General features: G+C 44.4%; 47 protein-coding genes and 1 riboswitch. Of the genes, 10 read left to right on the forward strand and 37 right to left on the reverse strand.

The genetic code is table 11. From position 1 onward, the window contains the following. Positions 1 to 8 precede the first annotated feature (8 nt). Positions 9 to 128, forward strand: coding sequence for a cortex morphogenetic protein CmpA (gene cmpA / locus ACH0QE_RS04065; RefSeq protein WP_192472919.1), 120 nt, complete (start codon positions 9 to 11; stop codon positions 126 to 128). Positions 129 to 159: 31 nt separating this feature from the next. On the opposite strand, the gene ACH0QE_RS04070 is transcribed toward cmpA, so the two are convergent. From ACH0QE_RS04070 to acpS, 14 genes are all read right to left on the reverse strand, one after another. After that, the gene (locus ACH0QE_RS04070; protein ID WP_415799459.1) at positions 160 to 2328 is read right to left on the reverse strand and encodes a Tex family protein; all 2169 of its coding nucleotides are present in this window, start codon (positions 2326 to 2328) and stop codon (positions 160 to 162) included. 206 nt (positions 2329 to 2534) lie between these two features. Next, on the reverse strand, positions 2535 to 3134 hold the full coding sequence (locus ACH0QE_RS04075; protein WP_311073412.1) for a PP2C family serine/threonine-protein phosphatase: 600 nt from the start codon (positions 3132 to 3134) through the stop codon (positions 2535 to 2537). Beyond that, positions 3131 to 3925 carry an RNA polymerase sigma factor SigB gene (sigB, locus tag ACH0QE_RS04080; RefSeq protein ID WP_415799420.1) on the reverse strand — a complete coding sequence of 265 codons (795 nt, stop codon included), beginning with the start codon at positions 3923 to 3925 and terminating at the stop codon, positions 3131 to 3133. The genes ACH0QE_RS04075 and sigB overlap by 4 nt, the downstream gene beginning before the upstream one ends. Beyond that, entirely contained in the window at positions 3903 to 4376 is a 474-nt protein-coding gene (gene rsbW, locus ACH0QE_RS04085; RefSeq protein ID WP_167834254.1) for an anti-sigma B factor RsbW, read from the reverse strand. The genes sigB and rsbW overlap by 23 nt, the downstream gene beginning before the upstream one ends. Next, positions 4373 to 4705: an anti-sigma factor antagonist gene (locus ACH0QE_RS04090; RefSeq protein ID WP_167834255.1), complete on the reverse strand. Its 333-nt coding sequence runs from the start codon at positions 4703 to 4705 to the stop codon at positions 4373 to 4375. The genes rsbW and ACH0QE_RS04090 overlap by 4 nt, the downstream gene beginning before the upstream one ends. A 57-nt stretch (positions 4706 to 4762) precedes the next feature. Continuing rightward, positions 4763 to 5773: a PP2C family protein-serine/threonine phosphatase gene (locus tag ACH0QE_RS04095; protein ID WP_415799421.1), complete on the reverse strand. Its 1011-nt coding sequence runs from the start codon at positions 5771 to 5773 to the stop codon at positions 4763 to 4765. Positions 5774 to 5784: 11 nt separating this feature from the next. Continuing rightward, complete coding sequence (locus ACH0QE_RS04100) at positions 5785 to 6186, reverse strand: anti-sigma regulatory factor (protein WP_415799423.1); 402 nt, start codon at positions 6184 to 6186, stop codon at positions 5785 to 5787. A gap of 4 nt (positions 6187 to 6190) precedes the next feature. Then, the gene (locus ACH0QE_RS04105) at positions 6191 to 6547 is read right to left on the reverse strand and encodes an STAS domain-containing protein (protein WP_041967776.1); all 357 of its coding nucleotides are present in this window, start codon (positions 6545 to 6547) and stop codon (positions 6191 to 6193) included. Continuing rightward, positions 6544 to 7377: an RsbT co-antagonist protein RsbRA gene (locus ACH0QE_RS04110; RefSeq protein WP_415799424.1), complete on the reverse strand. Its 834-nt coding sequence runs from the start codon at positions 7375 to 7377 to the stop codon at positions 6544 to 6546. Before ACH0QE_RS04110 ends, ACH0QE_RS04105 begins: the two co-directional genes overlap by 4 nt. 980 nt (positions 7378 to 8357) lie before the next feature. Further along, entirely contained in the window at positions 8358 to 8708 is a 351-nt protein-coding gene (gene ndoA, locus ACH0QE_RS04115; protein WP_041967053.1) for a type II toxin-antitoxin system endoribonuclease NdoA, read from the reverse strand. A 4-nt stretch (positions 8709 to 8712) separates the two neighbouring features. Next, complete coding sequence (locus tag ACH0QE_RS04120) at positions 8713 to 8994, reverse strand: CopG family ribbon-helix-helix protein (protein WP_031308192.1); 282 nt, start codon at positions 8992 to 8994, stop codon at positions 8713 to 8715. Between the two features lie 193 nt (positions 8995 to 9187). Next, positions 9188 to 10345, reverse strand: coding sequence for an alanine racemase (gene alr / locus ACH0QE_RS04125; protein WP_415799425.1), 1158 nt, complete (start codon positions 10343 to 10345; stop codon positions 9188 to 9190). A 266-nt stretch (positions 10346 to 10611) separates the two neighbouring features. Then, complete coding sequence (locus tag ACH0QE_RS04130; RefSeq protein ID WP_415799426.1) at positions 10612 to 11625, reverse strand: LolA family protein; 1014 nt, start codon at positions 11623 to 11625, stop codon at positions 10612 to 10614. Between the two features lie 191 nt (positions 11626 to 11816). After that, entirely contained in the window at positions 11817 to 12170 is a 354-nt protein-coding gene (gene acpS / locus ACH0QE_RS04135) for a holo-ACP synthase (protein ID WP_415799427.1), read from the reverse strand. A gap of 169 nt (positions 12171 to 12339) precedes the next feature. Between acpS and ACH0QE_RS04140 the strand changes: the two genes are divergently transcribed. Next, entirely contained in the window at positions 12340 to 12924 is a 585-nt protein-coding gene (locus ACH0QE_RS04140; RefSeq protein ID WP_415799428.1) for a rhomboid family intramembrane serine protease, read from the forward strand. A 78-nt stretch (positions 12925 to 13002) separates the two neighbouring features. On the opposite strand, the gene ACH0QE_RS04145 is transcribed toward ACH0QE_RS04140, so the two are convergent. The 14 genes from ACH0QE_RS04145 to ACH0QE_RS04210 all read right to left on the reverse strand — a co-directional run bounded on the left by ACH0QE_RS04145 (position 13003) and on the right by ACH0QE_RS04210 (position 30082). Continuing rightward, the gene (locus tag ACH0QE_RS04145; protein ID WP_415799429.1) at positions 13003 to 14451 is read right to left on the reverse strand and encodes a PH domain-containing protein; all 1449 of its coding nucleotides are present in this window, start codon (positions 14449 to 14451) and stop codon (positions 13003 to 13005) included. Then, positions 14444 to 14926: a PH domain-containing protein gene (locus tag ACH0QE_RS04150; RefSeq protein WP_415799430.1), complete on the reverse strand. Its 483-nt coding sequence runs from the start codon at positions 14924 to 14926 to the stop codon at positions 14444 to 14446. Before ACH0QE_RS04150 ends, ACH0QE_RS04145 begins: the two co-directional genes overlap by 8 nt. Positions 14927 to 15027: 101 nt before the next feature. After that, positions 15028 to 15993: a UV DNA damage repair endonuclease UvsE gene (gene uvsE / locus ACH0QE_RS04155; protein ID WP_415799431.1), complete on the reverse strand. Its 966-nt coding sequence runs from the start codon at positions 15991 to 15993 to the stop codon at positions 15028 to 15030. Between the two features lie 384 nt (positions 15994 to 16377). Beyond that, positions 16378 to 17856, reverse strand: coding sequence for a DEAD/DEAH box helicase (locus tag ACH0QE_RS04160; protein ID WP_415799432.1), 1479 nt, complete (start codon positions 17854 to 17856; stop codon positions 16378 to 16380). A 325-nt stretch (positions 17857 to 18181) separates the two neighbouring features. Beyond that, a complete protein-coding gene (locus ACH0QE_RS04165; RefSeq protein ID WP_415799433.1) occupies positions 18182 to 18892 on the reverse strand; it encodes an alpha/beta hydrolase in 711 nt (236 codons plus the stop codon). A gap of 146 nt (positions 18893 to 19038) precedes the next feature. Beyond that, positions 19039 to 20418: a UDP-N-acetylmuramoyl-tripeptide--D-alanyl-D-alanine ligase gene (locus tag ACH0QE_RS04170; RefSeq protein ID WP_415799434.1), complete on the reverse strand. Its 1380-nt coding sequence runs from the start codon at positions 20416 to 20418 to the stop codon at positions 19039 to 19041. A gap of 64 nt (positions 20419 to 20482) precedes the next feature. Then, positions 20483 to 21565 (reverse strand): D-alanine--D-alanine ligase, encoded by a 1083-nt coding sequence (locus tag ACH0QE_RS04175; RefSeq protein WP_415799436.1) that lies wholly within the window; start codon positions 21563 to 21565, stop codon positions 20483 to 20485. A gap of 617 nt (positions 21566 to 22182) precedes the next feature. Then, positions 22183 to 22602 (reverse strand): universal stress protein, encoded by a 420-nt coding sequence (locus tag ACH0QE_RS04180; RefSeq protein WP_415799437.1) that lies wholly within the window; start codon positions 22600 to 22602, stop codon positions 22183 to 22185. Between the two features lie 90 nt (positions 22603 to 22692). Beyond that, entirely contained in the window at positions 22693 to 24165 is a 1473-nt protein-coding gene (locus ACH0QE_RS04185; RefSeq protein ID WP_415799438.1) for a SulP family inorganic anion transporter, read from the reverse strand. Positions 24166 to 24684: 519 nt separating this feature from the next. Continuing rightward, on the reverse strand, positions 24685 to 25068 hold the full coding sequence (locus tag ACH0QE_RS04190) for a VOC family protein (RefSeq protein ID WP_415799439.1): 384 nt from the start codon (positions 25066 to 25068) through the stop codon (positions 24685 to 24687). A gap of 52 nt (positions 25069 to 25120) precedes the next feature. Beyond that, positions 25121 to 26563, reverse strand: a complete 1443-nt coding sequence (locus ACH0QE_RS04195) for a heme ABC transporter ATP-binding protein (protein WP_415799440.1) — start codon at positions 26561 to 26563, stop codon at positions 25121 to 25123. Continuing rightward, complete coding sequence (locus ACH0QE_RS04200; RefSeq protein WP_415799441.1) at positions 26560 to 27621, reverse strand: FecCD family ABC transporter permease; 1062 nt, start codon at positions 27619 to 27621, stop codon at positions 26560 to 26562. Before ACH0QE_RS04200 ends, ACH0QE_RS04195 begins: the two co-directional genes overlap by 4 nt. Continuing rightward, a complete protein-coding gene (locus ACH0QE_RS04205; RefSeq protein WP_415799442.1) occupies positions 27587 to 28543 on the reverse strand; it encodes an ABC transporter substrate-binding protein in 957 nt (318 codons plus the stop codon). The genes ACH0QE_RS04200 and ACH0QE_RS04205 overlap by 35 nt, the downstream gene beginning before the upstream one ends. A 323-nt stretch (positions 28544 to 28866) precedes the next feature. Then, a riboswitch (cobalamin riboswitch) is annotated at positions 28867 to 29047 on the reverse strand. A 258-nt stretch (positions 29048 to 29305) separates the two neighbouring features. Then, positions 29306 to 30082 (reverse strand): hypothetical protein, encoded by a 777-nt coding sequence (locus tag ACH0QE_RS04210; RefSeq protein ID WP_415799443.1) that lies wholly within the window; start codon positions 30080 to 30082, stop codon positions 29306 to 29308. A gap of 297 nt (positions 30083 to 30379) precedes the next feature. Between ACH0QE_RS04210 and ACH0QE_RS04215 the strand changes: the two genes are divergently transcribed. Further along, entirely contained in the window at positions 30380 to 31567 is a 1188-nt protein-coding gene (locus tag ACH0QE_RS04215; RefSeq protein WP_415799444.1) for an FtsW/RodA/SpoVE family cell cycle protein, read from the forward strand. Further along, positions 31564 to 32415 (forward strand): GNAT family N-acetyltransferase, encoded by an 852-nt coding sequence (locus ACH0QE_RS04220; RefSeq protein ID WP_415799445.1) that lies wholly within the window; start codon positions 31564 to 31566, stop codon positions 32413 to 32415. The genes ACH0QE_RS04215 and ACH0QE_RS04220 overlap by 4 nt, the downstream gene beginning before the upstream one ends. A 21-nt stretch (positions 32416 to 32436) precedes the next feature. On the opposite strand, the gene ACH0QE_RS04225 is transcribed toward ACH0QE_RS04220, so the two are convergent. Further along, positions 32437 to 33291, reverse strand: coding sequence for a sulfite exporter TauE/SafE family protein (locus ACH0QE_RS04225; RefSeq protein WP_415799446.1), 855 nt, complete (start codon positions 33289 to 33291; stop codon positions 32437 to 32439). A 217-nt stretch (positions 33292 to 33508) separates the two neighbouring features. On the opposite strand from ACH0QE_RS04225, the gene ACH0QE_RS04230 reads away from it, so the two are divergent. Beyond that, complete coding sequence (locus ACH0QE_RS04230) at positions 33509 to 34087, forward strand: YqaA family protein (protein WP_415799447.1); 579 nt, start codon at positions 33509 to 33511, stop codon at positions 34085 to 34087. A 296-nt stretch (positions 34088 to 34383) separates the two neighbouring features. Continuing rightward, positions 34384 to 36114, forward strand: a complete 1731-nt coding sequence (locus tag ACH0QE_RS04235; protein WP_415799448.1) for a mechanosensitive ion channel — start codon at positions 34384 to 34386, stop codon at positions 36112 to 36114. Positions 36115 to 36517: 403 nt separating this feature from the next. Here the strand turns inward: ACH0QE_RS04235 and ACH0QE_RS04240 are convergent, their stop codons facing one another. From ACH0QE_RS04240 to ACH0QE_RS04255, 4 genes are all read right to left on the reverse strand, one after another. Next, entirely contained in the window at positions 36518 to 37159 is a 642-nt protein-coding gene (locus ACH0QE_RS04240; RefSeq protein WP_415799449.1) for an L-fuculose-phosphate aldolase, read from the reverse strand. Positions 37160 to 37205: 46 nt separating this feature from the next. Next, positions 37206 to 38426, reverse strand: a complete 1221-nt coding sequence (gene mtnK / locus ACH0QE_RS04245) for an S-methyl-5-thioribose kinase (RefSeq protein WP_415799450.1) — start codon at positions 38424 to 38426, stop codon at positions 37206 to 37208. A 260-nt stretch (positions 38427 to 38686) separates the two neighbouring features. Then, positions 38687 to 39922: an ATP-binding protein gene (locus ACH0QE_RS04250; RefSeq protein WP_415799451.1), complete on the reverse strand. Its 1236-nt coding sequence runs from the start codon at positions 39920 to 39922 to the stop codon at positions 38687 to 38689. 405 nt (positions 39923 to 40327) lie between these two features. Then, positions 40328 to 40528 (reverse strand): cold-shock protein, encoded by a 201-nt coding sequence (locus ACH0QE_RS04255; protein WP_023626356.1) that lies wholly within the window; start codon positions 40526 to 40528, stop codon positions 40328 to 40330. Between the two features lie 271 nt (positions 40529 to 40799). On the opposite strand from ACH0QE_RS04255, the gene ACH0QE_RS04260 reads away from it, so the two are divergent. Next, entirely contained in the window at positions 40800 to 40973 is a 174-nt protein-coding gene (locus ACH0QE_RS04260) for a hypothetical protein (protein WP_226607175.1), read from the forward strand. A 46-nt stretch (positions 40974 to 41019) separates the two neighbouring features. Here the strand turns inward: ACH0QE_RS04260 and ACH0QE_RS04265 are convergent, their stop codons facing one another. The 4 genes from ACH0QE_RS04265 to ACH0QE_RS04280 form a co-directional block, all read right to left on the reverse strand. Further along, entirely contained in the window at positions 41020 to 43173 is a 2154-nt protein-coding gene (locus ACH0QE_RS04265; RefSeq protein ID WP_415799452.1) for an MMPL family transporter, read from the reverse strand. Between the two features lie 18 nt (positions 43174 to 43191). After that, positions 43192 to 43578, reverse strand: a complete 387-nt coding sequence (locus ACH0QE_RS04270) for a hypothetical protein (protein ID WP_415799453.1) — start codon at positions 43576 to 43578, stop codon at positions 43192 to 43194. Between the two features lie 88 nt (positions 43579 to 43666). Further along, positions 43667 to 45064 (reverse strand): sensor histidine kinase, encoded by a 1398-nt coding sequence (locus tag ACH0QE_RS04275; protein ID WP_415799454.1) that lies wholly within the window; start codon positions 45062 to 45064, stop codon positions 43667 to 43669. Beyond that, the gene (locus tag ACH0QE_RS04280) at positions 45061 to 45738 is read right to left on the reverse strand and encodes a response regulator transcription factor (protein WP_415799455.1); all 678 of its coding nucleotides are present in this window, start codon (positions 45736 to 45738) and stop codon (positions 45061 to 45063) included. Before ACH0QE_RS04280 ends, ACH0QE_RS04275 begins: the two co-directional genes overlap by 4 nt. A gap of 232 nt (positions 45739 to 45970) precedes the next feature. Between ACH0QE_RS04280 and ACH0QE_RS04285 the strand changes: the two genes are divergently transcribed. The 3 genes from ACH0QE_RS04285 (at position 45971) to ACH0QE_RS04295 (ending at position 49832) form a co-directional block, all read left to right on the forward strand. Continuing rightward, complete coding sequence (locus ACH0QE_RS04285) at positions 45971 to 47035, forward strand: M14 family zinc carboxypeptidase (protein ID WP_415799456.1); 1065 nt, start codon at positions 45971 to 45973, stop codon at positions 47033 to 47035. Positions 47036 to 47170: 135 nt separating this feature from the next. Further along, entirely contained in the window at positions 47171 to 48961 is a 1791-nt protein-coding gene (locus ACH0QE_RS04290) for a CocE/NonD family hydrolase (protein WP_415799457.1), read from the forward strand. Between the two features lie 94 nt (positions 48962 to 49055). Then, entirely contained in the window at positions 49056 to 49832 is a 777-nt protein-coding gene (locus ACH0QE_RS04295; RefSeq protein ID WP_415799458.1) for a nuclease-related domain-containing protein, read from the forward strand. The last annotated feature ends 137 nt before the right edge of the window (positions 49833 to 49969 follow it).

Here is a 49969-nt window from a genome sequence, read left to right on the forward strand (position 1 = left end):
ATTGCTCTATGCCTGTCTGGTTTCAAAATCAAATGAAACGAGCCTTCTATGAGAAAAACAGATATCAAATCAAACTTCTAAACCAGTGTTGGTACTTTTATAGAAATAAACAGGGGTTAAATGATTAAAAGACTGCAGGCATCCCTGCAGTCTTTTGTATTATGCCTGGTCAGGATTAAGCATCGTCAAAGCGACTCGACCTTTCTTCTGGTCGACACTATCCACCCATACAGTAACGACGTCCCCGACGGATACAATATCAAGCGGATGTTTCACGAATCGGTTGCTTAGCTTTGAGATATGGACAAGCCCATCTTGCTTTACCCCAATATCTACGAAAGCACCAAAGTCCACCACGTTTCGCACAGTCCCTTGAAGCTCCATCCCTGTTTTCAGATCCTCAAGCTTCAAAACATCCTTTTTCAAAAGCGGTGCTGGAAGCTCATCGCGCGGGTCCCGTTCAGGCCTTACAAGCGCATCGATAATATCTTTGAGTGTAAGTTTGCCAATTCCTAATTCATCTGCGGTTTGTTCGATGTTGATCTTCGCCAGCTCGTCCTTTAATGCAGGGGTTCCTAAATCCTTAGATTTAAAACCGAGACGATCAAGCAATTGTTTTACCTCACCGTAACTTTCCGGGTGGATACCAGTACGGTCTAGAGGTTCCTTCCCGTCAATCACACGCAGGAATCCAATTGCCTGTTCATAGGTTTTGGCTCCAAGGCGCGGAATTTTTTTCAGCTGCGTCCTGCTGGTGAACTTCCCTTCCTCTTCACGTTTCTTCACGATGTTATTGGCGACTGTTTTGGAAAGACCGGATACATATTGCAATAAAGAAGATGACGCTGTATTTACATTGACTCCTACTTGGTTAACTGCAGTCTCAACAACGAATGTCAATGATTCGGAAAGCTTCTTCTGGCTGACATCATGCTGATACTGGCCAACACCGACCGATTTCGGATCGATTTTAACAAGTTCAGCCAGCGGGTCCTGTAATCTGCGGGCAATTGAAACCGCACTACGCTCTTCTACCTGGTAATTAGGGAATTCTTCACGAGCAAGGTCTGATGCTGAATAGACACTCGCACCTGCTTCATTCACTATAAGATAATATATCTCCTTATCCATTTCTTTCAGGATGTCCGACACGAATTGTTCTGTTTCCCTGGATGCAGTGCCATTCCCGATTGCAACCATTTCTACGTCATACTCTTTCAGGACTTTAATGAATTTATCCTTTGCCTCTGTATTTTTCGAGCCAGAGGTGTGAGGATAAATCACGCCGATTGAAAGAACTTTCCCCGTTTCATCTACAGCTGCCAGTTTGCAGCCTGTTCGGAAGGCAGGATCAACTCCCAGGACAACCTTTCCTTTTAACGGTGGCTGCAAAAGCAGCTTCCGGAGGTTTTCCGAGAAAATGTGAATCGCTTGCTCTTCGGCTTTTTCTGTTAGTTCGTTCCTGATCTCACGTTCGATTGATGGCTGAATCAGTCGCTTATAAGCATCCTCGATTGCTTCTGATACTTCAGCAGCTGTGACCGAATGATTTTTAGCAACCCACTTGCGCTGCAAATAGCTCATGATGACATCTGTTTTTGGTTTTATTGAAACCCTTAACAGATCTTCTTTTTCACCACGGTTTAGCGCGAGGATTCGGTGCGGCACCACTTTATTGACTGGCTCGGAATACTCATAATACATCTCGTACACATTTTTCTCATCCTGCTCTTCGTTTTTCACTGAAGATTCGATGGATCCGGACTTGAAGGTTTCATTCCGTATCCACTTGCGGCTGTCTGCGTCATCGGAAACAATTTCGGCAATGATGTCCTTTGCACCCGCAATCGCATCTTCGATAGATTCAACACCTTTTTCCTCCGATAAAAATTCACGGGCTTTTTCATCAAGACTCTCGTTAACAGGGAACTCCAGCATCCACTGCGCAAGCGGTTCAAGGCCCTTTTCTTTTGCGACAGTCGCTTTCGTTCTTCTTTTTTGCTTGTAGGGACGATACAGGTCTTCTACTTCCTGCAGCTTGATTGCTTTTTCGATGCTCGCCTTCAACTCGTCCGTCAGTTTCCCTTGTTCTTCAATAAGCCTGATGACTTCCTCTTTGCGCTGTTCTAAGTTCTGTATGTATTGCCATCGGTCAACGATGTCGCGGATTTGGACTTCATCAAGCGCCCCAGTCATTTCCTTTCGGTAACGGGCTATGAACGGTACCGTGTTCCCTTCATCAATTAATGAAATAACACTTTGCACTTGTTTAGCTGTTAACGATTGCTCTTTGGCAATGATTCTTACATATTGATCTTGCTTATCCATTGTTTGAGTCAAGAGACAATCCTCCATAATCTATATTGTTATTTCTTGTCACTTTAATAGTGTACCAAAACAGAAGGGAGGTTTACAGTTCCGGTTAAGTTGTAATAAGGATGTAATCTTCCCCTTCGCCTTTCTTTGTAGCATTATTATAGCCTAAGTTCTAGCGGCTTTTCCCAGCTTTTAAAAAACAAAAAGAAGCCCACCGGCTAAAGTAGACTTCCTACAATAAAAGTTGCATCATCCATTGAATTTGCATATTCACTCTTGATTTGTTCTGCGATCGCACCAACCGAGCGGTACCCTTTCAAGATCGTTTTAGCACCGTGGATATTATCAAAACCGTCTGAGTAAATCAGGAATTTCGATTCTGGCTCATAAACGAATCTCTGGGTATGGAAGACCTGAGGCTTCCCTGATAAATAACCTGTTACTGGCAATGGATATGTCAGCTTGCCATTCGAGGTATAAAGGAAGAAGCGAATGTTTCCGACGCAGCTGTATACAAACTCGCGGGTTTCGAAGTAAACCTTGAAGATAGAGACTGCGGCTCCTCGTTTTTGCACCAAGACATTGTTACAGTATTTCATGAGTGTATCTACATCTTCATGATGGTGTTGCTCTACTACTGAAACAACGGCCGCAGAGGCTTCATGGGCATATTGCCCAGAACCTAATCCATCAGCAAGTACACAGACAAAATAATCATCAGTAGCTGTATAATAATAGCTGTCACCGCACTCTATTTTACCTTCTTTGATGGTCTGGTAAGCATAAAGTTCTATTTTGTCTTTGAACTGTTGGATCATGTAATGTACTCCGAGTTGTTGTTTTCCGCATGAATTGCTTCTTGAAGTTTTTTGATCGCTCTTCTTTGAAGTCTTGATACATGCATCTGTGAAATACCAAGCTTGTCGCCTGCCTCTTTCTGGCTCAGGTTGTCAAGATAGGTATATTGGATAATTAACTTTTCGCGTTCGCTCAGTACATGAAGCACTTTTTCGAGTACCATTCTTTGATTGATTTTTTCATAGCCTTCATCAATGTTTCCAACGATATCCAACAATGTGACTGTTCCACCGTCAGAATCGGCTTCAATAGAATGGTCAACAGATAATGCCTGGTAGCTTTTACCCATCTCCATGGCTTCCAATACCTCTTCTTCGGAAACCTGAAGTGCCTCCGCAATTTCATCCACACGTGGTGAGCGGTGCAGGTGGGTGGTCAAATCTTCGACTGTCGTCTTGATTTTCGGACCAAGCTCCTTAATCCTTCGCGGTACATGGACGCTCCATGTTTTATCTCTTAAAAATCTTTTGATTTCACCAATAATAGTTGGTACGGCAAATGCTTCAAAGCTTTTACCGAAGGTTTCATCGTAACGGCGGATTGCGCCAAGAAGGCCAATCATCCCAACCTGGAAAATATCCTCATGGAACGACCTTCCTTTTGAGTACTTTCTCGCGATTGTTTCGACAAGGTTTTGATAGTGAAGAACCAGCTCATTCTGGGCGTCTGCATCCTCATGCAGCTGGTAGGCTTTGATTAACTCATTAATCTCTTCTTTTGGCCTCTGCTTAGGTTGAGATTGTCTCTGCATCTCTCTCCACCTGCTCTCCTTCTCGGTACTTGGTCATAAAGACCGTGACGCCCTCTTTGTGATGGATTCGAACCTCGTCCATCAAGGTTTCGATCAGATACAGTCCCAAGCCTCCTTCGCGAAGGAATTCCACAGAACTATTCTGGTCATAAGGACCAAGCCCTTGGCGCGCTGAGTGGAAATCAAAGCTCTGGCCGTTATCTGCAACCATCACTTCAAGCTTGTCCTCATACAATCCGAAACCGATGATGACTTCGCCGTTCTCGTTGTTTTTATATGCATGCTGAACAGCGTTCGTACAAGCTTCGCTGGTAGCAATTTTTAAATCTTCAATTTCGTCATAGGTAAAACCCATGCGGCTTGCAATACCAGACAGGGTCAAACGAATGACTCCCACGAATTCCGGTTTAGCCGGGATTTTCATTTCAATATAGTCAAATGACTGGTTCATTGCACTCCACCCTCAATCTGGCTGTTTATATCAATAATATCGGCCAAGCCAGTAATTTCGAAAAGTCTTTGCAAACGCTCGGACAATCCGACGATCTTGAACTCGCCGTCATGTGCGCGCACGTTTTTAAATACTCCTACAAATACTCCAAGCCCGGTACTATCCATATAATTGACCTCCGAAAGGTCAACAACCATCTTTACGCCCTCTTTTTCGGACAAAGGGAAAAGCTTTTCACGAAGCTGTGGAGCTGTATATGCATCTATTTCGCCACTTACTTTGACTGCTAGCGTTGATTCTTTTTCTTTTACATCTATCGAAATATTCATAAATGACCCACCCTTTACAATTCAATTGCTCTTATGATTTACCCGTTTGAAATCTAATTAAACATCTCTTTTCAAAATGATTAATGTAAAATCATCACGCAATTGGAAATGCTGAAGTTTTTCAAGTTCCCTAAAGATATTATTGACAATTTCCTGAGCATTTAAGTGAATATATTTATTTATATATCCGATTAATGTTTCCTTTTCGATGAAGCCTTCTTCCGTCCTGCACTCGGTCACTCCGTCAGACATCAAGATCACCATATCCCCAGGAAGTATTTCTTTTTCATATTGGGTATACTTCGTCCTCTTGTCCACTCCTAACAGTAAGCCCCTTGCGACCAGCTCTGTGAATTCCTTCTTTTTGGAATCATAGTAGAAGCCAGGCTCATGCCCTGCAGAAGCATAATAGAAGGTGTTGTTAGAAGGATTAAACATTCCGTAAAACATCGTGATGAACATACTTGGGTCAACGTTCTGTTCAACGACTCTGTTCAGATTTTCCAGGATGCTGCTCGGATCAAGCCGGTTTTCTGGCAGGCTGTCCATCGCATACTTAATCATGGACATACAGAGAGCTGCCGGAATTCCTTTCCCGATGACATCAGCGATCGCAACACTGATGTTGTTGTTCTCATCCTGTACAAAATGAAAGTAGTCGCCATTCATATGCTTTGCCGGAACACTGATTGCTCCTATATCAATACCAGGAACAATCGGGATTTTCGTCCCGAGCAAGGTTTGCTGAACATTGGCGGCGATCTCCATTTCGGATCTTAATTCCTCCTGCTGGTGTCTCAGGCTTTGGTGCTCTCGGTATGCGATACCGTAGGCAATCATCACCTCAAGGAGGATATCAAAGGAATGCATGATATCTTCTGGAAGTTCAGGATACATCTCAAGCAGGATACTTTTATGGAGGCTGACGATTTCTTCCGGTGCGATTTTATGCTCAATCGACTTTCGGCTGAACTTCTGACCTGCATATAAAGCTTGCTCAGATTGCTCTTTTATATAATTGTCAAGAATATCCCGATACTTTGATTCGATCATTTCTCGGAAATCCATACTTTCTCCCCCTAACGGAGCCATTTAGTTGCTTTGATCTGTGTTCCTTGTCCGGGAACAGAGTCTATGTCGAATTCATCCATTAGACGTTTTACCCCGGGAAGGCCGGCTCCAAGTCCTCCTGATGTTGAAAAGCCATCTTCCATGACCTGGCGTATTTCTTTTATACCCGGGCCGCTATCTACTGCATTGATTCGCAATCCCGCTTTTCCGCCGTCATACAGCTTGTCTATGCAAATCTGTCCTTTTCCGGCGTACAAGTAAATATTCCTGGCCAATTCACTGATGGCAGTGGTGATTCTTGCTTGGTCAACAGTGCCGAATCCAAGTTCTTTCGCAACATTTCGGCCAAGCTGGCGCGCTGCCACGATGTCCCATTCATTTATTATCGTAACGCAGGATTGGATGTCCATTCACCTATTCCCCCAATTCCTGTTGTAATTTCTCCAAACCTTTTTCTAAATCTAATGCAGTTAGGACATCATCAAGGCCGATCCCTAATTCAATTAGCGTTATGGCAACAGCAGGCTGGATTCCGGTAATGACTACAATCGCACCCATGAGCTTGGACATATTGATTACATCCCCAAGAACCTTGGCGATAAAAGAGTCGATGAAGTCGATTGAGGTTAGATCGATGACGACTCCATTGGCACTGGTCTCATGTATCTTGTGGAGCAAATCCTCTTGAAATTGAAGAGCCGTCTGGTCATCAAGCTCCCATTGAATGGAGACCAACAGACAATCATCCAGTTTTAGGATAGGTATTCTCACTTTGCTCCCTCCAATGAAACGATTTTTTTATTTGTCAGCTCAAGAGCTGCTTCGATTCCTTTTTTCAAGTTATTCTTTGTTGTAAACTGGTTCAGGTCAATGCCGAGGTTAACGATGGTCTGTGCAATCTCAGGACGGATCCCAACAAGCATGCACTTGGCACCAATGAGCCTAACAGCATCCGCCGCCTGGATAATATGATGGGCGACCATTGTATCCACAACAGGTACACCTGTAATATCTATTAACACTACTTCGGAACGGTGTTTTACCGCACCCTTTAGCAGGTTTTCCATGATTTGCTTCGCCCGCTCCGTATCGATTGTACCGACCAGCGGCATTACTGTAATTCCTTCAAATACAGGAATGAGCGGTGCCGAAAGCTCTTGCAAAGCAATTTTTTGGAGAGAAACCGTTCTTTCCCAGGTGGATGAATAGACGCTGACGATTTCATTGTTCATCGGCGTTGCCCAGCGATCGAACTCATAAACAATTTCCATCTGGTTCTCCGGCGTCACAATTCCTTCCTTTTGCATACCTTCAAAAACGATCAAATTAAAGGTGTGAAGACCTTTTGTGACAAACGTCAACGGCCAGCCAAGCCTGACAACCTTTTCGGCAAAATCCGTCAGCCTTTCTTTATACTCTTCATTCGTCCCTTTAAAATTAGAGATGATCAGATCGATGAATTCCTTGCTCGCAGACTGAAAAACCCGATCCGAAACAAGGCGGACTACCCGGTCATCCGCTTCTTCTTTTGTCCTATCTATCCATTGATCCAGGATGTCCTGCTTATGTGCCTGGATATAGTTCGAAATAGTTTTATTCATTCCATCCTCCCCATTCTATCACAACAAAATTTTACATTACCCTCTTCCGAACAAATGTAAACCAATTTTAAAACTGTAATTAAATATTCACATATTTTCTGATTATATATCTCCATTTAATGATAACAGTTTTCTTTCGTCAAATAAAATCAACTTATCGACAGGATTCTGCGATTATCGCCTCACAGATAATGTTATTATTCCTATTTAACTGGATTCAATTTTTATCTCGGATAAATTCTTGTGAAGAGTAGCAGGATCTCTTTGATACCAGGCTGATTGAGGTTTGGGGTTGAGAGGAATTTTTGTTTTCCTTTGAAAAACCGTCCAAACCTGGATCTGCTTCTGACAGCTTTTCTGGGTTTCTCTCTAAACCTGTCTGAAGTTGGAGCTTCTTTTGACAGCTTTTCCTGTTTTTCACTCAAACCTGTCTGAAGTTGGGGTTTCTATTGACAGCTTTTCTTGTTTTTCACCCAAACCTGTCTGAAGTTGGGGCTTCTTTTGACAGCTTTTCCTGTTTTTCACTCAAACCTGTCTGAAGTTGAAGCTTCTTATGACAACTTTTCCTGTTTTTCACCCAAACTTGTCTGAAGTTGGGGCTTCTTTTGACAGCTTTTCTTGTTTTTCACCCAAACCTGTCTGAAGTTGGAGCTTCTTTTGACAGCTTTTCCTGTTTTTCACCCAAACCTGTCTGAAGTTGAAGCTTCTTATGACAGCTTTAACTGTTTTTCACCCAAACCTGTCTGAACTCAGGCTAACTCCTATCAGCTTTTCTGCTCTTCCACCCAAACCCGTCATAACTCCAGCCTATTTCTAGACAGCTTTTTCCTTCAATTAACCAATAAAAAAGAGACAAGCTGCTAAGCTTGCCTCTCACACAGGAAAACATCCGATTTTATTTTTGGGTTATGTATAAGGCCTGCTGGCAGGCCAGGTGTTCGGTTACAAAAAAACGCTCTATTTTAAGAGCGTGCTTTAAATCAAAATTCGATAAGACCTAAACTTACCTGAAGGGCTTCATCCACTTTTTCCATCATTTCGTCATCGAGATGGGTAATTTTATCGGTTAGGCGTTGTTTGTCGATTGTACGTATCTGCTCCAATAAGATGACCGAGTCTCGTTCAAAACCGTATCGCTTCGCATCAATTTCTACATGAGTGGGAAGCTTGGCTTTTTGGATCTGTGCTGTGATCGCTGCGATAATGACTGTGGGACTAAACCGATTCCCGATGTCGTTTTGGATGACCAGGACAGGACGAACTCCGCCTTGCTCTGAACCAACAACTGGGGATAGGTCCGCAAAATAGACGTCACCACGTTTGACAATCAAAGGATTATCCTCCGCTGACTAGACGTTCAACTGTGTGTTCTGCCTCGTATTCTGCTTGAAATGCTTCAGATGCAATGGTCAGATTAATTTTGGCCATTTCCATATAGCCACGTCTCATGGATTCACGAATTTGTCTCTTTTTCTTCTCACGCAAAAACATTTTTGTTGCCTGATAAATAAATTCGCTGCGGTTTACGTTCTCTTGCTTAACAAATCCATCTAGTTCGCTTAAAAGATGCTGCGGTAACTTTACCAAAATCTCAGTTGTTGCGCTGGATTCAGACACAAACATACACCTCCACCATCATCACTACATACCATTATTAAGTTCGTTATCTCTCTACCATTACTAATATTATCACTATTTATGCCAGATGCAAAGGTAAATCAGCAATTCTTCTGTATTATCCGCCAAAAAATTAGTATTTTATGCATGGTATTAGCGGTATTGCACAGGTTTGTTAATTATTGGATGTGTTTTATAACAGAGAATTATTCAAATCCACTACTTTTCCATTTTGCCTGTACATTCTTGGCACCCTTGAAGAAATGATGCAAGGGACTTCATAATTAATGGTTTCTAGCTTGCTGGCAATCTCATTGATGGAGATTGACTGTTGTCCCTGGCTGCCGATCAAGGTAGCGATCGTTCCGACCGGGACCTCGTACGGAAGCTTTACCATGCATTGATCCATGCAGATCCGACCGATGATGGGAGACCTTTTGCCATCGACCAGTACTTCCTGGCCTTGCAGTCGTCTTATCCATCCATCAGCATACCCAATTGGGAGCGTCCCTACCCAAATTTCTTCAGGCGCTTCATAGGTCGCTCCGTAGCTGACCTTTTCACCTTTTTCAAGCTTCTTTACATGAACGAGCCTGGAATGCAGCGTGAATGCCTCATTCAGCTCGACCGGCAATTCTGGTGCGATCTCCATTGACGGAGCTAGCCCATACATCGCAATTCCGACCCTTACTGCGTTGAAACGGGCATCCGCGTGCATCAGGGCAGCGGCACTATTGCTGCTGTGAACGACCGGCGGCTGCGTTTCCATTGCGCCAAGCATTTCCCGGAATAAAGCAAGCTGCTTATTAAAATATGAGTCATCCAATTCATCTGCCGTTGCAAAATGCGTATAAATGCCATGCAGCTGGAGTCTTTCATCCTGATCGATCAATTTTTCGGCAGACTTCAATTCTTCTACGGAACGAATGCCGATCCGCCCCATTCCAGTATCGATTTTTATATGAAGAGACAAGCTGGCATCTGATTTAAGTACTTCACGTGCTCTTCCCAGCCACTCCTCCTGGAAAACTGTAAGGATAATGCCTTCTTCGGCCGCAATATTTACATCCTCCGGCCGGCTCGCGCCCAGTACGAGGATCGGTGCGGCGATCCCCTTCTTCCTGAGTGCGAGCGCCTCATCCATAAACGCGACAGCAAGCATCGATGCTCCTGCCTCCATTGCCGCCTCTGCCACCTGTGAATCTCCGTGGCCGTAAGCATTGGCCTTAACGACGGCAATAAATTCAACGTCTGCCGGCAAATGTTCCTTGATTCCCTCCACATTTGCCCTGATGTGATCCAGGTCCACTTCTGCCCATGTATCACGGTAAAAAAATCCTTGCTCCTCCACCGAAACTCCACTTCCTTCAACCCGAACATTATTTTTTATTGTTTTATTATCAAACCGAAAGAACTCAATGTCAAATGGATAATATATACGGGCGCTTTTAGCAGAAAGATCGTGGCAGAGAACGCGGATTAAGCTGTACCGGTATTTATTCCGAAAAAATAATTTAAACCTTAAAGGATTCCTTAAGAATCACACTTTTTTCTTAAAATTCAATCCTACCCCATAAAAAAACAGGCCCAGGTTACACTGAGCCTGCCTTTGAGGTATTATTTTTCCATATCAGCCAAAACTGATTTTGCGACCATTTCCAATTCTTCTGGTGATAGGTCTGTTGAAGCCAGCATATAATCGACTCCGAGGTGTGTCCACGAAACGGAGGTTTCGTTCATCGCTCCAATTGTGAATCCGAGGTCGACAGGTTTTCCAGTCATGTTGATTGCAGAAGACATTGCAGGCATCGCATCTGCTTTTTCCTGGATCAGCGTGAATGATTTTTCGCCGTCATATGTGAGCACCACGCGCTTACCATTCTCGGTCGTGATTTCCTTTTCATCAATCAAAGTCACGCCTGGAATTTCAGCAACTGGATATTTCACGGTGAATTCGTTGTCTTCCGCATTTGCCATTACAGGCACCTCAAGCTGTGCACCTGTCATGTTTTTCTTCATATCAAACGCATCCTTGTCAAAGCTTGCGTCGAATTTTACGTCTGAGAACTCAACCGTAACCAATGAGTTCCGGTCAGGGTCCATCACCTTGACGCTGACTGGCGCCAGGTTCTTTTTGTTCAGCTTGATTTCCTGGATCGGAAGCATCTTGTTGTTCTGATATCTTGTTTTCGTTTCGAACACATAATGTTCCTTCGTTGTCGAGAATTTCGCTTGCTTATCCTCGAGGATATCCATGATTAAAGATTCGTAAAGGTACGCCTGGCTGCTGTTTTTCGGCCAGTCGCTCTGGAATTTGAAGCTTTTGTTAAGGGCAGGCGTCAAAACAAATACTCCTTCTTCATTCCTGAGGATCATCTGGCTCTGGTCCTTCTGGGCATTCTTTAGGTTCACACGGTAAAATGACGGATCTTTATGCCAAATCTCCACATCGTACACTTGCGGCTCGGTACCCATTTGCAATGTCATCTTTGCCTTAGCCTTGTAGCTCTTCAAATCTTCAAGCGTTCCATCCAACTCCTTAACCACAGATTCCTGTGATTTTGTACCGCAGGCAGCCAGAGCAAAAATAACCATGAGCCCGGCGAGAAGCAGCAATAACCTTTTCTTCATTCTTCCAACCCCTTTTAGTCTCATTTAAACGTGTAAAGGGAAAGAAAGGACAGGAATAAGACACTGGCTGCAAAATTGCTTGAGTAGTCTTCGTGCAGCCTTGTTCTCGCCGCCCTAGCCTTGTCTCCCTTACTGCATTATGAATATATGAGACAACCTGGGCGAATATGCCCCCGGGATTGACAAGCATTTTAAATTTTTTCGATTACCACCTGCGCAATAGCGTATTGTTCACTGTGTGAAATGGAGAGGTGGACTCCCTCCATATAAGGCTTTGTGACAATAGGACGGCCGTTTAGGTCGGATTCTATTTCGATATCCATGAAGGACAATTCCTTGCCGATGCCAGTCCCTTTCGCTTTTGAAAAAGCCTCCTTTGCCGCCCAGCGACCGGCGAGAAACTCAATTCCTCTCCGTTCATTATATTGTCTGTAAACTTCCCTTTCTTTTTCCGTTAAAACTCGCTCTGGAAAACGCGGCTGCGATTCCACCAGCTTGCGGATCCGGCCAATTTCTACGATATCGATTCCCGTTCCGATAATCATTTTTCCAGCTCCCTTCTAAAAAAGATGAATGCCGCATAGAAAATAGTGTACAACTTTCGCCGATTAGGGCTATCCTTAAAATTAGGACTTTTATTCATTATGAACTCTTTATTTCCACCTTATTTACCTATATCCGAACCTCACGATAATGAGGACAGAGGAGGTTTCCATGTTTACAAGAACTGAAAGCTTGCGTGATTTCATTAGGCTTTACCCGGTTATTTCAATCATCATTACCATCCATATCTTATTATACTTGCTGACGGCATTGCCAATTTTGCCAAGCAGATTCATTTTCGAACTTTTGTCAGGAGTGAATTTGTACATCGTCAATGGTGATTACTGGCGGCTGGTCACTCCCATTTTCATGCATGCGGGGTTTGCGCATATGCTGTTCAACAGCTTTTCGCTCGTCTTGTTCGCCCCGGCACTCGAGCAGCTGCTTGGCAAAACTAAATTCATCCTGCTTTACCTCTTTACAGGCATCGCCGCGAATATCGCAACGCTGATCCTCGAGCCGCTGACCTACACACATGTCGGCTCAAGCGGGGCAATCTTTGGCCTGTTCGGTTTCTATATTTCTATCATTATGTTCCGAAAAGCCATGATGTCGCGTGAAAACTCCCAGACGATCATGACCATCGCCATCATTGCCGTAATCATGACATTCGTCCAGTCGAACATCAATATTACCGCCCATATTTTTGGCATGCTCGCAGGCTTCCTGACCGGTGCTGCTACTTTTAGAAGATAATAGAGTTTTAAAAAAGCGCCTCAGGGGCGCTTTTTTACGTTATGGATAATGTTTTTTCAGCACCAAAGCTTTTTCTCATTACTCAACTGTTTCATGTGAGTACCAACGATACATCATGTCAACATGCTTTTTCTCAAGGTCAATGACTTTGCCGCCAGCACCGCCATGACCAGACTTGACAATTGCCTCGACGGTTGCCAGTTTCTTTTTCCGCTGAAAAAAGCTTTCTTTAACGCTGAAGGATTGGACTTTATTTTTCCTCATATACACAGTGTTCTTGACAATATTGCGGTATCGAAAAGTCAGCATCCCATTGTCAAGGCTCCAGCCTGCATCTTTATAATTAAGGTAGGACCACACCGCCGAAACAGCCAGCAGGATCAGTGCTCCATATCCCCACGGTCTTAAAAACCAGATAGCCACTATGATGATCGGCAGCGTGAACAGCCAGCTCTTCAATAAATATCTGCTATATGCCCTTACAGGTGCAGGCGATATATTGACCCGGAAGTGGTACTCTGCCAAATGCGGTTCAAGCAGGCCAGGGATTTTTCTTTTTTTCACGATCGGCAAGACAAGCACCTTGGAGCTTTCCTGGTCAAGTGCCGAGCCTCCTGCACTCTCTACATATGCCGAAGCATAACCTAGCGGCTGCCTGATAAGGTTCTCGCTGATGCGGACAGCCTGTATTCGGTTAAGCGGAATCGTAAATTGGCGCTTTTCCAGCAATCCACGTGTTATGACAAGATCATTATCCACTTTTCTCACGGTAAAATTAGCGTATTTCAGCATCGTGCCAAACAGCGCGATCATCCACGCCAGCAGGAACCCGAGAAAGACCACGACACTGATAAAAACGACACCGTTTTGGACAAAGTGCTCGACTCCATCAAAAATCTGCTCATAAGGAATGAATTCTTCAAATTGGAAAACGAACGCAAACACCGCGGAAAGGACCACACCAACTCCGCCTGATGTAGTCGCCAGCATCAATAGCTCTGAAACCGACATTTTATATAGAAGGTCATCGGATGATTGCGGCTCTTCTTCTCCTTGCAGGATTTGTCCCGACTTTTTAATGGATACCAAATAGTCATGGATTGCTTGCGCATCCTGCTTTGTGATCGCCGTGAGGACCGCCTCTCCATCTTGCAGCCCCATTCCACCGGAGCCGGCTGTCTCCACCTTCACCTTCACTAGGCCGAATAGCCGCTGTAAAATTCCTTCTGACAAATCTAGGCTTTGGATTCGATCGAATGGAATATAGCGCTTTTTCCTGACGATTAATCCGTATTCAATTCGCAATTCACCTTGCTCGATGCGATATGTAAATCTGTACCATGACAAAACTCCATAAACTAACACCAGCACTACAACACCAATTGAACCAAAGAAGTAAAACAGATCCCAATCCGTTCCCCTGCTCCCGAAAACAACGAAAATGAGGAAAGGGATGATCATTTCCTTCAGCTGGCGCAGCGCATTGACGACAGCGGCGATCGGATGCAGCCTTTTCGGATCAGACATCTTCATCCGCCACCCTTGCAAGCCTTGAAATGGAAATCCTTAAATTTTCTGCTTCCACCATATCAAGCGCAGGTATTTCATGGATGGTTGCAGCTGTCGAAACCGTCACCGTCGATAAACGGTATTTCCGCAGCAATGGACCTTGCTGTGTATCAACATGCTGGACACGGATCATCGGAATGAGCGTCCTTTTTATGATGAATACACCATATTGGAGCTCAATTTCCTGCTCCCTCACTTCATAACGCCAGCGTTTCCAGCGCAAGGTCGGCAGTAAAAAGATAAATAAATAGCTATATACAACAGCCACAGCTATAGCTGCAGCGATAATCCATTTAGGAAAATCAAAAAATATCGTAATGGCGATCAGACCGCCCGCTAATACCCATACCACCAGGGAATGAAGGGTTGCGGCAATTTTCCATACAGTCAATGCCTGTTCGGAAATCCGCTTTTGCGGCTCAGAAATCGTCATAAAGTCTCCTCCCATTTTTCCAATTAATAGCACCTTCCTAAGTATACAACAACAACACATATGTATGGCACTATATTGGGAGGAAAATGAGATATCCCAAATTATTTTAACATGAAGCTGCTTCCATCAATGACTTCAACTTCTGGCATTTGCTTTAATTCCTCAGCAAGTTTGAACAGAGCTAAATCCTTCTTTTTCGCTTCAATCATGCAGTGGATTTCCGGGACTGAACCTTTTATGCCGTTAAGGAAATCCATGAACATGTCCGCATCCACATATTCAGCGTGCGCCCTGAACTCTTTTTCCGACCGAGGACTTGAAATATGCATTTTCACCGGCAGCTCTGAGTGTTCCCATGTCCCGACGATACGACCCCACTGCTCCTGCCAGTTTATGTCCTCATGATGGGCCAGGTGATGGTGATAATCAAACACCAGCGGGATCGCAAGCTTTTCGCAAAGGTAAAGCGTATCATGGAGCGTGAACGATGTATCATCATTTTCGAGCATGATCATGTCTTGTATCCTTGTTGAAACCAGTCCCCAATTATGGATGAATTGCTCAAGCGCTTTTTCCCGGTTTTCATAAACGCCGCCAACATGGAGGACACATCGATGCTCGGGGTCGATTTCCATCCCCTTCAATAATGCATGGTGCATCGCAAGCGTCTTGACTGAATTGTTTAGTGTTTCGGTTTTCAGCGTATTCAGCAGGACAAAATGGTCCGGGTGAAAATCAACACGCATCGGATTTTCCTGTAAAAAATCTGCTATATCCTTTAATGGTTCTTTCAACGCGCGCATATACTTCCAGTCTGAAAGCTCTTCATGATTGGCAAGAGGAATCAGCCTCGAGCTTAGCCGGAAAAAGTGAATATCGTTCGCCTTGCTGTGCCTTAAAAGGCGCAGGCAGTTTTCAAGATTCGATATCGCAATTCTCTCCAGCTTATCGATGGCCGCGTCCCTGTCTTTGATTCCATGGAATTGCTTGAAAGTCATCGTCTGTGACGGCGAAGCATTCTTCAGTTCCTCGCTCATCGCCACATAACCAAGCCTGACGATCGTCATTTCAGCACCCCCCGTTTTTATTGGTAGTATGTCCAAATTCGAGGGATGGGGACTGGTAAAATTAACGCTCTGAGGCTGGTTGGTCGAAATAATGTGAAATGTGGTCGAATTATTGTGAAACCTGGTCGAATTATTTACGGATGTGGTTGAATTATCTTGAAATGTGGTCGAATTAATCCGGAATGTGGTCGAATTATCTGGGAATGCAGTTGAATGATTTCAAATAACAACTGGGTATCCAGCATTGTGAAACAGCTAAATTATACGACTAGGGATGAATGACTCATTTAATAGCCGAAAATGCATCCAAAGCTGTTCATTTTCTGTAAAAACACCATAAAAAACCCCCGGTTTAATTAAGAACCGGGGGGTTTGGTGTTTATTTTAGCGTGATGATCTTGATTTGAAGCTGCCGCCTTCTCTGCTTCCGCCGCCACCTGTGCGTTTTGTTCCAGAGCGTGGCTTGTAAGGCTTTTTATTGCGTCCATCGCTGCCTCTGTTATCGTATCTTCTGCGGTCTCCTTGAGGCTTCTTGTTTCTGTTTGGAAGAGGCTTTTCCTCAGTAAGCTTAACAGGAGTTGTATCAGGCTCTTTAGTCAGCATTTTCAATACTGAAGCAACGACTGTTTGAGCATCATGATTTTTCAATAGCTCATCCGCTGCCTGGCGGTAGTATTGAAGGTTATTTGACTCGATTGTTTGAGTAATCTTGTCAACAACTGCTCTTTGCTGACCTTCAAGCGCTTGGTCCAAGGTTGGAGCAGTCATTTTTTCCATGCGGCGTTTAGTCGTTTTTTCCACTACATGAAGGTAAGAAGTCTCTCTCTGTGTGACAAACGTAATCGCCATACCCTCTTTACCTGCACGGCCAGTACGACCGATACGGTGTACATAGCTTTCAGGGTCTTGTGGGATATCGAAGTTATAAACGTGTGTTACACCGGAGATATCAAGTCCACGAGCCGCCACGTCTGTCGCAACAAGCACATCGATTGAACCTTCCTTGAACTTTCTTAGTACAGACATACGCTTCGCCTGCGTTAGGTCTCCGTGGATTCCTTCAGCAGTGTAACCGCGCAGGTTCAATGCTTCAGCAAGCTCATCAACACGGCGCTTCGTGCGGCCGAAGATGATCGCAAGCTCAGGAGACTGGATGTCAAGAAGACGAGTCAACACATCAAACTTGTTCTTTTCCTGTACTTCAACATAGTATTGCTCGATCAAAGGAACTGTCATTTCCTTCGCTTTAACACGAACAACTTCCGGGTCCTTCATGAAGCGCTCAGCGATCTTGCGGATTGGTCCTGGCATCGTTGCCGAGAACAAAAGTGTCTGGCGTTCGCTAGGGATCTTTGCAAGGATTGATTCGATATCTTCAATGAAGCCCATGTTCAGCATTTCATCTGCTTCGTCAAGGATTACAGTTTCGACATTATCAAGACGGATTGTCTTTCTGTTAATGTGGTCAAGAAGTCGTCCTGGCGTTCCAACGATGATGTGAGGCCCTTTTTTCAATGCGCGGATCTGGCGGTTGATATCCTGGCCACCGTAGATTGCAAGAACGCCCACTCTCTTGCCAGCACCGATTTTGTATAATTCCTCGGAAACCTGGATTGCCAATTCACGAGTTGGCGCGATGATGATTCCCTGGATGTTATGATTTTCTTTCTTGATTTTTTCCACTAGAGGAATACCGAAAGCAGCAGTCTTACCAGTACCTGTCTGCGCCTGGCCAATCACGTCTTTATTCTGAAGGCTGATTGGAATCGTCTCTGCTTGAATTGGAGTTGCTTCCTCGAAACCCATATTCTTTACAGCTTTTAATGTTGCGGGGCTAATGCCCATGTCTTGGAACATTGTCAACTTTGCTCATTCTCCTTTATGTTCACATTTATCCCGCACCGGTTCTTCCGATGCTTCGTTATTTAAGTGGCTGTTTAAGGATCCAAACCATTTCTGATTCTGGTTAGTTTATCGTACCTTTACGGCAAAATAGGTGTTAGCACCTTGTGTTTTAAGCAGGGCTGAATCAGCAATTACAACACGCTGAAGCACAGAACCTGAAATATTAGCAAAAAAAGACATTCTCCAACACGGGAGTATGTCCGCTTAAAGGATTTTCTCAGTTAGACACTCAATATTTATCATACCATCTTTAGGAAGGAAAAGCAATTTTTGAGGAATTGCTTCAGCTTCTGATTCCTTCTCTCGGTTTGGAGGTCAAAAAATCATATACCTCGTCAAATAAGTGTTCTTTTTCATCACAATGGCAGATCAGATGTTTGGAGTTCTTATAAAAAATCAGCCGTTTTTCTTCAGCGCCAATATTTTCATATAGATAATGGGCGCTTTTCGGGGGGACGATGCCGTCACTCTCGCCTTGAGCGATCAATGTAGGCACCTTCACTTCGTTGAGAATAGGCTTTATTTTGCTCACAAGCCTGCGAAACTGCAAGGTAGCGGTCATGGGTGTTTCTTTGATTTTTCTTGTGTAACGCTTGAATAACTCATTTTCTTTTAATTTTCCTTTTACCGTGTCCCTCATCATTTCCTTGATGTCAGAAGCAAGCTGTTTCGGATTTACATAATAAGCTGCTGCACTGAGCAGGACAAGCTTGTCAACTCGGTAATTCGAGGCGAGATAGCTGGCAATCAGCCCGCCCATCGAAAATCCGACAACATACACGGTATCACACTCTTTCAATAGCGCCTTCAATTCATTCTCGGCATGGTCAAGCCACTCATTATGCTTGATTCCCCTCAATCTAAGCTCATCACCATGGCCAGGCAAGGTAGGAACTACTATTTTCCAATCAGTCCTCTTCTTCAATGATTGGGCAAGTGGTTCCACTTCGAACGGTGACCCTGTAAAACCATGTATTAACAGACAACCTATCATAACCAATCACCCATTAGTTTTTCTCGTATTTAATCTTTCCCCATTTTAAAACATTTAACCCGAATTTTCATGGATATAGCCTTTTGTCATCATACTGTTAAATGCAACAAGATGCCCTGACAGGCAGGACATCTTGTTGCGGACTTTTATTGCTGCAATGCATGGACAACTTCTTCAAGCGCCATGCCGCGCGAAGCTTTTACGAGAACGATGGTTTCGCCTGTTACGTATTTTTTTAGTTCATTGCTCAGTTGCTGTTTATCCTGGAAGGAAAACGCCCTGTCGTTGCCAAGGACTTCTTTTGCACCCTTGGCAATTGATTCGCTGAGCTTGCCGTAGGTGAATACATAATCAATCTTTCCGGCATCAACAGAAGAACCTACCTTATAATGATACTCTTCCTCAAGGGGCCCAAGCTCAAGCATGTCACCGAGTACGAGGATTTTTCGATTATAACCTGAAAGGTCGGCAACAAGGTCGATTGCCGCCTTCATGGATGTCGGACTCGCATTGTATGCATCATTGATGATTTTTTCACCATGAGCACCTTCAGAAAGCTCCATCCTCATATTCGTCAGCTTCAAGCTCGCGAAGCCATCATTCACTTTTTCAAAAGGAACGCCCAGGAACTCTGCTGCAAGCATGGCCGCCAGCGCATTGAGGATATTATGGTTTCCGAGTACCGGCAGATAGAAAGTTTCATCACCGACGTTCGTCTTGAATTTGCTGCCATTTTCCATCGGCTCGATGCTGACCGGATAGAAGTCATTATCCTGGCTCGCCCCGAACGTTTTGAGCTCGCCATTCCCTGTATAATCCTTCAGTCGTTCTTGCAAAAGCGGCTCGTCTCCATGGAATATGATCAGCCCGTTCTCCTGAAGGCCGTCGATGATTTCAAGCTTCGCATCGGCAATCGCTTCCCTCGAACCAAGATCAAGCAGGTGCGATTCACCAATGTTCGTGATGATTACGGCATCAGGGCGACCCATTTTCGTTAAAAATTCTATTTCACCTTTGCTGCTCATGCCCATTTCGAGCACGGCAACCTCTGTATCTTCACGCAAGCGAAGAAGCGTCAGCGGAAGGCCCAGGTGGTTATTGAAGTTGCCTTCCGTCTTTTGCACCTTGTATTTTTGCGCCAGAAGATTTGCTGTCATGTCCTTTGTCGTCGTTTTTCCGTTGCTGCCTGTAATACCGACAACCTTAATATCCAGCGAGTTGCGGTAGCTTCTTGCCAGCTCCTGCAAGGCAGTTGTTGTGTCTTCCACAATGATAATTGGCAAATCCCCCGGAGGGTTCGGGACATCTTTTTGCCATAATGCTGCTGAAGCTCCGCCATTCTGGATGACATCAGCGACAAAGTTATGTCCATCTGTCCGGGCACCTTTAAAAGGAACAAACAGATTTCCTGCTTCTATTTTACGAGTGTCGATTGAAACACCCTTGACGATTACATCAGCAAATTTGCTTACATCATTCAATCCGCCTGCCATTTCAGCGATTTGTGATAATGTTTTTTGGATCATCTTTTATTTCCTCCCATGAAAAGAGAACACGGCAGCTGCCGTGTCTCCCTGGTTGATTTATAGGTTAAAAAGTATATTTGATCTTCTGTTTTTCAGCGTGTCGTTGTATTCCAAGGTTCACGAGCTTTTCGATTAACTGCGGATATTCAACGCCGGTATGCTTCCACAATAGTGGGAACATGCTGAATGGCGTGAAACCAGGCATTGTATTGACTTCATTGATTAGAAGCTGGCCATCCTTTGTCAGGAAGAAATCGGCGCGCACAAGGCCTGAGCAATCCAATGCCTTGAAAGCAGTGATTGCCATTTCTTTTAGATCAGCATATTGCTGCTCAGTGATCTCAGCAGGAATGATCATTGCTGTATCGCCATCTTCATACTTCGCTTTGTAATCATAGAAATCCTTCTTAGGGACGATTTCCCCAACTACCGAGCATTCCGGTTCATCGTTGCCCATTACGCCGATTTCGATCTCACGTGCGACAACACCCTGTTCAATGATGATTTTGCGGTCGAATTGGAAGGCCTCTTTGAACGCTTCTTCAAGCTCCTGCTTGTTGGATGCCTTGCTGATTCCTACGCTTGATCCAAGGTTTGCAGGCTTTACAAAGCAAGGATATCCCAGCCTTTCTTCAACTTGGCCGTATACTTTTTCACTGTCCTTTTCCCATTCACTTCTTAGAGCGGAAACATAGTCCACCTGAGGCAGTCCTGCCTGTGCGAAAACATTTTTCATGACGATTTTATCCATGCCTGCAGCTGAAGCAAGGACACCGTTGCCAACGTAAGGGAGGTTCAATAATTCAAGCAAGCCTTGAACCGTTCCATCCTCACCGTTCGGCCCGTGAAGCAATGGGAAGATGACATCAAGAGTCTTCCCGGATTCTGCACCGCCCGCTTGGAATAATGCTGGTGTGAATGAAGGAGTCGGCAGGTTGGAGTTATTGGAAAACTCAAGCGCCTTTACATTCTCTGCAGGAGCGCCCAGCTGAGGACCCTTGACCCACTCTCCTTCCTCCGTTATGTATATAGGGTAAATCTCGAATTTTTCAAAATCCAATGCCTTCGTCACAGCCAAAGCTGTCTGCATCGATACTTTATGTTCAGCCGATTTGCCGCCGTATAGCAGCCCAATTCTTGTCTTCATAAAAATAGACCTCCAATAAAATTCAATCCGTTTATTATTTTACCACTTTATTTTTTAATTAAGGAATTGTTATCAATATTTAATATTTGCTCTCCAGCTATACTATTTCCTGTTTTAACAGCATGAAACCTGCCAGGGAGTTAAAAGTTGGAATCCACTGAATAATTTTCCTTTCAACAGCCACTTATAGGCAATCCACCCAATTTTGGCCCCTAAATTACCATATGAATTAATTTGTGATTCTGTGAATGAGCGAATCTGTTAACGATCCCGGTTTTTGTTCTGATTTTTTAGAACTGGAAAAAACCGAGGTTTATTTCCAATTCGCTATTAAATTCTGATTTTCGCTATAAAAAATTAAAACTCGCTATAAAAAAGTTATTTTCGCTATTAAATCTTTATTTTCGCTATATAAATTAAAATATCGCTATAAAAAATCTGTTTTCGCTATAAAACACTAATATTTCACCTATAGATCCACGGACTTTTCATCTGCAAACAATATTTCAGGCAAATAATACTGCCTTTCCGAAATAATCAAACTTATTCACCGAAAAAAAGCAGTCAAATCATTAAAATGACCTGACTGCTGATTATATGAATTATAGTTAGCTAGCTTATTTCACAATTAGAACGGGTGCTTTTACTCTTTTAGCGACTTTATGGCTGACGCTGCCAAGTACCATTTCCTGAAGGCCGTTCAACCCGCGGCTTCCGAGTACTACGACATCAAAATGATTCTTATTAGCATAGTCGACAATTGCTGGTCCAGGTTCACCTAGTAATTTTTCATACTTGAAGTTCAAGCTCTCTTCTTCTAGCATATTTGTTACCGGCTGGAGCCTGATTTTTCTTTTCTCCTCGACTACTGTTCGGTCTGCATTGTGAAGGACATCTTCCTTAGATGTCTGCCCATCGACAACATATACCACTGTTATTTCACTATCGCCGCTCAACTTTGCTAATTCCACCGCTTTTTTCGCCGCGCGCACTGAATGGTCTGAACCATCAGAAGCTAACAAGATTCTTTTAAACATGCCATTCCTCCTGAATTTATTTCCATTTTCTTATATATAAAGAAAGCACGCTGATTCGTCAACGTGCTTTCCCAAAATATATTTTACGTTTTAATGTCCGGAAAGTTTGGCGCCTTCCTGTTTGTGAACGGCTAGTTTGTCAATCAAGTGAGAGCTTGGTTCATTCAGGCCGTGCAAACGCACAACCGACCCGTTCTCCCTCAACTTGATAACGATTTTATCAATTGCCGCAACGGCTGAGTCATCCCAAACATGGGCATGTGTCAGGTCGATTACGACTTCTTTTGCTGATTCTTTTAAATCGAAGGATTCAATCAAATCAGTAACAGACGCGAAGAATACTTGTCCTGATACAAAATACGTGCGGCGGTCAGCCGCAACATCAAATGTTGAAGTGACTTTCACCTTGGAGATTTTCGCTACGAAGAAAATCGCGCTCAAGATGATTCCGGCAAATACACCTTTCGATAAGTCATGCGTGAACACTGTTGTGACAGTTGTGACAACCATGACGATTGTATCTGTAACAGGAGTCTTTGCCATGCCTTTGATTGATGACCAATCGAACGTTCCAATCGATACCATGATCATGACGCCAACAAGGGCAGCCATTGGAATTTGGACAACAATATTACCTAAAACAATAATCAGGAACATCAGGAAAGTACCGGCAACAAGTGCAGACAATCTGCCTCGACCGCCAGATTTAACGTTTATAACGGACTGGCCAATCATTGCGCAGCCTGCCATGCCGCCGAATAGTCCGGCAACAATATTCGCAATCCCCTGGCCGCGGCTTTCCTTATTTTTATCACTAGAAGTATCTGTCATATCATCAACGATCGAAGCTGTCAGCAATGATTCAAGCAAGCCGACAATCGCCAAAGCCAATGAGTATGGGAAAATAATTTTTAACGTTTCAAGGTTAAAAGGTACATTCGGAATCAAGAATGTTGGCAACGCTGAAGTCAGATTCCCCATATCACCAACTGTTCTTACATCACTCTTTGTCATAAGTGCTAACACCGTAATGACGATAATTGCCACAAGCGGGGACGGAACAGCCTTAGTAATACGCGGGAAAAGATAAATGATTGCAAGCGCGCCCGCGACCATTGCATACATTACCCATGTTGCGTCTACAAACTGCTCTAGCTGTGCCATGAAAATCAAAATTGCAAGTGCGTTAACGAAGCCAATCATAACGGAACGCGGAATGAACTTCATGAACCTTGCCAATTTAAACACACCAAACAGAATCTGCAGGACTCCTGTCAAAATCGTAGCTGCCATTAAATATTGCAAACCATGGTCCGCAACAAGCGTCACCATCAGCAGTGCCATCGCACCGGTCGCTGCTGAAATCATGCCAGGACGGCCGCCGACAATCGCGATTGTCACAGCAATTGCGAATGAAGCGTAAAGTCCTACCATTGGGTCAACACCAGCAATAATCGAAAAGGCGATCGCTTCAGGAATCAAAGCAAGCGCAACGACGATTCCTGCAAGGATATCTCCTTTAACGTTGCCAAACCATTGTTCTTTAATTGTATTAGTATTCAAGTAAACACCCCTTAATAGTTTTTTGTGGCTTCCTACTCTCAAGCAAGCCGGGTCCGATAAAAACAGGATTTATCATAACATATTTATAAAAACTAGCAACTATCATTGTAAGCGCTGTATATCGTTCTTTTCTTCAAATATCGATTGATACCTTCGTTCCTCACAAAGGTGCGTTAAAAACCTTAAAATGTAAAACCACCATTCTGGCTCTGCTTCATGCAAGCTTTTAAAAAATAGAGTTTTGTTACCCATTCGGGCTTATGGAATCTTTCTCTAGGACCTTTTCGCGGGTTCCACACTCATTTTGGGCTTATAGAATTTTTCTATAGGACCTTTTCGCTCGTTTCAACCTCATTCGGGCTTATAGAATCTTTCTATAGGACCTTTTCGCTCGTTTCAACCTCATTCGGGCTTATAGAATTTTTAAATATTAACTTTTCCGGAGTTCAGCTCCACCCCGGAATATGGAATTCACTCACAAACAAAGTCCTGCAGCTCAATAAGCTGCAGGACTTTGTTTTACCCAATCGGGGTGCATATTTCTATGTAGTGCCCATCCGGGTCGGCTGCATAGGCAACGACCTGGCCCCATGGTTTTTCGGTTGGCTCGAGCAGGATTGGAACTCCTGCTGACCTCAGCTTTTCCACTGTGCCTGCGACATCCTCTGTTACAAATCCGAGCTCGAAGGTTTGTTCTTTCCTGACTCCATCTGGAATCGGCAGAGTTGTAATCTCGCGGCCGCTTTCCCTTGTATTCATCGACAGCACGGTATTGCCTGTTTCATATTCGATATAGGTGCCAAATTCATTCCGAAGTTTAAGGCCGAGCAGCTCACCGTAAAAATGCTTTGTTTTTTCAAAATCAGCCACATATAAAATAACATAACCCAATTTCAATTCCATCATCATCACCTCTTAATCAAGAATTCGAGACTAAATGATGTAATTCCTTCATTTAATGCTTGCACGCAGCCTTACTTGCTCTGTACTTCAATATCGCTTCCTTCGTGCAAGTATAAATCCCCTCGCTGATCAGCTTCCCGAGTGGGGTGGCAGTGCCTGCATAAGAAATCGAATCCCCCTGCTGGGTTGCGGAGATACAGATGCTGTCCGTGGAAATTCCAGCGGACGGGCCAGCAATGCCAGCCCCGCTTCCCTCAAGCTCATTCAAAACACTTATTTTCGCTTCTGCCGCCGTCATTGCGCTCTGGATAAAAGCCTCCTCGGAAATCCTGCCATTAATGAACAGCCATGTATTGATATTCCGCGGTCGGTCACGCTGGGTATTCCCGGCTGAGACAATGATGAAAATGGAAAGGCCATCAGCCTCAAACAGCCGGTATGATGCTGTCTCCACGGGAACAGCTGTCATCATTCCAACCGTCTCGCTTGGCAGGAAGCCATTTTCCTGCAAATACTCAGCCATTTCCGCCTTATGGTCGCTGCAGTCATATTCCATCGGAACAATCCGGTGTACGAACGAACTGTGCCAGCCGATCCCGGCACCGGTGATTCCGGAAGACATCGTCCTTAATTTCACCGGTGACTGGAGGACAATCCTGTCTTGCCCGACATCAAGAAACCTGGCGTCTATTTTAAAATCAGCCTCATGACCTCCATCCTCTTCGGGAACCAGCAGCAATTGCGGCTTGGCAATTTCCGGGTGCGGATGGTTTTTGATCTGAGTTTTATATACTTTTTTAATTCGCTCTTCCTTTAAAACCTCCGCAGGAGTGTCAACTATCAAAACTTCACCGTTTTCCATCAATAGCAGCCTGTCACAATATAATGAAGCCAGATTCAAGTCATGAAAAATCGAGACAACAGTCAATTCCTCTTCCGCTGCCCACTTTTTCAGCAAGTCGAGCAGTTCCTTTTGGAAGCTGAGGTCGAGGTGGTTCGTCGGCTCATCAAGCAGGAGAATCCTGGGCTGCTGAGCCAGTGCCTGCGCGAGAAATACCCGCTGCTTTTCACCGCCGGACAATTCCACGATCGATTTTTCCTGAAGGTGAGTTATCCCTGTTTGTTCCATCACTTTCTGAACAATCTGTTCATCCTTGTCTCGCCAGCTATTGAACCAGCCTTTCTGGTGTGCATAGCGCCCGAGTGAAACGGTTTCTTTTACCGTATAAGGAAATGCCTGCTCCCCGTGCTGTGGCAGGACGGCCATCATCCTTGCAAGCTGCTTTGGAGAGTATTGTGTTAACGGACGCCCATCCACGTCGATGGAACCTACGCTGAAATCCAGGGCTCCGCTGATCATTTTTAAAAGCGTTGTTTTCCCGCTGCCATTGGGTCCAAGGATTCCAAACAGCTCCCCTTTGCCAACCTCAAAGGAGATTTCCTTCAACACCTCTCCGCCTGCATATCCGCCTGTCAAATCCTTCACTGTAATCATCGGCCAGCACTTCTTTCTTTACGATTTCTCATTAAAATCAACGCAAAAACCGGAGCACCGATCAAGGCTGTGATCACGCCGATCGGCAATTCTGTTGGCGCGATGATTGTTCTCGATACAAGGTCGGCCAAAATCAGGAAGCCGCTGCCAATCAACACGGATAGCGGCACCAAATGGCGATGGTCCGGTCCCCAGACGGTCCTTGTCAGATGCGGGATGACGAGACCGACAAAGCCGATCGTTCCTGAAACCGCAACTGCTGAACCAGTTAAAAGAGAACCAGACAATAAAATCAGCAGCTTGCGGCGCTCGACATTCACACCAAGGTGCTGCGCCCGTTCCTCACCGAAGGACATTGCATTCAGCTCCCTCGTATTTGCAAGCAAAATCACCAAACCAATAATAAAGAAAGGAATAATAATTTTGATGTATTCCCAGCCGCGCATCGAGACACTGCCAAGCAGCCAGCCAATGATTTGCCGCAGCTCCTCGCCGGATAGGGCGATCATCAATGAAATGAATGATCCAAGAAATGAACTTAAAATGATTCCAGTCAATATAATCGTCTCAACCCTGAGCAGCCTGTCGATTCTCCGGGCAAAAAAGAGCACAAACAACACGGTTGCGAATGCGAATAAAATGCTCAGCACCGGCAAGGTGAATGCTCCAACTAACGGCAATGAGATTCCAAAAAACAGCGTGACGACCGCACCGATTGAGGCCCCTGATGAAATCCCAAGTGTATATGGATCTGCCAGCGGGTTACGGAGCAGTCCCTGGAACGCAGCACCGGCAATTGCCAGGGACGCACCGACGAGCCCTGCCAGCAAAACGCGGGGCAGCCTGATATCCATGACAATGCTTTCATGCATCGAATCGATTCCCTGTCCCTGAAAGCGGAAAATCTCAGCACCAATGATTTCAATAATAGCGGGTACAGGGATGGAAACCGTTCCGATTGAAATGCCCAACAGCATCGAAATGATCAAAAATGCTGCCGAAATGATATAGGCTAATCCTATATTATTTAAAAACGTCCGGATAAATGGCTTTTGCAAGCTCCTCTGCTCCTTCAGCTAGCCTTGGGCCTGAACGGGTAACAAGATCAGAGTGGACATCGAATACCTGCTGGTCCTTGACTGCTTTTACATTATTCCAGCCTGGTCGAGCAAGAACCTGTTCGATCGGCTCTTCTGTGTAGTAACCATAGGTTGTCACAATAACATCGGGATTACGCTCTACGATTGCTTCCGGGTCAACCTTCGGCCAGCCATCCATATCTCCGGCTGCATTCTTTGCGCCAATCAACTCTAGCATTTCATTGATGAAAGTATTTTTGCCGGCTGTGTAGATTTCCGGTGCAGGAGAGACCTCAACAAACACTGACTTCTGCTCTTCTGGTTTAATTGCCTCTGCTTTCTTCTTCAGTTCTGCAAAACTGTTTTTCATTGAATCTACAAGCTCATCTGCCTTTTCCTGCTCGCCAATTGCCTGGCCAATCATCTCAATTGATTGATACACTTCTTCAAATGACTGCGCATCGTTCACAACAACAACAGCAATTCCTGCATCCTTCAATTGCTGTAGACCTTCTTTTACAGTGTCCGCAGTTGATCCAGGAGCAAGAACAAGGTCTGGCTTCAGTGAAATCATTTTCTCAATATTGAATTCCATCCCGCCGATTTTTTCCTTCGACATTACTTCCTCTGGATAATTGTCGAAATCGGTAACACCGACAATCGCATCACCGCTGTCGAGCGCGTAAACAATTTCCGTGTTGCTCGGAATCAGGGAAATGATCTTTTCTGGCTTTTCTTCAATGACAACTTCTTCATCAAGCGCATCTTTTACAGTGACCGGGAAACCCGACGTTTGCTCCTGAGCGGTTTTTTCGCTTTCATTCTTTTCAGGCTGTGCTTCAGTACCACAGCCAACCAGGATCATGGCAGCTGCCATCATCAACAATAATAATTTTTTCATTTGCTTCTCCTCCAATTTTTCAATCAGCTTCGTCAAATCAGGCTGTTGATTTTCGTTCCAGGCGCTTCGCTTTCCGCGGGCTGAGGCTGAGCCTCCTCGTCGCAAGCTCCTGCGGGGTCTCATCTTCTCAGCTTTTCCCGCAGGAGTCTACGCGCCTTCCACTACAATCAACAGGATGTTAAAAACCAGCATTGGTCTTCAACAAAGCTATTGATAAAAATAAAAAAACATCTCCACCTGAAGGGGAGATGTCCGAGTAAGCAAATGTTTTTATCATCATAAAAGACATAGAGCCTGTCGGCACCTCCCTATCCTCGTAGGTTTGTTGGTGCAATGATCAGGCAGGTCTCCTGGCTCATGGTCAATGCTCGCTGCGCCTTCCCATACATTTGTACAGTGGCCGTTGCAGCTTGCTCCCATTTACAGTGGCGGGACCGCGTTGGATTTTCACCAACTTCCCTATTAAGTCTTGTTTAAAAAGACACCCGTTCATTTCGATATGTAATTTTCCGCTAAATCCAATTATACACGACTTACCAAAAATTGCTCCAAAAATTTTGCTTTTTCGACTTTATTGGGGGGTCTTTTCTCAAACTTTGTTGCTATTGACTACAAAATAGGATTGTATTACCTAAGTTTCTTTGCAAAATTAACGCTTATTATGAGAAAAGAGCTTGCAAACTTAGTACCGACTTACAAAATGACTTTTATCACGTTAAAATCGGCTTTAGGATTTTAACAACAATCTTTACGAATACAGCTTTATTGAGCAAGCAGACTCCATTCTTTCACTTTTTTATCAAAGATAAGCCTGCCATCCGGATTGCTGCGGTTTGCTTCTTTATATTCATCATGCATGTCATCCATGTTGGCAAAATCTCCGATGATCCAAATCGGTATTTCAATTCTGCTGCGGTTTTGCTGAATGTTTTTCAGCGAAAAAACCGCCCCTTCCTTCATCGCAGGTGTCAATGATTTCAGGATCTCCTTGCTGACGGCTGGATAAGATTTCTTTTTTCTGATCCCGAGCAGTGTTTTTTCTGGTTTTATTTCCCCGAGCTTGCCAGAAAGGACCGTTCCAAGCATCCGGAAAAAATCATTGAAGTTGCGGTAATATATTTTGTTGAACCAGCCATCCTCATGGGAAAGGTACACAAAGCGATTGTTGAGCTGGTTGTAAAAAGGCAGCTTCAAATGGTGCTTGATATGCCCGAGATAGAGAAGCTCGGCAATCTCCTGTGCTGACAGCACATTCAGTGCTTCCACTTCCTCAAAATCGATCCAGCAAAAATCCCCGTATGCATGGACATTGGCGGCTACCAGCTTTTCGACGCTGTCTTCAGGTACATATTCAAATAGGGTATGTCTATTGAACTCACCATCCTCATAGCGATGCTTTAACAGCAGCAGATGGTTAAGCGAATCAGACAATGACCTTGCGAATTCATGGAATTCCATACCATGCGAGAGCACGTACTGGTCCCGCTCGTTCAAATGGACATATAGTAAATCCCTGCTATAAGGATGGTTCTTTTTCAAAGGCAAAACCTCCCGAAAATTCTCAGCTGCATGATTGCCAGCGACACTTTGACTCCGTACAAATAACGCTCTTTCCATTCTAACAAAAACACATGAAAATATCTTATTCTGACTCTTCAAAAACATAATTATTATCGTACTTTCCCGCTAAATGAATCCCTATTACAAAAGAAACTATTCGTCCTATTCATTCGTCTATTATCTATACAGGAAAATGTTAACTCAACAGGGATTGTAAGGATATTTCATCTCTGCTAGCATAGTATTGTAAAAACAGATTCGGACAGGGTGTAGCAAATGGAGAAGCCTCTTAAAAAATTTGATCGGTTTGATTGGACATTGACGCTCCTTTTATTGTTGTTCTTTCTGACAAGCTGCTTCGCGATATACAGCGCACAGAAAACAGGGCAATATGTTGGACAGAACTTTTTATACAAACAAATCTTTTGGTACGTTGTTGGGTCGGGGATCATTGGCGTCGTGATGATGTTCGACAGCGATCAGTACCGCAAGCTCAGCTGGTATTTGTACGGATTCGGAGTCTTCCTGCTCATCTTCCTGTTTTTCGCTCCTGCCAGTATAGCCGAGGAAAGGAATGGCGCAAAAAGCTGGTTCTTCATTGAGCCATTCGGTTCCATCCAGCCTTCTGAATTCATGAAGGTCTTTCTGATTCTTGCCCTTAGCAGCACGATCTATGCCCACCATACAAAACATACGATAAAGACACTTCAAACTGACTTCCTGCTTTTCATCAAGCTTGGCTTCATCACCGCCTTGCCACTTGGGATGATCATGCTGCAGCCTGACCTGGGCACATCTCTCGTCGTGATTGCGATTTTCACCGGGATCATCCTTGTTTCAGGCATCACCTGGAAAATCATCCTTCCGCTCTATGGGGGAGGCGCGGCATTTGGTACTGGCATCCTTTATCTCGTCATCTGGAAGCCTGAGTTCCTTAAGAAATACCTTGGTGTAAAAACATATCAGTTCGGGCGTATATATGCATGGCTTGACCCGGAGAGCTACCCGGAATATGGGTATCATCTACTAAAATCCCTCAGTGCAATTGGGTCCGGCATGCTAACAGGAAAAGGCATCAATGGCAGCGAAGTCTATATTCCCGAAAGCCACACAGATTTCATTTTCAGCGTCATTGGCGAGGAATTTGGCTTTGTGGGCGGCAGCTTTGTCATCAGCCTTTACTTCCTGTTAATCTACCATCTAACAAAAACGGCACTGGATACGAATGATCCTTTCAATACCTACATCAGTGCGGGAGTCATCAGCATGATCACCTTCCATGTTTTCCAGAATATCGGGATGACGATCCAGCTGCTGCCGATTACCGGCATCCCGCTGCCATTCATCAGTTACGGCGGCAGCTCGCTTATGGGCAATATGCTGGCGATGGGGTTGATTTACGGAATCCGGTTTCATCATAAAACGTATATGTTTGCCTCGAAAGACAGGAGTTTTGATATATGAAGCTAGTAAGCGATTATCGTGAGAATGAGGTTTTGAGGATAAGTTTTATCCAGCTTGCTGCTGACATTTTCGGACTTGATTTTACCAGCTGGCATGAACACGGATATTGGGGCGAACGATACATCCCGTTCTCCTATGCAGATGGCGACATAATCGTTGCTAACGTATCGGTCAACGAGCTCGATTTTATTATTGAAGGAAAAAGTTATAAAGCTTTGCAGATTGGCACCGTCATGACACATCCGGAATATCGGAACAAGGGCCTGTCAGCAAGCCTGATGAACCATGTATTGGATGTCTACAAGGGAAAATATGATTTTATGTACTTATTCGCCAATGACAGTGTTCTCAACTTTTATCCGAAATTCGGTTTTGAAAAAGTTGAGGAGTATCAGTATACTACAATGATATCTGATGGCCAGTGTGGATTTGGTTTGAAGAAACTGGAGTTAGCTCACGATCTAGAACTTATTGAAAAAACGGTTTACGGAAGGGCACCGGTTTCACATACCTTTTCGACTGTCCATTCCGCCGGGATCACGATGTATCATATCCTGAATGTTTTTCCTGAGCATCTCTACTATCATATAGAAAAAGACGCTATTGTTATTTTCACGAAGGAAAACAGAACGGTCCAACTGTATGATGTCATAAGCAACGCGCCTGTAAACATAGAAGATATTTACTTTGCAGACACAGATAAAATTCAATTCCACTTCACACCCGATTACAGTGACCTCCAATATCAGCGCGTTCCTTTTAAAAGAGATGGAGCATTTTTTATGAAAAAGAGACCCGGACTGGAGTATCCTCGGTTTATTAAGCATCCATTCACCTCGGAGGCATAAAGAGAAAAAAGGCTGAGCTGCTCAGCCTTTTTTCATTACCCTGGTTTTAAGTATTGATTTTACAAAAAAATACACTATGAATATACCCATGATCCAAAGGCCCATTTTATTCAGGTCAAACAACTTCAGAACTGCTCCTGCCAGCGTCGCTAGATAAAGCAGGCCGAGCATTGCATTCATCTCCCTGTTTTCAAAATAGCCGGTCATTCTGGCACCGAATTGGGAGCCGACCAGCGTACCCGCAACCAGCATCAGACCAATGAAGTAATCGATATCGGTGTTGACTGCATAGGAGACGAACCCTACGGAAACGATCAACAATACTGCAAATAAACTTGTTCCGACTGCCTTTTTCGGATTGAAACCCAGCGATGTAATGATCAGCGGAACAATGATAAAACCGCCGCCCACCCCAAGTGTTGCCGAGACAAAGCCTCCGACAAAGCCAACGGCCAATAGCTTTGGCATTGAAAAAGAAGCTGGGGGAGGGTTCTTGTCTTCTGGCTTCTTGCCCTGGCGAATCATTTTTATCGCAAAATATAACAGCAGTATAATATAGAGGAATGGAATGACGACTTCATCCCACCCTCGCGCTTCAAGAGCATACACAAGCGGCCTTGCCAGCTGCGTCGCGACAATCCCGCTTCCTCCCATGATCAATCCCTCTTTCCAAAGGATATTCTTCAGGCGGATATGCGCTGTAATTCCCGAAATGGATGTACCCACTGTGAAAAACAAACTTGTCGTGATTGCCTCAAGCGGCGAAAAGCCTATCAACAGTAAAATGGGCGTCAGGATAAAGCCGCCGCCCACGCCGAAAAATCCAGAGAGGACACTGATTAAGCCGCCCAGTAGCAAATAGATTATGTATTCCATAGACAACTCCCTCTTTTAATCGAGTTCCTTTATAGAGTACCACTTTTAGCATATAAAAAAAGAATCGCTTTACCTGCGGCTGCTTTTAACCCGCCCGTGGTATGCGATCATCTCGCATTGCTGAAATAGTTGGCTCTAGCAGAATTAAACATGGTATACTTTTTACTAGGCTCATTTTGCGGCCTTCCCTATAACATCTTAAAGGAGATACTATTTCATGTCTGAATGGATAAATGCGTTTGAAGAATGGCTGCTTGAATTTGGTTCCTGGGGACTATTCTTCGTGTCTTTCCTGGAATCTTCCTTTTTCCCGATCCCGCCTGATGTCTTGATGATCCCAATGGGAATCGCGAACCCTGACAGGGCATTGTGGTACGCATTCATCACAACAGCCGGATCCGTTCTCGGAGCACTACTGGGCTGGTACATCGGTAAAAAAGTTGGCCGTCCAATTCTGCGTTATTTTATAAAAGAAGAAAAAATTGCCCTAGTAGAAGGGTACTTCGAAAAGTACGGTGCGATGGCGATTCTTATAGCTGGATTCACTCCAATCCCATACAAAGTGTTCACGATTTTTTCCGGAATCTCCAATGTGAAGATTCCAACCCTTATCATCTGGTCCATCATTGGACGAGGCCTGCGCTTCTTCCTTGAAGCAGCAATCATCGTCGCACTGGGCGACAAGGCCATGCCATTCATCGAAGAAAACTTCGCGATGCTGACAATCGCCCTTGGTGTTGTGGTCATTGCTGGATATTTGATTTACGCATATTTAAAGAGATCGAAAAAAGCATAATCATGAAAAACCGGGCAGATGCCCGGTTTTTTATTGTTTATAGACCTTCTAAAAATCAATTTCTCTCCCATATAGTTGAAAACCTGGACCCTCGCTACTCTCTATTTCTAATCTCATCATTCCCTTAAGACAATGTTCTCTGCTTTGTTTACCTAGACAATATTTGGGTAGATTAAAATATGCTTGCTAGCTAACTAAGGACTTTTTTCACAGGTGAAGCTGCGCTAGTTCTTGTACTTATCCATAAGCGTCCCCAGGATCAGCCTGAAGTCCAATTAAAATAAGGAGTGAGAAGTTTGAACAATAATTTTTACAATGGCTGGGACAGCATTCTTGGCAAGCTGCCAAATGTGCTGATCGCGCTTGCAGTCCTGCTCGTTGGATGGCTTGTCGCAAAATTAATAGAAAAAGCAGTTTACAAGGGGCTTCAAAAAACAAGTCTTGATAACAAGCTATTTTCGAATGTGAACAATAACAAGTACTCAGCTGAAAAAATCATCAGCAAAATTGTCTATATTTTAATTCTAGTATTTGTCTTCATCATGTTCCTGAATATCTTAGATTTATATGTTTTGACGGAGCCGCTCGTCGGAATGTTCTCTACGATTGCCGCAGCGATTCCTAACATCCTGAAAGCAGGATTGATTCTATTATTTGCCTGGCTGATTGCCTCAGCCTTAAAATTCCTGATCCAGAAAGGCGGCAAGACGCTCGGTGTCCATGAAAAATTAAGCAAGTACAAGCTTACAGACGACAACCAGCAGACTACGAATGCCGTCGATAAAGTCGCGAACATCGTTTTTTATCTTGTATTGCTTATGGCATTGCCGGCCGTATTGTCCGCACTGAACCTGCACGGCGTTTCAGAGCCTTTTGAAAACATGGTCGAAGGAATCCTTTCCTTCATTCCTAAACTATTTGCAGCAGCACTGATTCTTTTAGTCGGTTACTTTGTTGCTAAAATCGTCCGTGATATCCTGACGAACTTTTTACAAAGCATTGGCACTGAAAAATTAGTCCAGCGTTTCGGCCTTTCCCGCTTATTTGAAGGCACAAGCCTTTCACGAGTGATCGGCACGATTGCTTTCGTATTGATTTTGATTCCGACAGTCATCGCTGCTCTTGAGCGCCTTGATGTCGAAGGAATTTCCGAACCAGCCATCGCCATGCTGAACGACATCCTGACGATGATTCCAAATATCGTTGTCGCTATCATCCTTGTCATGATCGGCCTATGGCTTGGAAAATGGCTGAAGAAATTCACAACTGATTTATTAAGAAGGATTGGTTTCGACTCTTATTTTAAAGGAATGGGTGTAGCTGGCACGGCCAAGCGTCCTAACTCATTAAGCGTATCGGAAATTGTCGGCTATATCGTCCAGGTCATTGTCTTCCTGCTATTTGTAGCTGAAGCATTGAATGTCGTAAATCTTGATTTCTTCGTCGACCTAGCACGAGGCGTAATAGCTTATCTGCCTCATGTGATCGCGGCAATCGTCATCCTTGGTGTCGGCCTATGGCTTGGCGGTCTTGCGAAGAAAGTGCTCAGCAGCATCCTGCAGGGTGATTCTTCAAACGTGCTGGCAACTGTCGCAAAATATGCGATCATCACAATTGCCGTCTTCATGGCCCTAGACCAGCTTGGAGTTGCTCCAGCAATCGTGAACGCAGCGTTCATCCTGACACTTGGAGGACTGGCACTCGCATTCGGATTGGCATTCGGTCTAGGCGGCAAGAATTTCGCTTCCAAATACCTGGCTAAATTCGATGAAAAAATCGAAAAAACCAGCATTGATAAAGCCGCGGTTGAGCAGCAGAAAATGAAAAAGAACAGCCCTGGTAACCCGAACCCGGCAACACCGCCAAACTTGAATAACCTGAACCAGAACACAAATCCTGGAACTGGGCCTAATTTGAACAACCCGAACCAGAATCCTGGTACTCAGCCAAACCTGAACAATCCGAACCAGAACGGAAACAATAACCCTATGGATCCTCATAACGATAACAATCCCATGAATCCTTAAGAAACAAAACACAGCTGCCAATCACGGCAGCTGTGTTTTTATGTATTAACTAAAATTATCAATAAAAAAAACGACGAGAAACACGATGAAGGCATAAAAACTAAGATGCAGAATCACAGTAGTGAAAAAATCCTTCAGTTTATCAAATGAAAAAGGTTCACTCTTCCTTGCCCTCGCTCTCATAGCCAGCCCGCCCCCCTTTAGTAAAACTATCCAATCAGTCCATTTTTTTCTTTTAATAATCATAGCATAATCTAGTGAATTTGTGATTCACTTTTCTGAAATATAGCTGACAGTTAATTTTTCAAGATAAAAAGCATCAAAAACTTATCAAGCCGATTGAAGACCAGAGAATAATGATTCAGATTCCCAGACAAAAAAGAAAAACCCTCAAAATAAAGGGTCATCTCTGTCCGTAACTTTCGAATTTCTTCGCCAGACGTACCATTTCTTCATTAGAAAGCTCGGTTGGTTCACCGATCGCTTTCGCCTGGTAATAAATCTGAGCGCTGAACTCTATTTCCTCAGCGACCGTAAATGCTGTTTCGATGTTATGGGCACCGGCAATCATACCGTGGTTCGCCAGCAGCACGGCTCTTCTATCCACCATACCTTCAAATGCCTTTTCTGCAAGCTCCTTCGTTCCAAATGTTGCATAGGGAGCACACCTAACATTCGGACCGGCAAACGCCACCAAATAAGTGATCGGCGGAATGTCCCAGCCAAGTGTCGCGATCGTTTTTGCATAGGGCGAGTGGGTGTGGACAAGCGCGTTTAGATCATCGCGGCGCTGGTAAAATATCAAATGCATGTCAAGCTCACTCGAAGGCTTTTTGCTGCCATCGACGATTTCGCCATCCAAATTAATGATCACAACATCCTCAGGCTTCGTTTCGAAATAGTCAATCCCGCTCGGACTGATGGCAACCAGCTGCTTCTCTCGATTGAAAATGCTGATATTTCCACCCGTCCCTTTAGTCAGGCCGCTTGTCATAATTTTCTTGCCGTATTCTACGACTTTCATCCGTTCTTCCAGAAGCAACATCTGATGCGCCTCTCTTTCTCTAAAAATCTAGATAGGGAACGTCCTATTATCGCATATTATGGCTTGAAGCTGAATCCTTTAATACTTTTAAAAATTGTTCGCCCGTTTTGTAGCTGTCTGATTCCAAGATGAACTGCTTCGCTGCAGACAGACAAATCCTCTCTGCCATAACGCGTTGCTCCTCATCCGCAATTGTCGTCAAATCCTTGACCTTCGCCAGGCCGGCAATACGGCGAATCATTTCCATGCCAGTTACCGATGCAGTATCCTGAAGAACAGAATCCAGATACCAGCGGTCGAAGTCCTGCTCCTTCGCCATGATATCTGTGACATTTTCCTTCCAGCTGGCCAGGAATTTTTCCGCAAAAAGATTTACAGTATCTTTGATCGTTTCCTCTAGCCAGGAGACATATTTCTCATCCGCATGTGTTACATGTGCGCGTGACCATGCGAACATCAGATTGGCAATTACGTTGCCAACGTCATAGCCCATCGGTCCGTAAAACGCGAATTCAGGGTCGATCACTTTCGTAGAATCTTCTTTTACAAAAACAGAACCTGAATGCAAATCTCCATGCACAAGCGCCTGTGCATTGGTCATGAAAGCAAACTTCAGCTTCGCAGCTTCAAAACGCAATTTTGCATCACCGTATATATTCTCTTCTATCCATTCCTTGTTAGCCGGGAACAGGTCATTTCGGTTGTTATGGTCAGTGAAAGGTTCAGAGTATACAAGATCCTCGGAAATTTCGCACAATTCAGGATTGATATAATCCTGGACAAGCGCTTTCTTCGCTTTATGTTCCATCACCACATCAGAAGTAAGCAGAAGCGTATTGACCATAAAAGTCGTCAGGTCATCCGCAAGCCTCGGAAAAATACGACCTTCATTAAGCGCTGTACGCAGGATGGTGTGATCTGAAAGATCCTCCATCACACAGCAATTCATCACACCATCAAAAAGGTATACATCCGGGACCAGACCTGGAGCCAGCTCCCCCTCAAGCTTAAGAACATTGGATTCAATCTTGATCCGGTTTGTAGAAAGCTTGAATTCATCGGAAATCCTTGCAGTATCACCAGCCTGTTTTACAATCAGTGATTTACCCGATTGCTCATCAATCACCCGAAATACGTAATTCAAATTGCCATCCCCAATTTCGGTACAGCTTAATTCAGCATCTTTATCAAAAATATCGGTCTTTACTTTCACATATGAAGTGACCTCATCAGCATTCATCAAAAAATAAGTATTAAAATCAGCCATGGTGTACTTCCCCTTTCCCATAAATACATTTATAAAAATCTTTTAAAAATTATTATAGCTTAAGACTGTATTTCGACGCACTAAAAATTACTTTCAAACCAAAAAAGCGGAGGTGACAGGCTACGAGTCTCCTATCGGACACTTTTTCACGCTTACGCCTGACGTTTGGCCGATAGAGCCCTTCTATCGGACACTTTCCTACTCTTCCGCCTGACGTTTGGCCGATAGAGCTATTCGATGACTATTGGACATGTATTCTATTACTCACATGGCAGCAGAATCGTGAATGTGGTGCCTTTTCCTTGTTCACTTTCGACATTGATTCTTCCTCTCATCCTTTGGATAATATCATAGGAAATCATCATTCCGAGGCCTGTTCCTTTTTCCTTCGTGGAGTAATAAGGGTGACCGAGTCTGTCGAGCTGCTCTTTATTCATGCCGACTCCTTCATCCCGGAACTGGATTCTTACATTATCCTTGTCGACCTTTGCAATGATGTAGATGCTTCCGCCAGAAGGCATTGCTTCAATGCCATTTTTCAGGATATTGATAAAAACCTGTCTGATTTCATGGGCATCACCTTTGATGCAAAGGTTCTTATCGATCGCCTCCACTAATTCCGTATTGGCAAGATGCGAATAGGATCTCATGAAGTCAATCGTTTCTTTTAAAAGTTCGCTCATGTCAATTTTCGCCATACTGCCTGTATTTGGTTTTGCCAGAGAGAGGAAATTATCAATGATTGTCTGGGTACGGTCCAGCTCCTGAAGGGATATCGTGATGAAGAGATTCTGGTTATCATTTAAATTCCTTTCACCCTGGAGAACCTGCATGAAGCCTCTGATCGTGGTCATCGGGTTGCGGATTTCATGGGCAACCGAGGCTGCGAGCTGGCTAATTGCTGAAAATTTCTCAGCTTTGTGAAGCTCATGCATCAATTTAAGCTGCAAGTTGGTCATTTCAATGATATAAATGGTTACCGATAGCGCAATGAAAGAGACGAGTGAAAATACAAGCAAATACAGATAATCCTCCGCTTTGCCGGCGTTGATCATTGCCGCAAGTCTTGTCGTTGTGATCAGGCCGTACACAAAAAGGCCGAGAGCGATTTTTCTGTTAACAGTTGTATTCTTATATAATTTTTCAATCGAAAAAAATAGAATTAATATGACCATATAATTGACGGCCGTGACCGGGAGCTTGTCAACTTCAACTAGTCCCTGCAACAACAGCAGGACAGCGACAAGCAAAAAGCTATCAGTTCTGCTTAGATAGAAAAAGGCAATGAAGACTGGAATGAGCTTAAAGTCAAATTCCATGCCGCCATGGAATCTTACAGGCAATACCATTGTCATCAATAGCGCCGCTAAAATGGCCATTTTAAAGACTTGTTTCTTATATACCGAACGCTTCTGCATCCATAAAAAGTTATACATGAAGCCGAGCGATAATATAATTGAAAAATGCAGGATCAAATCTTTTATAAATTCTACCATTGTATCCCCCAGGGTTCTCCAGATTATGAATATATGCCTACATAATTATTATCTACTCACCTTCTGGATACTTCAATGGAAAATTCAGATATTTTGATAAAATTGCATAATTCTGTCTGTTACAAAGAGTTGCTGTCGTATTTTTGGAAGTGTAACTTTCTGGTCTCAGGTATTTAGGAGGGAACTAAATGGGGGTGAAAATGTTGTGCATCCAGCCAACAAAGTTTATAATCCGAAAAACTTTTTTACAGTGTCTGTAAAACTTATGCTATAATAAGAACAACCATTGCTTTACCGCATTATACCCCACTCAATTGGAGTGGGGTTTTTTTAATTTCAAAAAATATAGGTATAAAAAAACAAGCTCTGATGACTCAGAGCTTGTTTGTATGGGCTAAACCGTTATTATAGTTTTGTAACGTTAGCTGCTTGTGGTCCACGAGCGCCTTGCTCAACGTCGAAAGAAACTTCTTGGCCTTCTTCAAGAGTCTTGAAGCCTTCGCCTTGGATAGCTGAGAAGTGTACGAATACGTCTTCTCCACCTTCACGTTCGATGAATCCGAAACCTTTTTCTGCGTTAAACCATTTTACTTTACCGTTTTCCATTTTTGTTGCCTCCTAGTGTGATATCCACACAATTTGTTACTATTCTTGTCTCAGTGATATCCAGGCGAATCAAGCAGTGCATGTTCTTTCCTTGCATACCGAACAAAAATAATTCTTCCTAAGAATAACAGAATTGAAAGGTTAGTGCAAGTATTAAGGGATTTCCCAAAAACAGGATTTTATAAATAATCCTCCAAAAGCCCATAATGGATTAATAAAAGTGAATCAGAAAATGTGATATAATTAAGAGAACATGAAAGGGCGTGGCTAATTGAAAAGCGCAAGCAACCTTTATAAAACAGGTCAATCGGTCAATATCAAAGAAACCGGCGAAACAGTGACAATCATGAAATCCCAATACGTGAAAAACATGAAAAGATATTCATACACTGTGAAAGAATACCCAAGCACATTTTATTTCGAGGAAGAACTAGAAAGAAATTAATGTTTCATCAGAAAAGCGTGCCACAGTGAGCACGCTTTTTTGGTGTTTATTTTACTTTTTGAGGCCAAAGGCTGTATTTGCCCAGCTTGACCATAATCGCTGGTACTAGAATTGTTCGAATCAGGAATGTATCAATCAAGACACCGATCGCGACGGTGAAACCGAACATGAACAGCTCCATGATCGGCTGGGTGATCAGGACGGCGAATGTTGCGGCAAGAATGACCCCCGCGGATGAAATGACTCCACCTGTATGGGATAAACCCAGACTGATCGCTTCTTTGATCGGTTGGTTCCTTGCTTCCTCTTTTATCCTCGAAATGAGCATGATGTTATAATCCACTCCAAGTGCCACCAGGAAGATGAACGTATATAACGGAATCCGGTAACTGATTTCAGAATAGCCGAAGAACTGGTCGAATATGAAGAAGCCGGCTCCCAGCGCTGTAAAATAGGACAGAATAATCGTTGCCATCATATAGATTGGGGCAACCAGGGATTTTGTCTGCATACCAAGCAAGACCATGATTACGACAGTCGTTAACAGGACGACCACCCATGTATCACGATCATTGACATCGCGGATTTCTGCCTGTTTCGCGGTTTCGCCAGCATAGTAGAAGTTTGCTCCTTCAAGGCCAGCCACTTTCTTCAACTCTTCTCCTTGATTTTGGAGTTCATTCAACTGATTGAAGGTCTTCTGGTCATAAGGATTACCGGCAAAAACAATCTCCAGCTTTGCTGCATTTCTATCATCGGAAAAATAAGAATCAGCCTGCATGGCGAAATCATGATTCACTTGTTCAACTCCATCAATCTCGAGCAACTCTCCCCTTAAAGCTTGCAGCTCTTCTTTTCCTAGTTCACCTTCACTTTCAACAATCAATGTTGTCGGTGCCAGTTCCCCCGGCGAGAAGTTTTGCTCCAGGATTTCATACCCTTGCCTTGACTGGATATCATCAGGAAAAGATTTGATGAGGTTGAATGAATAAGTGATATTGAGAGTGTTCAAGGCGATGGCCACCAGCGGGATGATCACGAAGACACCGCTCTTTACTGGATTTTTCACTACCATATTTCCGAGCCTGGACCAGATGGCCGCTTTAGCAGGTGCCTGGTCGTCCACTTTAGGAAGTGACGGCCAGAACGCTTTCCTGCCAAACAGCACATATAAAGCCGGCAGCAACGTCAATCCGCCAAGGAGAATCAGCACTAATGCAATCGAGAAAACCGGCGCGAAATTGCGATATGGCTCATAAATGGCGGCGAACAACACAAGCATGGCCGCGAGTACGGTCCCGCCGCTGAAAAGAATCGGTTCGGTGACTTCCTCCATCGCTCGCTTCATCGCGATATATTTGTTTTCTACCTTTTTCAGTTCTTCTTTGAAACGCGCCACAATGAAAAGCGAATAATCGGTCAGTGCCGCAAACAACAGGATCGACATGATCGAGGTCGACTGTGTCTCAATTTCCATCCCCGCCGATCCGAATAGCCCAATACTTTTATTGACCACTTCATAGACAAGTCCTGCTCCCAATAATGGGACCAACGCCAACAGCGGTGAACGGTAAATCAGGATTAACAGGATAAAAATCAATCCGACTGTGCCCAGCAAAAGCACGATATCCGCCCGGGCGAATATGCCGATCATATCGGCGACAATCCCCGCAGGACCGGTAATGGCCAGCTTGACCTCCTCCTGGCCTTTCAACTCTTTTTTGGCAAGCTGCCCAATCTTTTTAATATTGTCATTGATTGTGCTGCGTTCGAGATTTTCTTTCAATGATACTGGCAAAATGAGTGTCGTATTGTTTTCTGATAAAAACGATGCTTTTGCCTGCGGTGGCATCTGATGGAACGGCACCACCGCCTTTACACCCTTAAGCTCTGCCTCTGTCAGCTTTTTGCTCACCTGGTCAATGATCGCAAAATCAGCCTCGGTGAACTCTCCCTTTTTATTAAAAACGAGCAGTGCGGGAGTTCCTTTGTCTTCAGGAAAATACTCTTGGATTTTTTCATCCGCTTTTAACGAAACGGAATCCTCAGGAAGACCCGACTCATTTACGCTTGTTGCATAATCACTCGCGCTTGGTGCAAGCCAGCCAAGCAACATTGCAGCAACTATCCAGATGGCCACGATTCCTTTCGAGCCCTTTTGGCTGCCCGAAAAAGCCGTTAAATTCCTAGCCCACTTCATTCTTCCCTCTCCCCCTCTTTAACGTCTTTCGATAAAAAATGTCGACACCAGGAAGAGGATAAAGCTGACAAGCAATGTCACCCCTCCGCCAATATATAGGACGAGTGAAAAAGCCTCTGGTAAATCAAACGGCTTCAGGTTATGGACCCACATACCAGCTGTCAATCCTGTCGTGCCAATGATCGCTGTCCATGTATGCCACGACGCCAATTTTTTCGACGTGATGGTGAATACCTCATAATAAACTGCCCAGGCAAACAACGTCAGCCACCCGACAACCAGGATATGGGCATGGATTGGCCGGAACGCATATGAACCCGCACCCGCCATATGAGCGCCAAGCACCGCGCCGATTACTGAAAACACTGCTGAAAATCGCAGCAGCGCCAAATTTCTCCCCTTCATAAAAACTCCTCCTCCATAAAAAAACCTTCTGTAATTACTTACGATTCTCATTATAAGAATCGAAAGTGAACAGAAGGTGAACTGGATATTACAAATGAGGAGGCATGCTATTTTCAGGCAGCATCACAACAAATTCTGAACCTTTACCAGGCTCGCTGGTTACGGTAATACTTCCATCGTGCAATTTTATGATCCTGTCTACGATGGACAAACCAAGACCGGTGCCCTCGATTTCCTTTGATCTCGACGGATCGGCACGGTAAAAACGATCGAATATCCGCTCGACCTCTTCCGGGGACATACCGATGCCGGTGTCCTTAAAGATGATTTTCACCCGGTCAGTTTCCTCATGGAGGGAGATTTCAATCTCTCCGTTTTCTTTATTGTATTTGATTGCGTTTGTCAAAAGATTCTCCCAGGCATTATGAAGAAGGTTTCCATCGCCACGGAAGATGACGTCCGGCAAATGAAAGGTGAGGGCAATCCCCTTCTCATCCAGCTGCCATACATATTTTTGGATGAGCTCCTTCATTTGGGTGCCTAAATTAAAAGTAGCTGGCTTGAAGATGAACTCTTCTTTTTCCAGGGAGGTCAGCAAAAGCAGCTGCTTTGTCAGCAAAGATAGCCGGTTGGTTTCCTGCTGGATGACCTGGATATAATGCGCCTTTTCTTCCTGCTTCAAATCCTCTTTGCCCAGCAGCTGGGTGTAGCCCTGGATGTTCAGTAACGGTGATTGGAAGTCATGAGATACATTCGAGACGAATTCTCTCCTCATCTGGTCAAGCTGGCTGAGCCTCAAACCCATTTCCTCGAAGCTTCTAGCCAGGACACCAAGTTCATCCTGCCGGCTGATGTCCAGCTTGATATCAAAATTTCCCGTCTGGATCTCTTTTGTTGCGGATGTCAGCTTTGTGATCGGCTTTACAAGATACTTCGAAGCAATCAGCACAAGAATCACAGAGATGATGAACATAATCAAGATCATCCAGCCCATCAGCACATGGACTTCACTGAACAGCAGCTTGATGTCAGGTCTGATGAATAGCGCATATCGTTCATTTTCATAGGTAAATGGAACACCTACCGTATTCCGGAGCTCATTGGCGAAAAAGCCAGTGACGAACGTTTCCATCGGGAACTCCCTCATGCCGTGGTAGATTTCCCCGCTCAGAACCGAATCTACGGCATCCTGCTGAAGGTTTTGGCTTTTGAAAGGAGCGCCAAAATACTGTTCGTATCCGCCGGCATTGACTGTATATATTTGATAGCCCATTGATGCTGCACTTTCGAGATAGTCTTCAAGCATGATATTTTCCTGGCTCTCAATGTAGCTTGAAAGATTCTGCGCCACACTGATATTTTTCTCGTCATTCAATGGCTTCACCAGCTGATGGTAGTAGGTATTGGCTATCAAAAATCCAAGCAGCGTGCTAATCAGGATAATGGCTATCGTCGCTATCACAAATTTTGAATAGATGGATTTCATTTGCTTTGTACCTCGACCAAATAGCCGACGCCTCGGATCGTCTTAATCGTGAAGTCATCGGTCAGCTCAGAGAACCGGTCCCTGAGCCTTTTGATATGGACATTCAGGGTTCGTTCATCTCCTGAAAAATCAAGGCCCCAGATTTCTTCGATCAGCTGGTTTCTCGTAAACACCTGGTTTGGCTTCGCTGCCAGGTAAGATAGAAGCTCAAACTCCTTCAATGGCAAAATGAGTGTCCTATCATCCACCTGCACCTCGAAGTTTTGCTGATTGATCGTCACATTGCCGATTGTGATCAGCATATTGCTCCGCTTCTGGTAGCGCCGGAATAATGCATTGATCCTGAAAATCAGCTCCTTCGGGTCAAATGGCTTTACGATATAGTCATCCGTGCCGGAAAGGAATCCCTGCTCTTTGTCCTCAATCTGCCCCTTCGCCGTCAGCATGATCACCGGAATATCGTGCATTTCCCTGATTTGCTTTGTCAGCTCATATCCGTCCATTCCCGGCATCATCACATCCACTACCGCCAAATCGATGACAGTTTCATTCAGCGTTTTCAAAGCCCCGGTTCCATCCTGAGCCTGGTATACAACATGTCCTGCTGCCTGAAGCTGGCTTTTTACCAAAAATAAAATATTGAGATCATCGTCCACAATTAAGATTGCTGCCATCACTGTGTCTCCTTACTCAGTTCTAGTTACTCTTATTATAGCGATTTCTGTAAAGTCATCCTAACTAATTACTTTTTACCTATCAAACCCCGTTATCACACTTTTAAACTCTATCATTTTTACTTATTTCGAGGCTCGAAATTTGTCTGAAAAATAGGCATCATACTCTATTAAACGTTTTTTAAAAATTCAGTAATATTTATGGTGAATCTAGTTCATAGGAGGAATGACGATGAAATTGAAAAAGAAGGTTCTTTCCGTTTCTTTATCAGGCATGATGGCTCTTGGCGCGGTGACAGCGGTGGCTCTGCCTGCAGGTGCAGTCGGGAATGGTCCGAGTGCCGGAAATGGTTCCGTACAAACTTCGATTTTGTATACATATGAAAGTTTAGTAGATTACCTGAAGACTCAGGATGCCAAACAAGAGGCAATGGAATTGGAAGTGATCGGCCAGACCGTTAAAGGCCGCGATATTCACATGGCTAAGTATATATCCAATCCGGAAAATCCAACCGTATTGTTCCTGACACAGCAGCATGGGAACGAGCAGCTGACAACTGAGGGTGCGCTTGAATTTATCAAACACTTAGGCACTGGCAAAACAAGTGGAGTCCTCGATAATGTGAACATCCTTGTGATTCCAATGCTGAATGCGGACGGAGCAATGGGGGATGTTGACTTCTCGCTTGAAGATTATCATGCTGATGGCGACCGCCACCTTACCCGCTACAATGCAAACGAAGTTGACCTTAACCGGGAGCATGACAAAGATACGAGCGAGATGGAACCAGAGGCACGCGCGCTTCATGAGAATGTTTTTCAAAAATATGATATCGATTACATGATCGACCTTCATCACCAGGGTACACTTAGCGAAACAGAAGGTGAACTCGTTTCCGGCTCGATTCTTTACCCTACAAATGAAAATGTGAAGCCGGAGGTACTTGAAGGCTCGAAGAAGCTTAGAGCAGTCGTATACAATGCGCTTGAGGATACTGGCTGGGGCCATATCGGCAAATACCGCGGCGGTGAAGGTGCAAACATCGGCCGAAACGGAGCGGCTGTCCGCTATGACATTTCGACTCTATTATTCGAAATGCGCGGCATGTCCGATCATTACTATGAGCCGTATGCATTAGGACAGAAGAGCAACGGTTATCTGATCAAGCAGACCATCACCACTTTGGATGCTACAGTCAGAGCGATTGCTGATGACTCTATCGAAACAATGGATACTAGCTTCTGGGATACCCTGCCTGAACAGACCAACAGGCAGAGTGAAGAAGCGGACGAATAGAATTTTAACAGTGTGATCCCCTGGTGGATCACACTGTTTTATTTTCGGTGATTTTAATAACACGACATTTATCGTATATAAGTGTCCTGGTGATTTCCATAAGATTAAATTAAAACCTTTACAGGAGGCTTGCTGATGAAATCATTCAATATTTCACTTGCTTTTTTACTTATCTTCAGCCTGTTCTCAGGGCTTGGTTCTTCCCAGGCTTCCGCTTCAGCTCATGAATGGGAAGACACAATCTATGACCGCCCAGAACAGTATTCAAACTTTACTACAGAAAAAGATGTTTTCATCACGATGAGAGATGGCGTTATTCTAGCCGCGGATGTGCACCTCCCTGATGGCCAGGGACCGTTCCCTGTCATCCTCACACAAACTCCGTATAACAAGAACGTTAGCAGCACTGAGAATCTGAATGAGTATTTTATTAAGCGCGGCTACGCCCATGTTGTAGTCGATGTCCGAGGAACGGGCGCCTCACAGGGTGCATGGGATTCCTTTGGTGAGGCAGAACAGCGCGATGGCAAGGAAATTGTCGAATGGGCAGCAAGCCAGCCATGGAGCAATGGCAAGGTTGGTTTATACGGCTCCTCCTACCGGGCCATCAACCAGCTATTAACCGCAGCCCAGCAGCCAGAAGGACTGGAAGCCATTTTTCCGATCGTGCCGATGGGTGATATGTACCGCGACATTCTTATGTCTGGAGGAATGGTCAACACAGGATTCATCCCGCTCTGGCTTGGACTTGTGACAGGCAGCGGCTTGCTCCCGCCTTCCTACACTCTGTCAGAACCAATCATGGGCACGACGGTTTTGTTAAACCATACTGGACAATTGCTCGGCTTTCCAGTCAGCACCCTAAGCTCTGCGATTACAGGCGGCGACTTCGCCTATGATGGACCAGCCGCACAGCTGCGTTCCCCACTGGCGGTTGCCGATCAAATTAAAGTACCGGCATTTTTCACCGGCGGACTTCATGACCTTTTCCAGCGCGGCACCCCGCTTCTTTATGAAAAATTAAAAGCGAATGGCGTACAAACAAAGCTGCTGATGGGCAACTGGACGCACGGAAACTATGGCAGCGGCTTGCCTGCTGATAATGTCCCTGCCCTTGACCAGCTTGCGTTACGATGGTTTGACCAATATTTGATGGGAATCAACACAAACATCAATAAAATTCCGGATGTCACTCAGTATGTGCTCGGTGAGGATCGTTTCGAGGTCCAGCCAGGCTGGCCGCATCAGGAGGCAGCAGCTGAAAAGTTTTACCTCCGCAGCGGGAATTTGCTGACCAAGGAGTCCCCTTCCTTTGCGGAGCCCTCGCGCACAATGCTCCAGCAGCCGCTGAACGGCATCTGCTCAGGCAGCACCAACCAGTGGATGGCCGGGATTCCAGATGCCCTGCCATGTACGAAGGATAACCGGCTGACTGAATTGGGCGAGCTCACCTATACGACGTCACCAGTGAATTCAGACTTGCGTGTTTCCGGGCCGATCGCCGCTGAAATTTTCGCTAAAACAACCGTGCGTGAACTTGTATTGTCTGTGCGTGTAACCGATGTCGCACCGGATGGGACTTCTCGCGAGATTACCGCAGGCTGGCTAGCCGCCTCGCATCGGGCAGTCGACGACAGCAAGAGCCGCTTCCTCGATGGAGAGAACATCCAGCCATGGCACCCATTTACGAGGACAGCGGTTCAGGAAGTTAAACCATATGAAGTTATGGAGCTGGACGTCGAGATTTTCCCTAGCAACTTCGTCATCAAAGAAGGCCACAGACTCCGCGTTGCCATCGGGCCAAGTGACTTTCCGCACTCCATGTCACCTGCACCCCAGCTGCTCAATCAGCTCGGTGGAGTCGCAACGATTTTGACGAACTCAAAATATCCGTCATCGATTGTATTGCCGGTGGTGGAGAAATAGTGTTGTGCCTGCCGGCTGATGTTCGGCAGGCTTTTTTGCCTCAAAATGTTCACTGGCAATTTATTCTCTTTTGCTTAAAAATGGAGGAGAAAGGATGTGGAGTATGATATTAAAAAAACGAGTCAAATCAAATGAGTTAAAAATGTTGGATTGGTTAGCACCACGGATGGAATTTACTGAGAAAGAGAAACAACGGCACTTTAGTCTCAGGAAAGGATTTGAAGGAGAAATCAAGTTTGACATATGGATGGAAAGCCTTGAAATTGAACATCTGACACTGAATGACCTGCTCCTAGAAGTAGGAGGCACAACCTTCCAGATTGATTCTCTTGTCATCATTCAAGATGCAATTCTAGTGTTCGAAGTTAAGTACTACGTAGGTGACTACTACTACGAAGGTGAACGCCTCAAAAAAATCAACGGAAGTGAGATCAAAGATCCCCTGCTTCAATTAAAACGGAGTATCTCCCTGCTTCGACAACTATTTGAAAGCTTAGGCTTTCGCCTTGTGATTGAATCCTCCGTCGTCTTCATCAACCCTGAATTTACTCTATACCAGTCCCCTATGGATGCACCCATCATCTTCCCGAGCCAATTAAATCGTTATATGAAAAATCTAAACAAGAAACATTCCAACCTGACAACCCTTCACAGAAAAATTGCAGAAAAGCTTTTACAATTGCACCAAACCGACTCCCCTTATAAGCGAGTTCCAAAGTACGAATATGAACAATTGGCGAAAGGGCTTATGTGTGAAGAGTGTCATCAGATTTTGGATAAAATTGAAAAAAAGGAATTCGTTTGCAGCCATTGTGGAACACATGAAGGGATTGATGACGCGGTTATGCGAAGTATCGAGGAAATTAAGTGATTACGGCCAAAGGAATTTACCACTTACGCCATCTTTTTTACCACTTTACGCCAAAGTTTTTACCATACGTCGCCAAGCTATTTACCAATAGAAAACTCCTCCATCATTTTAGTAAGGTGGAGGAGTTTTGGATTTGA

Source organism: Mesobacillus sp., from assembly GCF_047739415.1.
In the GTDB taxonomy this organism is placed as follows: domain Bacteria; phylum Bacillota; class Bacilli; order Bacillales; family Cytobacillaceae; genus Mesobacillus.

What these genes read in the sequence shown, in the direction of transcription:
- cmpA (WP_192472919.1), top strand. Translation starts at nt 9, where the DNA reads ATGCCTGTCTGGTTTCAAAATCAAATGAAACGAGCCTTCTATGAGAAA.
- ACH0QE_RS04070 (WP_415799459.1), bottom strand. Translation starts at nt 2,328, where the DNA reads ATGGATAAGCAAGATCAATATGTAAGAATCATTGCCAAAGAGCAATCG.
- ACH0QE_RS04075 (WP_311073412.1), bottom strand. Translation starts at nt 3,134, where the DNA reads ATGATCCAACAGTTCAAAGACAAAATAGAACTTTATGCTTACCAGACC.
- sigB (WP_415799420.1), bottom strand. Translation starts at nt 3,925, where the DNA reads ATGCAGAGACAATCTCAACCTAAGCAGAGGCCAAAAGAAGAGATTAAT.
- rsbW (WP_167834254.1), bottom strand. Translation starts at nt 4,376, where the DNA reads ATGAACCAGTCATTTGACTATATTGAAATGAAAATCCCGGCTAAACCG.
- ACH0QE_RS04090 (WP_167834255.1), bottom strand. Translation starts at nt 4,705, where the DNA reads ATGAATATTTCGATAGATGTAAAAGAAAAAGAATCAACGCTAGCAGTC.
- ACH0QE_RS04095 (WP_415799421.1), bottom strand. Translation starts at nt 5,773, where the DNA reads ATGGATTTCCGAGAAATGATCGAATCAAAGTATCGGGATATTCTTGAC.
- ACH0QE_RS04100 (WP_415799423.1), bottom strand. Translation starts at nt 6,186, where the DNA reads ATGGACATCCAATCCTGCGTTACGATAATAAATGAATGGGACATCGTG.
- ACH0QE_RS04110 (WP_415799424.1), bottom strand. Translation starts at nt 7,377, where the DNA reads ATGAATAAAACTATTTCGAACTATATCCAGGCACATAAGCAGGACATC.
- ACH0QE_RS04130 (WP_415799426.1), bottom strand. Translation starts at nt 11,625, where the DNA reads ATGAAGAAAAGGTTATTGCTGCTTCTCGCCGGGCTCATGGTTATTTTT.
- acpS (WP_415799427.1), bottom strand. Translation starts at nt 12,170, where the DNA reads ATGATTATCGGAACGGGAATCGATATCGTAGAAATTGGCCGGATCCGC.
- ACH0QE_RS04140 (WP_415799428.1), top strand. Translation starts at nt 12,340, where the DNA reads ATGTTTACAAGAACTGAAAGCTTGCGTGATTTCATTAGGCTTTACCCG.
- ACH0QE_RS04145 (WP_415799429.1), bottom strand. Translation starts at nt 14,451, where the DNA reads ATGTCTGATCCGAAAAGGCTGCATCCGATCGCCGCTGTCGTCAATGCG.
- ACH0QE_RS04150 (WP_415799430.1), bottom strand. Translation starts at nt 14,926, where the DNA reads ATGACGATTTCTGAGCCGCAAAAGCGGATTTCCGAACAGGCATTGACT.
- uvsE (WP_415799431.1), bottom strand. Translation starts at nt 15,993, where the DNA reads ATGACGATCGTCAGGCTTGGTTATGTGGCGATGAGCGAGGAACTGAAG.
- ACH0QE_RS04165 (WP_415799433.1), bottom strand. Translation starts at nt 18,892, where the DNA reads ATGATAGGTTGTCTGTTAATACATGGTTTTACAGGGTCACCGTTCGAA.
- ACH0QE_RS04170 (WP_415799434.1), bottom strand. Translation starts at nt 20,418, where the DNA reads ATGATCCAAAAAACATTATCACAAATCGCTGAAATGGCAGGCGGATTG.
- ACH0QE_RS04175 (WP_415799436.1), bottom strand. Translation starts at nt 21,565, where the DNA reads ATGAAGACAAGAATTGGGCTGCTATACGGCGGCAAATCGGCTGAACAT.
- ACH0QE_RS04180 (WP_415799437.1), bottom strand. Translation starts at nt 22,602, where the DNA reads ATGTTTAAAAGAATCTTGTTAGCTTCTGATGGTTCAGACCATTCAGTG.
- ACH0QE_RS04190 (WP_415799439.1), bottom strand. Translation starts at nt 25,068, where the DNA reads ATGGAATTGAAATTGGGTTATGTTATTTTATATGTGGCTGATTTTGAA.
- ACH0QE_RS04195 (WP_415799440.1), bottom strand. Translation starts at nt 26,563, where the DNA reads ATGATTACAGTGAAGGATTTGACAGGCGGATATGCAGGCGGAGAGGTG.
- ACH0QE_RS04205 (WP_415799442.1), bottom strand. Translation starts at nt 28,543, where the DNA reads ATGAAAAAATTATTATTGTTGATGATGGCAGCTGCCATGATCCTGGTT.
- ACH0QE_RS04215 (WP_415799444.1), top strand. Translation starts at nt 30,380, where the DNA reads ATGGAGAAGCCTCTTAAAAAATTTGATCGGTTTGATTGGACATTGACG.
- ACH0QE_RS04220 (WP_415799445.1), top strand. Translation starts at nt 31,564, where the DNA reads ATGAAGCTAGTAAGCGATTATCGTGAGAATGAGGTTTTGAGGATAAGT.
- ACH0QE_RS04225 (WP_415799446.1), bottom strand. Translation starts at nt 33,291, where the DNA reads ATGGAATACATAATCTATTTGCTACTGGGCGGCTTAATCAGTGTCCTC.
- ACH0QE_RS04230 (WP_415799447.1), top strand. Translation starts at nt 33,509, where the DNA reads ATGTCTGAATGGATAAATGCGTTTGAAGAATGGCTGCTTGAATTTGGT.
- ACH0QE_RS04240 (WP_415799449.1), bottom strand. Translation starts at nt 37,159, where the DNA reads ATGTTGCTTCTGGAAGAACGGATGAAAGTCGTAGAATACGGCAAGAAA.
- mtnK (WP_415799450.1), bottom strand. Translation starts at nt 38,426, where the DNA reads ATGGCTGATTTTAATACTTATTTTTTGATGAATGCTGATGAGGTCACT.
- ACH0QE_RS04250 (WP_415799451.1), bottom strand. Translation starts at nt 39,922, where the DNA reads ATGGTAGAATTTATAAAAGATTTGATCCTGCATTTTTCAATTATATTA.
- ACH0QE_RS04255 (WP_023626356.1), bottom strand. Translation starts at nt 40,528, where the DNA reads ATGGAAAACGGTAAAGTAAAATGGTTTAACGCAGAAAAAGGTTTCGGA.
- ACH0QE_RS04265 (WP_415799452.1), bottom strand. Translation starts at nt 43,173, where the DNA reads ATGAAGTGGGCTAGGAATTTAACGGCTTTTTCGGGCAGCCAAAAGGGC.
- ACH0QE_RS04270 (WP_415799453.1), bottom strand. Translation starts at nt 43,578, where the DNA reads ATGAAGGGGAGAAATTTGGCGCTGCTGCGATTTTCAGCAGTGTTTTCA.
- ACH0QE_RS04275 (WP_415799454.1), bottom strand. Translation starts at nt 45,064, where the DNA reads ATGAAATCCATCTATTCAAAATTTGTGATAGCGACGATAGCCATTATC.
- ACH0QE_RS04280 (WP_415799455.1), bottom strand. Translation starts at nt 45,738, where the DNA reads ATGGCAGCAATCTTAATTGTGGACGATGATCTCAATATTTTATTTTTG.
- ACH0QE_RS04285 (WP_415799456.1), top strand. Translation starts at nt 45,971, where the DNA reads ATGAAATTGAAAAAGAAGGTTCTTTCCGTTTCTTTATCAGGCATGATG.
- ACH0QE_RS04290 (WP_415799457.1), top strand. Translation starts at nt 47,171, where the DNA reads ATGAAATCATTCAATATTTCACTTGCTTTTTTACTTATCTTCAGCCTG.
- ACH0QE_RS04295 (WP_415799458.1), top strand. Translation starts at nt 49,056, where the DNA reads ATGTGGAGTATGATATTAAAAAAACGAGTCAAATCAAATGAGTTAAAA.